Source organism: Sphingomonas plantiphila, from assembly GCF_046000505.1.
GTDB lineage: Bacteria > Pseudomonadota > Alphaproteobacteria > Sphingomonadales > Sphingomonadaceae > Sphingomonas > Sphingomonas plantiphila.
Map to the genome: position 1 here is coordinate 1065146 of NZ_JBELQC010000001.1, position 55322 is coordinate 1120467.

At 67.8% G+C, this 55322-nt stretch carries 55 protein-coding genes (2 of these 55 running past the window's edge); 19 read left to right on the forward strand and 36 right to left on the reverse strand.

Annotation, left to right across the window (positions count from 1 at the left end; translation table 11 throughout):
- Both folP and ABS767_RS05190 read right to left on the reverse strand, forming a co-directional pair.
- Window positions 1-294, reverse strand: partial view of a dihydropteroate synthase gene (gene folP / locus ABS767_RS05185; RefSeq protein WP_408077289.1) — the start only. The gene continues 825 nt to the left of window position 1, outside the view; only the first 294 of its 1119 coding nucleotides appear in the window; the start codon lies at window positions 292-294; its stop codon lies beyond the left edge, outside the window.
- Between the two features lie 40 nt (window positions 295-334).
- Complete coding sequence (locus ABS767_RS05190) at window positions 335-1483, reverse strand: site-specific DNA-methyltransferase (protein WP_408077290.1); 1149 nt, start codon at window positions 1481-1483, stop codon at window positions 335-337.
- A gap of 332 nt (window positions 1484-1815) precedes the next feature.
- Between ABS767_RS05190 and ABS767_RS05195 the strand changes: the two genes are divergently transcribed.
- Window positions 1816-3411 carry an isocitrate lyase gene (locus ABS767_RS05195; protein ID WP_408077291.1) on the forward strand — a complete coding sequence of 532 codons (1596 nt, stop codon included), beginning with the start codon at window positions 1816-1818 and terminating at the stop codon, window positions 3409-3411.
- A gap of 116 nt (window positions 3412-3527) precedes the next feature.
- On the opposite strand, the gene ABS767_RS05200 is transcribed toward ABS767_RS05195, so the two are convergent.
- The 3 genes from ABS767_RS05200 to thiD all read right to left on the reverse strand — a co-directional run bounded on the left by ABS767_RS05200 (window position 3528) and on the right by thiD (window position 5221).
- A complete protein-coding gene (locus ABS767_RS05200) occupies window positions 3528-3752 on the reverse strand; it encodes a DUF3072 domain-containing protein (protein ID WP_408077292.1) in 225 nt (74 codons plus the stop codon).
- A 61-nt stretch (window positions 3753-3813) separates the two neighbouring features.
- Entirely contained in the window at window positions 3814-4437 is a 624-nt protein-coding gene (locus ABS767_RS05205; protein ID WP_408077293.1) for a ribonuclease HII, read from the reverse strand.
- Window positions 4430-5221 (reverse strand): bifunctional hydroxymethylpyrimidine kinase/phosphomethylpyrimidine kinase, encoded by a 792-nt coding sequence (gene thiD / locus ABS767_RS05210; RefSeq protein ID WP_408077294.1) that lies wholly within the window; start codon window positions 5219-5221, stop codon window positions 4430-4432. The genes ABS767_RS05205 and thiD overlap by 8 nt, the downstream gene beginning before the upstream one ends.
- A 449-nt stretch (window positions 5222-5670) precedes the next feature.
- On the opposite strand from thiD, the gene aac(3) reads away from it, so the two are divergent.
- Together aac(3) and ABS767_RS05220 are read left to right on the forward strand one after the other, a co-directional pair.
- Window positions 5671-6492 (forward strand): aminoglycoside 3-N-acetyltransferase, encoded by an 822-nt coding sequence (gene aac(3) / locus ABS767_RS05215; RefSeq protein WP_408077295.1) that lies wholly within the window; start codon window positions 5671-5673, stop codon window positions 6490-6492.
- A complete protein-coding gene (locus tag ABS767_RS05220; protein ID WP_408077296.1) occupies window positions 6489-7256 on the forward strand; it encodes a hypothetical protein in 768 nt (255 codons plus the stop codon). Before aac(3) ends, ABS767_RS05220 begins: the two co-directional genes overlap by 4 nt.
- Before the next feature lie 113 nt (window positions 7257-7369).
- Here ABS767_RS05220 and ABS767_RS05225 read toward each other — a convergent pair whose 3' ends face one another.
- Entirely contained in the window at window positions 7370-7603 is a 234-nt protein-coding gene (locus ABS767_RS05225; protein ID WP_408077297.1) for a DUF1272 domain-containing protein, read from the reverse strand.
- A 144-nt stretch (window positions 7604-7747) separates the two neighbouring features.
- The gene (glmM, locus tag ABS767_RS05230) at window positions 7748-9088 is read right to left on the reverse strand and encodes a phosphoglucosamine mutase (RefSeq protein ID WP_408077298.1); all 1341 of its coding nucleotides are present in this window, start codon (window positions 9086-9088) and stop codon (window positions 7748-7750) included.
- A gap of 71 nt (window positions 9089-9159) precedes the next feature.
- Here glmM and ABS767_RS05235 point away from each other — a divergent pair, with 71 nt between their 5' ends.
- The gene (locus tag ABS767_RS05235; RefSeq protein ID WP_408077299.1) at window positions 9160-10419 is read left to right on the forward strand and encodes a dicarboxylate/amino acid:cation symporter; all 1260 of its coding nucleotides are present in this window, start codon (window positions 9160-9162) and stop codon (window positions 10417-10419) included.
- A 33-nt stretch (window positions 10420-10452) separates the two neighbouring features.
- Here the strand turns inward: ABS767_RS05235 and gorA are convergent, their stop codons facing one another.
- The 6 genes from gorA to pgi form a co-directional block, all read right to left on the reverse strand.
- Complete coding sequence (gorA, locus tag ABS767_RS05240) at window positions 10453-11799, reverse strand: glutathione-disulfide reductase (protein ID WP_408077300.1); 1347 nt, start codon at window positions 11797-11799, stop codon at window positions 10453-10455.
- Between the two features lie 94 nt (window positions 11800-11893).
- Window positions 11894-12826, reverse strand: a complete 933-nt coding sequence (locus tag ABS767_RS05245; protein WP_408077301.1) for an alpha/beta hydrolase-fold protein — start codon at window positions 12824-12826, stop codon at window positions 11894-11896.
- Window positions 12827-12830: 4 nt separating this feature from the next.
- The gene (locus ABS767_RS05250; protein WP_408077302.1) at window positions 12831-14009 is read right to left on the reverse strand and encodes a hypothetical protein; all 1179 of its coding nucleotides are present in this window, start codon (window positions 14007-14009) and stop codon (window positions 12831-12833) included.
- Entirely contained in the window at window positions 14006-14314 is a 309-nt protein-coding gene (locus ABS767_RS05255) for a PadR family transcriptional regulator (RefSeq protein ID WP_408077303.1), read from the reverse strand. The genes ABS767_RS05250 and ABS767_RS05255 overlap by 4 nt, the downstream gene beginning before the upstream one ends.
- Before the next feature lie 232 nt (window positions 14315-14546).
- Window positions 14547-14846 (reverse strand): alkylphosphonate utilization protein, encoded by a 300-nt coding sequence (locus tag ABS767_RS05260; protein ID WP_408077304.1) that lies wholly within the window; start codon window positions 14844-14846, stop codon window positions 14547-14549.
- Window positions 14846-16339, reverse strand: coding sequence for a glucose-6-phosphate isomerase (gene pgi, locus ABS767_RS05265; protein ID WP_408077305.1), 1494 nt, complete (start codon window positions 16337-16339; stop codon window positions 14846-14848). The genes ABS767_RS05260 and pgi overlap by 1 nt, the downstream gene beginning before the upstream one ends.
- A gap of 231 nt (window positions 16340-16570) precedes the next feature.
- Between pgi and lepB the strand changes: the two genes are divergently transcribed.
- The 3 genes from lepB to era all read left to right on the forward strand — a co-directional run bounded on the left by lepB (window position 16571) and on the right by era (window position 19117).
- On the forward strand, window positions 16571-17416 hold the full coding sequence (gene lepB, locus ABS767_RS05270; RefSeq protein WP_408077306.1) for a signal peptidase I: 846 nt from the start codon (window positions 16571-16573) through the stop codon (window positions 17414-17416).
- Window positions 17413-18081 carry a ribonuclease III gene (gene rnc / locus ABS767_RS05275; protein WP_408077307.1) on the forward strand — a complete coding sequence of 223 codons (669 nt, stop codon included), beginning with the start codon at window positions 17413-17415 and terminating at the stop codon, window positions 18079-18081. The genes lepB and rnc overlap by 4 nt, the downstream gene beginning before the upstream one ends.
- A gap of 139 nt (window positions 18082-18220) precedes the next feature.
- Window positions 18221-19117 (forward strand): GTPase Era, encoded by an 897-nt coding sequence (gene era, locus ABS767_RS05280; RefSeq protein ID WP_408078655.1) that lies wholly within the window; start codon window positions 18221-18223, stop codon window positions 19115-19117.
- A gap of 112 nt (window positions 19118-19229) precedes the next feature.
- On the opposite strand, the gene ABS767_RS05285 is transcribed toward era, so the two are convergent.
- Window positions 19230-19928, reverse strand: a complete 699-nt coding sequence (locus ABS767_RS05285) for an NAD-dependent deacylase (RefSeq protein ID WP_408077308.1) — start codon at window positions 19926-19928, stop codon at window positions 19230-19232.
- The gene (locus ABS767_RS05290) at window positions 19921-20928 is read right to left on the reverse strand and encodes a ligase-associated DNA damage response exonuclease (protein ID WP_408077309.1); all 1008 of its coding nucleotides are present in this window, start codon (window positions 20926-20928) and stop codon (window positions 19921-19923) included. Before ABS767_RS05290 ends, ABS767_RS05285 begins: the two co-directional genes overlap by 8 nt.
- A gap of 87 nt (window positions 20929-21015) precedes the next feature.
- On the opposite strand from ABS767_RS05290, the gene ABS767_RS05295 reads away from it, so the two are divergent.
- Genes ABS767_RS05295 through pdeM form a run of 4 tightly spaced genes read left to right on the forward strand, consistent with a single transcriptional unit; the run spans window position 21016 to window position 25339 of the window.
- Window positions 21016-21201 carry a hypothetical protein gene (locus ABS767_RS05295; RefSeq protein WP_408077310.1) on the forward strand — a complete coding sequence of 62 codons (186 nt, stop codon included), beginning with the start codon at window positions 21016-21018 and terminating at the stop codon, window positions 21199-21201.
- Window positions 21202-21222: 21 nt separating this feature from the next.
- Window positions 21223-23637: a ligase-associated DNA damage response DEXH box helicase gene (locus ABS767_RS05300; protein ID WP_408077311.1), complete on the forward strand. Its 2415-nt coding sequence runs from the start codon at window positions 21223-21225 to the stop codon at window positions 23635-23637.
- Window positions 23638-23679: 42 nt separating this feature from the next.
- Window positions 23680-24630: a retropepsin-like aspartic protease gene (locus tag ABS767_RS05305; protein WP_408077312.1), complete on the forward strand. Its 951-nt coding sequence runs from the start codon at window positions 23680-23682 to the stop codon at window positions 24628-24630.
- Between the two features lie 31 nt (window positions 24631-24661).
- Window positions 24662-25339 (forward strand): ligase-associated DNA damage response endonuclease PdeM, encoded by a 678-nt coding sequence (pdeM, locus tag ABS767_RS05310; protein WP_408077313.1) that lies wholly within the window; start codon window positions 24662-24664, stop codon window positions 25337-25339.
- A gap of 9 nt (window positions 25340-25348) precedes the next feature.
- Here pdeM and ABS767_RS05315 read toward each other — a convergent pair whose 3' ends face one another.
- From ABS767_RS05315 to ABS767_RS05340, 6 genes are all read right to left on the reverse strand, one after another.
- Window positions 25349-26059 carry a GIN domain-containing protein gene (locus ABS767_RS05315; protein ID WP_408077314.1) on the reverse strand — a complete coding sequence of 237 codons (711 nt, stop codon included), beginning with the start codon at window positions 26057-26059 and terminating at the stop codon, window positions 25349-25351.
- Between the two features lie 47 nt (window positions 26060-26106).
- Complete coding sequence (locus ABS767_RS05320; RefSeq protein WP_408077315.1) at window positions 26107-26838, reverse strand: head GIN domain-containing protein; 732 nt, start codon at window positions 26836-26838, stop codon at window positions 26107-26109.
- Window positions 26839-26950: 112 nt separating this feature from the next.
- Window positions 26951-27484: a CarD family transcriptional regulator gene (locus ABS767_RS05325; RefSeq protein WP_408077316.1), complete on the reverse strand. Its 534-nt coding sequence runs from the start codon at window positions 27482-27484 to the stop codon at window positions 26951-26953.
- A 341-nt stretch (window positions 27485-27825) separates the two neighbouring features.
- Entirely contained in the window at window positions 27826-28167 is a 342-nt protein-coding gene (gene fdxA, locus ABS767_RS05330) for a ferredoxin FdxA (protein ID WP_408077317.1), read from the reverse strand.
- Between the two features lie 106 nt (window positions 28168-28273).
- On the reverse strand, window positions 28274-28591 hold the full coding sequence (locus ABS767_RS05335) for an RNA-binding S4 domain-containing protein (RefSeq protein ID WP_408077318.1): 318 nt from the start codon (window positions 28589-28591) through the stop codon (window positions 28274-28276).
- Window positions 28584-31085 (reverse strand): helicase-related protein, encoded by a 2502-nt coding sequence (locus ABS767_RS05340; protein WP_408077319.1) that lies wholly within the window; start codon window positions 31083-31085, stop codon window positions 28584-28586. The genes ABS767_RS05335 and ABS767_RS05340 overlap by 8 nt, the downstream gene beginning before the upstream one ends.
- Before the next feature lie 232 nt (window positions 31086-31317).
- Between ABS767_RS05340 and ABS767_RS05345 the strand changes: the two genes are divergently transcribed.
- Window positions 31318-32826 carry a M23 family metallopeptidase gene (locus tag ABS767_RS05345; RefSeq protein ID WP_408077320.1) on the forward strand — a complete coding sequence of 503 codons (1509 nt, stop codon included), beginning with the start codon at window positions 31318-31320 and terminating at the stop codon, window positions 32824-32826.
- 111 nt (window positions 32827-32937) lie between these two features.
- Here the strand turns inward: ABS767_RS05345 and ABS767_RS05350 are convergent, their stop codons facing one another.
- The 6 genes from ABS767_RS05350 to rpoZ form a co-directional block, all read right to left on the reverse strand.
- Window positions 32938-34608, reverse strand: coding sequence for an ATP-binding protein (locus ABS767_RS05350; protein WP_408077321.1), 1671 nt, complete (start codon window positions 34606-34608; stop codon window positions 32938-32940).
- 93 nt (window positions 34609-34701) lie between these two features.
- Entirely contained in the window at window positions 34702-35472 is a 771-nt protein-coding gene (locus ABS767_RS05355; protein WP_408077322.1) for a TIGR02186 family protein, read from the reverse strand.
- Window positions 35469-36383, reverse strand: a complete 915-nt coding sequence (locus ABS767_RS05360; protein WP_408077323.1) for a sulfite exporter TauE/SafE family protein — start codon at window positions 36381-36383, stop codon at window positions 35469-35471. Before ABS767_RS05360 ends, ABS767_RS05355 begins: the two co-directional genes overlap by 4 nt.
- Window positions 36384-36432: 49 nt before the next feature.
- Window positions 36433-37440, reverse strand: coding sequence for a hypothetical protein (locus ABS767_RS05365; RefSeq protein WP_408077324.1), 1008 nt, complete (start codon window positions 37438-37440; stop codon window positions 36433-36435).
- Window positions 37437-38816 carry a glycosyl transferase family protein gene (locus ABS767_RS05370; RefSeq protein WP_408077325.1) on the reverse strand — a complete coding sequence of 460 codons (1380 nt, stop codon included), beginning with the start codon at window positions 38814-38816 and terminating at the stop codon, window positions 37437-37439. The genes ABS767_RS05365 and ABS767_RS05370 overlap by 4 nt, the downstream gene beginning before the upstream one ends.
- A gap of 187 nt (window positions 38817-39003) precedes the next feature.
- Window positions 39004-39348, reverse strand: coding sequence for a DNA-directed RNA polymerase subunit omega (gene rpoZ, locus ABS767_RS05375; RefSeq protein WP_408077326.1), 345 nt, complete (start codon window positions 39346-39348; stop codon window positions 39004-39006).
- Window positions 39349-39479: 131 nt separating this feature from the next.
- Between rpoZ and ABS767_RS05380 the strand changes: the two genes are divergently transcribed.
- Window positions 39480-40703: a phospholipase D-like domain-containing protein gene (locus ABS767_RS05380; RefSeq protein WP_408077327.1), complete on the forward strand. Its 1224-nt coding sequence runs from the start codon at window positions 39480-39482 to the stop codon at window positions 40701-40703.
- Between the two features lie 33 nt (window positions 40704-40736).
- On the opposite strand, the gene ABS767_RS05385 is transcribed toward ABS767_RS05380, so the two are convergent.
- Window positions 40737-41042 carry a hypothetical protein gene (locus ABS767_RS05385; protein WP_408077328.1) on the reverse strand — a complete coding sequence of 102 codons (306 nt, stop codon included), beginning with the start codon at window positions 41040-41042 and terminating at the stop codon, window positions 40737-40739.
- A gap of 128 nt (window positions 41043-41170) precedes the next feature.
- Here ABS767_RS05385 and ABS767_RS05390 point away from each other — a divergent pair, with 128 nt between their 5' ends.
- Entirely contained in the window at window positions 41171-42748 is a 1578-nt protein-coding gene (locus ABS767_RS05390; protein ID WP_408077329.1) for a cisplatin damage response ATP-dependent DNA ligase, read from the forward strand.
- On the opposite strand, the gene ABS767_RS05395 is transcribed toward ABS767_RS05390, so the two are convergent.
- The 3 genes from ABS767_RS05395 to ABS767_RS05405 form a co-directional block, all read right to left on the reverse strand.
- Window positions 42741-44789 carry an NAD(+) synthase gene (locus ABS767_RS05395; RefSeq protein ID WP_408077330.1) on the reverse strand — a complete coding sequence of 683 codons (2049 nt, stop codon included), beginning with the start codon at window positions 44787-44789 and terminating at the stop codon, window positions 42741-42743. The two genes, ABS767_RS05390 and ABS767_RS05395, sit on opposite strands and share 8 nt — an antisense overlap.
- On the reverse strand, window positions 44789-45295 hold the full coding sequence (locus ABS767_RS05400; protein ID WP_408077331.1) for a CinA family protein: 507 nt from the start codon (window positions 45293-45295) through the stop codon (window positions 44789-44791). The genes ABS767_RS05395 and ABS767_RS05400 overlap by 1 nt, the downstream gene beginning before the upstream one ends.
- Before the next feature lie 75 nt (window positions 45296-45370).
- Window positions 45371-46078 carry a murein L,D-transpeptidase catalytic domain family protein gene (locus ABS767_RS05405; protein ID WP_408077332.1) on the reverse strand — a complete coding sequence of 236 codons (708 nt, stop codon included), beginning with the start codon at window positions 46076-46078 and terminating at the stop codon, window positions 45371-45373.
- A gap of 286 nt (window positions 46079-46364) precedes the next feature.
- On the opposite strand from ABS767_RS05405, the gene ABS767_RS05410 reads away from it, so the two are divergent.
- Window positions 46365-47129: a L,D-transpeptidase family protein gene (locus tag ABS767_RS05410; RefSeq protein WP_408077333.1), complete on the forward strand. Its 765-nt coding sequence runs from the start codon at window positions 46365-46367 to the stop codon at window positions 47127-47129.
- A gap of 24 nt (window positions 47130-47153) precedes the next feature.
- Here ABS767_RS05410 and ABS767_RS05415 read toward each other — a convergent pair whose 3' ends face one another.
- The 4 genes from ABS767_RS05415 to crtY are packed head-to-tail and all read right to left on the reverse strand — an operon-like array spanning window position 47154 to window position 51317.
- Window positions 47154-48101, reverse strand: coding sequence for a phytoene/squalene synthase family protein (locus tag ABS767_RS05415; RefSeq protein ID WP_408077334.1), 948 nt, complete (start codon window positions 48099-48101; stop codon window positions 47154-47156).
- Window positions 48098-48679 (reverse strand): LOG family protein, encoded by a 582-nt coding sequence (locus ABS767_RS05420; protein ID WP_408077335.1) that lies wholly within the window; start codon window positions 48677-48679, stop codon window positions 48098-48100. Before ABS767_RS05420 ends, ABS767_RS05415 begins: the two co-directional genes overlap by 4 nt.
- Window positions 48676-50157, reverse strand: a complete 1482-nt coding sequence (locus tag ABS767_RS05425) for a phytoene desaturase (RefSeq protein ID WP_408077336.1) — start codon at window positions 50155-50157, stop codon at window positions 48676-48678. Before ABS767_RS05425 ends, ABS767_RS05420 begins: the two co-directional genes overlap by 4 nt.
- Complete coding sequence (gene crtY, locus ABS767_RS05430) at window positions 50154-51317, reverse strand: lycopene beta-cyclase CrtY (protein ID WP_408077337.1); 1164 nt, start codon at window positions 51315-51317, stop codon at window positions 50154-50156. The genes ABS767_RS05425 and crtY overlap by 4 nt, the downstream gene beginning before the upstream one ends.
- A gap of 107 nt (window positions 51318-51424) precedes the next feature.
- On the opposite strand from crtY, the gene ABS767_RS05435 reads away from it, so the two are divergent.
- Together ABS767_RS05435 and ABS767_RS05440 are read left to right on the forward strand one after the other, a co-directional pair.
- Entirely contained in the window at window positions 51425-52189 is a 765-nt protein-coding gene (locus ABS767_RS05435; RefSeq protein WP_408077338.1) for an SDR family NAD(P)-dependent oxidoreductase, read from the forward strand.
- Window positions 52190-52309: 120 nt separating this feature from the next.
- Window positions 52310-52876, forward strand: coding sequence for an HNH endonuclease (locus tag ABS767_RS05440; RefSeq protein WP_408077339.1), 567 nt, complete (start codon window positions 52310-52312; stop codon window positions 52874-52876).
- 24 nt (window positions 52877-52900) lie between these two features.
- On the opposite strand, the gene ABS767_RS05445 is transcribed toward ABS767_RS05440, so the two are convergent.
- A complete protein-coding gene (locus ABS767_RS05445) occupies window positions 52901-54016 on the reverse strand; it encodes a 2OG-Fe(II) oxygenase (protein ID WP_408077340.1) in 1116 nt (371 codons plus the stop codon).
- 140 nt (window positions 54017-54156) lie between these two features.
- Between ABS767_RS05445 and kdsA the strand changes: the two genes are divergently transcribed.
- On the forward strand, window positions 54157-55026 hold the full coding sequence (gene kdsA / locus ABS767_RS05450) for a 3-deoxy-8-phosphooctulonate synthase (protein WP_408077341.1): 870 nt from the start codon (window positions 54157-54159) through the stop codon (window positions 55024-55026).
- Window positions 55019-55322, forward strand: the 5' end (the start) of a protein-coding gene (locus ABS767_RS05455) for a capsule biosynthesis protein (RefSeq protein WP_408077342.1). It continues 971 nt past the right edge of the window; only the first 304 of its 1275 coding nucleotides appear in the window; the start codon lies at window positions 55019-55021; its stop codon lies beyond the right edge, outside the window. The genes kdsA and ABS767_RS05455 overlap by 8 nt, the downstream gene beginning before the upstream one ends.

Consider the following 55322-nt stretch of genomic DNA (forward strand, 5'->3'; position numbering starts at 1 on the left):
CCGCTCCCCAGCGCGGATCGTCGGGCGGGACGCGGAGATGGCGGCGGCCTGAGCGCGAAGCCGTTCGGCCGGTGCGTCCGGAAGCTGCCCGAGCAGGCCCGGCAGCCGCTCCACCGGCACCAGCAGCTGGGAAACGCGGCGGCCCGCATCGACCGCGATCAGCTCATAGGCGAAGAACCAGCTCAGCCCCCCGGCGAGCCGTGCCACCTGCCCATCATGGCCGATCGGGCTGTCGACCGGCGCCACCGGGCGCAGGTAGAGGCGGGCGGAGGCGGGGAGCGCGGGCAGGTCCATGATGCCGCTCTATCCGGTTCCGCCGCCGCCTGTCAGTCCCTCACGGCTGGGTCGCGAGCAGATAGGTCTGACGCAGGGTGTCGATCGGCTTGAGGCCCTCGGGCGTCTCGTGATGCCAGAAGGTCCAGCCGTTGCAGGACGGCGCGCCCTGCAGCGTTGCGCCGAGCTTGTGGATCGACCCCGCCGCGCCGCACTCGCTGCGCAGATTGCCGTCGACGCCGACCGTCGCACGCCAGCGGCGCTTGGGATCGGTGAGCACGGCGCCGGGGTTGAGATATCCGGTCTCGACCAGCGTGCCGAAGGCGACGCGGGGTGCCTGGCGCGGTGCCTGCATCGTCGTCACGGCGCTTTCGTCGAGCGGCAGCGCCGCGGCGATGCGCTCCTGCGCCGCCTCGACATAGCCGCCCTCACGCTCGATGCCGATCCAGTGACGGCGCAGGCGCTTAGCGACGGCGCCGGTGGTGCCGGTGCCGAAGAATGGATCGAGGACGATGTCGCCCGGCTTGGTGCAGGCGAGCATGACGCGGTAGAGCAGGGCCTCGGGCTTCTGGGTCGGATGCACCTTGGTGCCGTTCTTCTTGAGCCGTTCCTGCCCGCCGCAGATCGGGAATTCCCAATCGCTGCGCATCTGCAGCTCGTCGTTGAGCGTCTTCATGCTGCGATAATTGAAGGTGTATTTCGCCTTCTCGCCCATCGACGCCCAGATCAGCGTCTCGTGCGCGTTGGTGAAGCGCGTGCCCTTGAAGTTGGGCATGGGATTCGCCTTGCGCCAGATGATGTCGTTGAGGATCCAGAAGCCCAGGTCCTGGATCGCTGAGCCGACCTTGAAGATGTTGTGATAGCTGCCGATCACCCAGATCGTGCCGTTGGGCTTGAGCACGCGGCGTGCCTCGGCCAGCCAGGCGCGGGTGAACGCGTCATAGGCCGAAAGCGAATCGAACTTGTCCCAGTCGTCGGTCACCGCGTCGACATGGCTGCCGTCGGGCCGGGCGAGATCGCCGCCGAGCTGCAGGTTGTACGGCGGATCGGCGAAGATCATGTCGACCGATGCGGCGGGCAGTGCGCGCATCGCCTCGATACAATCCTGCTGGATGATCGAATCGAGCGGAAGCACGTCGACCCACTTGCGGGTTCGCACGTCCACCGGCGCTGCCTGCGGCGCCTTAGCGACCTTTTCGATGACCCCCATTAACCACTCCAAACCCCGTTGAACCGGCGAAACGCCACGAAAGCACGGACTCCGTCAAGCGAACATTGGTTAACGAAAAGGCTTTGGATTCCGTTAACTTGGCGGAACATTTCGGCACTTGTCCACATATTGAGTCGCTGACTTATCCACAGGCACTAGGTCTAGCGGTGCCGAAAAAAGCCCATCCAAGCCGTCGGTCGAGTGTCATAAATTTACAATGCTACACGAGGTGGCCCACGCCGGTGCGACCAGACAACCTGCACAAGATCGCATTTCCGACGTAAAATCCTGTCGAGATGAATAGGCACACTCGCAACACAGCGAGGTGACGCATGACTTATACCGATGAAATTGCCCGGGCGGCCCAGCCCATCGACGCGCAGCAAGGCCGCTGGGACGGGATCGACGCGGAATCGGTTGCGCGGATGCGGTTGCAGAACCGCTTCCGCACCGGCCTCGACATCGCCAAGTACACCGCCGGGATCATGCGTCGCGACATGGCAGCCTATGATGCCGATCCGGCCGCCTACACCCAGTCGCTCGGCTGCTGGCACGGGTTCATCGCGCAGCAGAAGATGATTTCGATCAAGAAGCATTTCGGGTCGACCAAGCGGCGCTACCTCTATCTCTCCGGCTGGATGGTCGCGGCGCTGCGCAGCGAGTTCGGCCCGCTGCCCGACCAGTCGATGCATGAAAAGACCAGCGTCCCGGCGCTGATCGCGGAACTCTACACCTTCCTCAAACAGGCCGATGCCCGGGAACTGGGGATGATGTTCCGCGATCTCGATGCGGCGCGGGATGCCGGCAATGCAGTCGAGGCGGCGCGGATCCAGAATGGAATCGACAATTACGAGACGCATGTCGTGCCGATCATCGCCGATATCGATGCGGGCTTCGGCAATGCCGAGGCGACCTATCTGCTCGCCAAGAAGATGATCGAGGCCGGGGCCTGCGCGCTCCAGATCGAGAATCAGGTCAGCGACGAAAAGCAGTGCGGCCATCAGGACGGCAAGGTCACGGTGCCGCACGAGGACTTCCTGGCGAAGGTCCGGGCGTGCCGCTACGCCTTTCTCGAGCTCGGGGTCGATGACGGGATCATCGTCACGCGGACCGATTCGCTGGGCGCGGGGCTGACCAAGCAGATCGCCTATTCCAAGGAGCCGGGCGATCTGGGCGACCAGTATAACGCTTTCCTCGATTGCGAGGAGGTCACCGACCTGTCGGGCGTCAATGGCGATGTCGTCATCAATCGCGGCGGCAAGCTGATGAAGCCCAAGCGGCTGCCGTCGAACCTGTTCCAGTTCCGCGAGGGGACCGGGGCGGATCGCTGCGTGCTCGATTGCATCACCAGCCTGCAGCATGGCGCCGACCTGTTGTGGATCGAGACCGAGAAGCCCCATATCGAGCAGATCGCGTCGATGGTCGACCGGATCCGCGAGGTCGTGCCCAACGCCAAGCTGGTCTACAACAACTCGCCGAGCTTCAACTGGACGCTCAATTTCCGCCAGCAGGTGTTCGATGCCTGGGCCGAGGCGGGCCGGGATGTTTCGGCCTATGACCGGGCCAAGCTGATGAGCGTCGACTATGACGGCACCGAACTCGCCGACGAGGCGGACGAGAAGATCCGCACCTTCCAGAAGGATGCGGCGGCGCGGGCCGGTATCTTCCATCATCTCATTACCCTGCCGACCTATCACACCGCGGCGCTGTCGACCGACAACCTGGCCAAGGAATATTTCGGCGAGGCGGCGATGCTCGGCTACGTCAAGGGCGTGCAGCGGCAGGAAATCCGCCAGGGGATCGCCTGTGTGAAGCACCAGAACATGTCGGGCAGCGACATCGGCGACGATCACAAGGAATATTTCGCCGGTGAAGCCGCGCTGAAGGCCGGCGGGGTCCACAACACGATGAACCAGTTCGCGGCGTGACGTTCGATCCGGCCTGTGCCGGATAGCGGCTACCGCTCAAATCGAACCAGTTTCCTGGGGAGGAAAGGAGGTCCGTCGCGCTGCCCCGGCAGTGTGGCGGACCTTTTCCGTTCGGATCAGTGCCCAAGCTTGGCCTTGAGCGAATCGATCATCTCCGACGCCTCGGCCTTGCTCAGCCCCTGCGCGGGGGGATCGACCTGTGCCTCCTCGCACAGGGTGGTAAGGTAGGATGCCTGCGCGCCGGTCATCGGATCGTCGCCGGAGACCCAGTCCTGCGGGTCCTTTTCGGTATTCGAGCCGGGATGATCCTCAAGCTTGGGATTGGCGATGGTGTCGGTCATGTCTTCATCCTCGATGTTCACTTAATGTTCCAACGCTCTCGAGGGCGGGGCGTTCCCTCGCCTAGCGAACCAGCATGGTGGGCCCGAAATCGAGTTCGGCCTGCGCGACGGGGGCGAAGCTGCGGCGGTGATGGGGGGTGGGGCCGAGGGTGCGCAGCGCTTCCTGATGCACGCGGGCGGCATAGCCCTTGTTGCTCGCCCAGCCATAGCCGGGGTGTAGCGTATCGAGCTCGGCCATGATGCAGTCGCGGCGGTGCTTGGCGACGATCGATGCGGCGGCGATCGAGAGGCACAGCGCGTCGCCGCCAATGACCGCTTCGCTGGCGTGGGGCCAGTCCGGGCAGCGATTGCCGTCGACCAGCACATAGGCCGGCGGCAGATCGAGTGCGGCGACCGCGCGGGTCATCGCCAGCATCGTCGCCCACAGGATGTTGAGCCGATCGATCTCTTCGACGGTGGCGATGCCGATGCCGACACGGGCGCAGGAGAGGATCGCGTCGCACAGCGCGGCGCGCTTGGCGGCGGTCAGCACTTTCGAATCATCGATGCCGTCGGGCAGGCATGCCGGATCGAGGATCACGGCTGCGGCGACCACCGGGCCGGCAAGCGGGCCGCGCCCGGCTTCGTCCACCCCGGCCACCGGGCCGCGTGCGGCATGGCGCGTTTCGAAGGCGAAATCAGGCATCGTCCTCCTCCTCGCCGTCGATCACGTCGAACGGGACCATGCCGAGCGCATGGCCGACCGGGCCATGGCCTTCCCCCAGCCCCGGTGCGTTGAGGATCGCGAGCCGCACGAAGCGCACCGCCTGGATGAAGGCGTCGCCGATCGACAGCCCCGAGCCGAGACCGGTGGCCAGCGCCGCGGCGAAGGTGCAGCCGGTGCCGTGCGTATCGGGCGTGTCGATGCGCTCGGCCTCGATCTCCATCACGAGCCGGTCCTTGGGCGCGTAGAGCTGGTCGACGATCGTCGGACCCTCCTTGTGCCCGCCCTTTTCGGCGAGATGGCCGCCATAGGACAGCACCGCCTGCCGTCCGCCCAGCGCCTCGAGTTCGGGCAGGTTGGGGGTGACGACCGAGGCGAGCGTCATCAGCCGTTCGAAGGCGGCGATCGTCGCGGGATCGGCGAGCACCGATCCGCTGGTGGCGATCATCACCGGATCGAACACGATCGGGCAGTCGAGCGCTTCGAGCCGGTCGGCGACGGCGTTGGCGATATCGGCCGATCCGATCATCCCGATCTTCACCGCGTCGCAGCCGATATCGGAGGTGACGGCGTCGATCTGGGCGAGCACCATATCGACCGGGATCGGATGGATGCCGGTGACGCCCAGCGTATTCTGCGCGGTGATCGCGGTGATCGCGGTGGTCGCGTGGCCGCCGAGCATGGTGACGGTGCGGATATCGGCCTGGATGCCCGCGCCGCCGCCCGAATCGGACCCGGCGATGATGAGGATGCGGGGGATGCTCATGACATCTGTCCGACGAAGCTGACGAAAAAAGGAGTATATCCGGGCGAAGCGACCGCGAGGCGACGGGTTCGGGACGGCGAGGCGACGGGCACGCGACCGCAGCGCGACACCTGCGCGACATCGACGCGACACCCGGGCGACGGTGACGCGACCGGGGCGCGACGCATCGGCGACGCCAACGCGCCAGGGATGCGACACAGACGCGCCGCTACCGCGACGGCGGCGCAGCAGGGCGGGGGGATGCGGGGGGTGGCGACAGCGGTGGCCATGCCCTGCAATGGCACAGGCGGGGGGCTGTAGGAAAGGGCGCGGCGTCACGGTCCAAGGTGTAACGCGCGCGTTCTGCGGGGAGTCTCGGCCGGCGTGCGAGGGGACCGAAGCCGCGTGCGGACAACACGCGCCGTCCGTGCGTTCTTCAGCTTCGCCGCGAAGTGTGGCAGCCAGACGCGATGAACGCCGACCTGCCCGCCTTTCGCACGCGCAGCGCGCTGCGCAGCGACCTGACCCGGATCGGATTGCGGGCGGGCGATGCCGTGATGGTCCACGCGGCGATGCGCAAAGTCGGACCGCTGCTCAACGGACCCGACGCGCTGTCGCATGCGATCCTCGACGTCGTCGGACCCGATGGGACACTGCTCGTCTATGCCAGCTGGGACAGCGTGCATGAGGATTTGCTGGACGCCTCTGGCCGGGTGCTGCCCGAATGGCGGGATCATGTGCCCGGTTTCGACCAGGAGTCCTCGCGCGCGGTGCGGATGAACGGCATCATCGCGGAGTTCGTCCGCACGATGCCGGGTGCGCGCCGCAGCGCAAATCCGGGTGCATCGATCGCGGCGGTGGGCAGGCTGGCCGAATGGATCACGGCCGATCACGGGCTCGACTATGGCTATGGCGAGAATACGCCCCTGTCCAAGCTGGTCGATATCGGTGGACGGGTGCTGATGGTCGGCGCGCCATGGGACACGATGACGCTGATCCATCATGCCGACCACCGTGCGCGGCTTCCCGACAAGCGGGTGCTTCGCTTCGAGGTCCCGTTTGCCGGGGCGGACGGCACGTACTGGCGGTTCATCGAGGAATTCGACACCGCCGACCCGGTGCATGACAGCCTTCCCGAAGACTATATCGAGCAGATCGTCATCGCCTTTGTCGCGGCCGGGGGCGGTCGACAGGGCATGATCGGTCTGGCTCCGAGCTTGCTGGTGGATGCGCCGCCGATGATCGATTTCGCGGTCGACTGGCTCGAACGCCACGGGGACCGGACCGCGTGAGCGCAGCCGGGACGCGCGACGATGGTGCGACCTTGATCGCGGTCGGAGCCGCCGTCGCCATCGCCGCGTCGCTTGCCCATGAGGCGCTGGGGCATGGCGTCGGGTGCCTGGCCGATGGCGGAAGCGTGACGCTGATCACCTTCCTCGTCTTTCGCTGTGCCGGGGCGGGGGTGCTTGCCGATGCGGGCGGCCCGATCGGTGCGTTGTGCGTGGCGGCGGCGTGCCTGATCGCGTTGCGCCGGTTTCGCCCGGCGCCTTCTGCGATCAGCCTGTTCGGCTATGCACTAGGTGTGCAGACGATGCTGTGGGTCTGTGCCCAAATGGTGCGCGAGGGGATCGACGGCAGCGACGATTGGGGGCATGTCGCGGCCGATCTGGGCTGGCCGCCCGCTTGGCACGCGGTGGCGATCGCCGTGGGTGCGATCGGGTACGTCGGGACGATCCGGATTGCGGCGCGGATGGGCGGATCGCTGGCCGGGGGGCGGCCCGCCCGGCTGATCATTCCCTATGCCAGCGCGTGCGGCGTCGCGATCGCGCTGGCGGCATTGTGGCATGGCGATCGCGCCGCGTCGGCACTGGACGCGTTTCTGAGCTTCGGCGTCGCGCCCATCGGCTATCTGCTGGCGATCGGGGTCGTTGCGCGCTCCCCCGCGACGCCGCCGCTCGCACCGCTGGCACGCGATCACCGATGGCTGGGTGCTGTCGTTCTGATCGGCGGGGTCTTCGCGGCAACGATCGCGCAGGGTGTGGGCCGGTTGGCATAGCCTGGCTCGGACGTTGGCTCGAAGCCGCGTGCCGACATCGTCGCCGTGTCCGAGCCGTCGGGGCGAGCGGGAAAGGGCAGAGAGACCGGAAGATTATGCGCGCGCGGATCGGCTCAATTGTCGTTGCCGGTGAACCGTCGCGCGGTGCTGGCCGGGTGCTTGCGGAGTGCATCGCCGACCCGCGCGGGGCGGTCGAGCAGTTCGCCGCCGCAATTGGGGCAGGTCTCGTCGAGATCGTCCGCGCAGTCGGCGCAGAAGGTGCATTCGAACGAGCAGATGAACGCCCCGCCCTGATCGGCGGGGAGGTCCGTGCCGCAGCGTTCGCAGTCGGGGCGCATTTCGAGCATGTCTGTGTCCTTAACAAATCCTCCCCGGAACGGGGAGGTGGCAGCGCGCAGCGCTGACGGAGGGGCCCGAGGCAATGGAGTCCGGTGCCTCGGGCCCCCTCCACCATCCTTCGGATAGTCCCCCTCCCCGTGCCGGGGAGGATTTTAAGCCGCTGCCTTGCGCACGGCCTCGCAGATACGGTCGACCACCGTGGTGACCAGCGCCATGTCCTCGCCCTCCGCCATGACGCGGATCACTGGTTCGGTACCCGACGGGCGGATGACGAGCCGACCGGTGCCTTCGAGCTCGGCTTCCGCGGCGGCGATGACGCCCTGTACTTCGCTGTGTTCGAGCGGCTTGCCGCCCGCGAAACGGACATTCTTGAGCAATTGGGGCAGTGGATCGAAGCGGTGCAGCACCTCGCTCGCCGGAGCGCCCGCGCGGACGATCTCCGCCAGGACTTGCAGCGCGGCGATGAGGCCGTCGCCGGTGGTGGCATAATCGCTGAGGATGATGTGGCCCGATTGCTCGCCGCCGACATTGTAGCCCGAACCGCGCATCTTCTCGAGCACATGGCGGTCGCCGACCTTGGTCCGGACCAGCCCCAGCCCCTGCGCGGCGAGATGGCGTTCGAGGCCCAGGTTCGACATCACCGTCGCGACGAGTCCGCCACCGGCAAGGCGACCCTGCCGCGCCCAGCCCCCGGCGATCGTGGCCATGAGCTGGTCGCCATCGACCACCTCGCCGCGTTCGTCGGCGACGATCAGCCGGTCGGCATCGCCATCGAGCGCGATGCCGATATGCGCGCCCGACGCGACCACCGTCTCGCACAGCGTCAGCGGCGCGGTGGAGCCGACCTGGTCGTTGATGTTCTTGCCATTGGGGGTGACGCCTATCGCGACGACCTCTGCGCCCAGTTCCCACAAGGCCGAGGGTGCGACCTGATAGGCCGCGCCATTGGCGCAATCGACCACGATCTTGAGGCCGTCGAGGCGAAGATCCTCGGGAAAGGTCGACTTGGCGAAGTGGATGTAGCGGCCGCGCGCGTCCTCGATCCGCTTGGCCCGGCCGATCTCGGGCGCGGGGACGAGCGCGACATCGCCGTCGATCAGCGCCTCGATCACGGCCTCGTCGTCGTCGGAGAGCTTGTAGCCGTCCGGACCGAACAGCTTGATGCCGTTATCGGCATAGGGATTGTGGCTGGCGGAGATCATCACGCCGAGGTCGGCGCGCATCGAATGGGTCAGCATCGCGACCCCAGGGGTCGGCATCGGGCCGACCAGGGTCACGTCCATGCCGACGCTGGTGAAGCCGGCGACCAGCGCGTTTTCGAGCATGTAGCCCGACAGGCGGGTGTCCTTGCCGATCACCACGCGGTGCTTGTGATCGCCGCGCAGGAAGTGCGCGCCCGCCGCCATTCCGACCTTCATCGCCATCGCGGCGGTCATCGCACCGGCGTTGGTGCGACCGCGAATCCCGTCCGTGCCGAAATATTTTCTTGCCATATCCGCCCGCTTTGCAAGGTTGTGCCGGTTTCTGGGGGGCGTGATAGCGCCGGTTTTGGTCAAGGGCGAGCATGTCGCAAGCAACCCGTATCTTCGTTTCGCTCGTCCTGGGGCTGGCCATCGGCATCGGTGCCGCCGCATTCGCCCCGGCGGGTGCCCTGGCGGCGGCCGACTGGGTCCAGCCGCTCGGCACGATGTGGCTGCATGCGCTGCAGATGACGATCGTGCCGCTGGTCGTCTCGCTGCTGATCACCGGGATCGCCGCGACGGCGGAGGCGGCGCGGGCGAGCCGGCTGGCGGGGCGCGCGTTCGTCACCTTCATCGTGCTGCTATGGGTCTCCTCGGCGCTCGGCGGGGCGCTCGCGCTGGGGCTGCTCTCGGTCTTTCCGCTGGGTGCGGACCTCGCCAATGCGCTGCGCGAGGCGCTGGGCAGCGCGCCGCCGACGGGCGAGGTGCCGCCCTTCTCGGCCTTCCTCGTCGCGCTGGTGCCGTCCAACCCGCTGGCGTCGGCGGTCAACGACGCGTTCCTGCCGATGATCCTGTTCACCACGGTCTTCGCCTTTGCGGTCACACGGCTGCCGGTCGAGGAGCGCGAGCGGCTGACCGGGTTCTTCCGCGCGCTGGGCAATGCGATGCTGGTGGTGATCAACTGGGTGCTGTGGCTGGGGCCGATCGGCGTCGGCGCGCTGGCCTATGTCGTCGGCGCGCGGGCGGGGACGTCGGCGTTCGGGGCGCTGCTCCATTATGTCGCGATCCTGTGCACTGTCGGCGTGGTGCTGTGGCTGCTCGCGGTGCCGTTCGCCTGGATGTTCGCCAAGGTTTCGCCGGGCCGGTTCGTGCGCGCGATCCTGCCGTCGCAATCGGTGGCGGCATCGACCCAGTCGTCGCTCGCCAGCCTGCCCGCGATGCTGCGCGGGACCGAGGCGCTGGGCGTGCCGGTGGCGCGCGCGGGGGTGGTGCTGCCGCTCGCGGTCGCGCTGTTCCGCTGGACCGGGCCGGCGATGAACTTCGCGGTCGCGATCTATGTCGCGCACTGGTTCGGGATCGAGCTGACGCTGGGGCAGATCGCCGCGGGCTGGGCGGCGGCGGCGATCACGACGATGGGCGCAGTGGGGCTGCCCGGGACGATCAGCTTCGTGTCGTCGATCGCGCCGATCTCGATCGCGATGGGCGTGCCGATCGCGCCGCTGGGGCTGCTGGTCGCGGTCGAGACGATCCCCGACATCTTCCGCACCGTCGGCAATGTCGCGATGGACGTGGGCGCGACGCGGGCGATCGCGGGCGAGGGCGAGGAGGACAGCGAAGCGGACGCGTTGTTGCGGGCCGAGTGAAGCCGTCACCCCAGCTTTCGCCGGGGTGACGGACTATTTCATCAGGACCAGCTCTTCCGCCATGCTCGGGTGCAGCGCGACGGTCTGGTCGAAGGCGTCCTTGGTCAGGCCCGCCTTCACCGCCACCGCCGCCGCCTGGAGGATTTCCGGGGCGTCGGGGCCGATCATGTGAAGGCCGAGGACCTTGCCCGAATTGGGCTCGCAGATCATCTTGTAGAGCGCGCGCTCGTTGCGGTTGGCGAGGACATTCTTCATCGCGCGGAAGTCGGAGGTGTAGACCTTCACCGCGCCGTATTTCTGCTTCGCCTGTCCTTCGGTCATGCCCACCCCGGCGATCGGCGGATGGCTGAACACCGCGGCGGGGATGCAGCCATAGTCGACCTTGGTCGGCTTGCCGCCGAACACGGTGTCGGCGAACGCCTGCCCTTCGCGGATCGCGATCGGAGTGAGCTGGACGCGATTGGTGACGTCGCCGACGGCGTAGATTGAGTCGACCGAGGACTGGTTGTCGTCGCCGACCACGACCGCGCCCTTGGCGTCGAGCTCGACCCCGGCTTCGGCGAGGCCCAGGCCCTCGGTATTGGGGACGCGGCCGGTGGCGAAGAGGACGCAGTCGACCTCCATATCGTCATGCTCGGTCATGCTGACCTTGAGGCTGCCGTCGGCCTGCTTCTCGATCCCGCGAAATTCGGCGTGGAAGCGGAAATCGATGCCCTTGGTCATCGAAATCTGCAGCAGCCGGTCGCGGATCTGCTCGTCATAGCCGCGCAGGATCACGTCCGAGCGGTTGATCAGCGTCACCTTGCTGCCGAATTCGTTGAAGATGCCGGCGAATTCGTTGGCGATGTATCCGGCGCCCGCGATCAGCACGCGCTTGGGCAGATGATCGAGATGGAACACCTCGTTCGAGGTGATGCCATGTTCGTGACCCGGGCAGGACGGCACGTGCGGGCGCGCGCCGACCGCGATCAGGATCTTGCCCGCGCTGATCTTCCGCCCGCTCGCCAGCCTGACCTCGTTGGGGCCGGAGACGGTGGCGCGTTCGTGGACGATGTCGACCCCGTGGCTGTCGAGCGTGTTGGTATAGGCGCTGTTGAGCCGGTCGACCTCGGCGAGGACATTGTCGCGCAGCACTGCCCAGTCGAAGTCGCAATCGGGAACGTTCCAGCCGAAGCGGCGCGCGTCCTTCAGATCCTCGGCGAAATGCGCGCCGTAGACGAGCAGCTTCTTGGGCACGCAGCCGCGGATGACGCAGGTGCCGCCGACGCGATATTCCTCGGCGATCGCGACCTTCGCACCATGCGCGGCGGCGACGCGGGAGGCGCGGACGCCGCCCGAGCCTGCGCCGATGACGAAGAGGTCGTAGTCGTAATCGGGCATTGGGGGCTCCTGCAAATGTGCGCAGGGCGCAGATAGGCGTGCGGGGCGGGAATGCCAACGCAGCGACGGCCTCTGCGGCGGGCGGGGGCCGCGGTCAGGAGGACAGGAACGCGGCGAGCGACCGCGCGTCGATCGCGCAATGCCCGCCGTAAAGCGGGTGCCATTGCGTCGCCACGCCGTGCGCGCGTGCAACGTCCGCGAGCCGCTCCGTGCCCTCGAAATTGCCATAGGCATCGTACAGGCCGTTCGACAGGTAGAGCGCCGGGTAGGTGGAATCCGCGCGCTCGATCAGGCGGAGCGGTGAGACGCGCTGCCATTCCGCGTCGTTCGCCGCATAGGTGCGCGCCATCATCCACACGCCGAAGATGACCTTGGGGTTCGCGCCGGTGCGCGTCATCGCCGCGCGGATCTTCGACAGCGAGTCGAATGGCGAGATAGTGTAGACGCCGGGGCAGAGCGCCGCGACCTTTGCGAACTGTGCGGGGTAAGTCAGGCCAGCGATCAGGACGTTGAGCCCGCCCATCGATTCCCCCATCAGCAGGCGGCGACGCGGACGCCCCACCTTCTCCTCGATCGCGGGCAGGCGGGTCATCAGATCGTCGAGCAGCCCGCTGTCGGCCTTCTGCCCCTTCGGCGTCAGCAGCCATGTCCCGCCGTAGGACAGCGTGACGACCGTCGGCGGCAAGGCGCGGCCGCGCTGCCACTCCGCCTGAATCAGCGCGGTGAGATAGGTGTCGTCGTTCCAGATCCGCTCGTCGAGGTTCCTGCCGTGCAGATGGTAGAGGATATCGCCATTGGTCCCGCGGCGATCGCGATAGATGCAGAAGCGGAGCGCGCCCGAAACCCCGCACTGCTGGTGCGCGGGGCGGAACGACACGCGCTGCGCGCCGCGCGTCCGGGTGACCTCGCCCGATCCATAATAGAGGAGCGCGGCGATGAGCGCGGCGACCAGCCAGCAACGCCGCGGGGGTGCCAGCATCGCGGCGACGGTGCGGCGGAACGTGCTTCCGGGAGCGGGCGACGCCATGGGATCAAGCCAGCCCGACGCGCAGGTGGCGGTCGTGCAACGCCGTATCGCCATCGTCGCGGATACGCGCGTCACCACTGGCCGGGTCGCCCGCCACCCGCGGCAGCGCCAGCAATGCCAGGGCGTAGCCGATGATCGCGCTCCCGCCGTAACCGACCAGCGGCGTTGGATGGTTGCCAAGCGCGGCGGCGAGGATGGCGGCGGCCCAGCTGGCGCCGAACGCGGCGTAGGTCGCGCGGTGCTCAGTGTCGCGATGCCAGCCGGTCAACGCCGGGACCAGCAGCAGCGCCGATCCGATCCACACGGCGAGACCCGCGCCGACATGCACATCGAACGCCGAATAATAGATGCGATCGACATAGGGGACGGCCGGCATCGGATCGGGACGGGCGAGCGTCGCGGCGAGGCCGATCACGCTCGCGGCGAACGCCACCATGCCATGCCGGTCGCGACCGGTCAGGACGAGCGGGAGCAGGCCGAGAACGAGCATCCCGGCCATTGCGCGATCGGGCTGCAGCGCCATCGCGGCGGCGGCGACGACCAGTCCCCTGGTGCTCATCGCGCTACGCGAATGGGCGAACGCGACGATCATCACCGGGAGCAGGATCAGGCTGGGCTGAATGCTGAGCCCAGCGACGCTGACCCAGCGGGAGACGCCGTCGATGTCGGGCCCGAACAGCGCCGTCGCCAGCAGGGCGCCGGCCATCGCGACGATCGCGCCGTCCCACCGGCCTTGCCCCGGCGCTAGGGCGCGACCGAATCCCGCCAGGACCATGAGGCCGAGCGCCAGCGCACCGACGTTCATCCCGAAATAGCGCGTCGGCGCGCCGGCGAGCGCCATATAGACGAGGCCGAGAAGGACCGCGCCGATCGCACATGCGACCCCGAGCGCGCGGGGGCGGTGCATCAGGGTATCGCGGATTGTCACGGTTATCGTTCCTTCGGGACGGGGAGCCCGACTGTCGGCGGACCGGGCGAAGCGCTGGCGCAGGCGAAGTGCGATCGCGCGCGGAACGAGCCCGCACAGGCCGTCGAGCGCGAACAGCAGCGCCTTGCCATCGTCAGGGATGCTGGCCGCCTCGCAACGGATCGCCCATCCCCAGGACTGTAGCGATGGGGGCAGGGTCGCCTGGAGGGCGCGGCAGGCGAGATCGGTGAGGTGGCGCCGGATGGCGGTGCTCATGTCGTGGCCTCTCGTCGTCCTGCGACCGGGGCAGCCTGACCGGGCGGGTTGGCTTGGGCGAGCCGCGCGCCACTGGCGGTCAACCGGTAAACGTGGCGCGGCGGCCGACCGGCTTCGGCGGGCTCTCGCCATTCTGCCTCGAGATAGCCTTGCGACTCCAGGCGGATCAGGAGCGGGTAAAGCGTACCGGATTTGACGCCGGCAAGCCGCGCAAGCTCATAGCCGTGAGACCATCGGGCTCCGGCATCGAGCAGGACGGCGAGGACCGTTCTGGCATGGGGGGAGAGCGCGCGTTTTCGAGACATGAGCATTAAATCTACCTATGTAGATTTAATGTCAATGCTTCGTTTTGCGGGGCGTTGCGCTTGGTCAGGCCGGTTCACCGGCACCTCTTTGGCCGCCGTCTATTCTTCGCAAGGATCACCCCGGACCTGTTCCGGGGTCCACCGTGCCGCGCCTCCTGCGCTCTAGCCTCTTGCTTCACGCCCCGCCTTCCGGTGGACCCCGGCACAAGGCCGGGGTGACGGCAAAAGAGGGTCAGCGCTTGCGGACGAATTCGGCGCGCAGCACCAGGCCCTTGATGCCGTCGAACTTGCAGTCGATTTCCTGTGCGTCGCCGGTCAGGCGGATCGATTTGATGAGGGTACCGCGTTTGAGCGTCTGGCCCGCGCCCTTGACGGTCAGGTCCTTGATCAGCGTGACCTGATCGCCATCGGCGAGCAAATTGCCCACCGAGTCGCGGACCTCCACCACATCTTCAGTCGGAGCGGCGGATAGCTGCGAGGCGGGGACCCATTCGCCGCTGGCCTCGTCATAGATATAGTCTTCGCCGGACATCAGCCGAATGCCCGCCGGATGAGGTCGTCGGTGGAGGGGTCGAAGTCCTGCCCACCGCGCTCGGCCGCCTTGGCCATTTCCTTGCCCAGCTCGACGCCGAACTGGTCGAACGGGTTGATGCCGAGCAGCGCGGCGCTGACGAAGGTGCGGTGTTCGTAAAAGGCGATCAGCGCGCCGAGCGTGCGCGGGTCGAGCTCGTCGAGCAGGATCGTCGCGGACGGGCGGTCGCCGGCATAGGCGCGGGCGGGATCGTCATTCGCGCGACCGGCCATCAGCGCCGCGCCTTGCGCGAAGCAGTTGAGCAAGAGCGCGCGGTGGTGATCCTCGGCCAGCGTGTCGCCGCCCTCGATCACCGCGATGAATTCGAGCGGGACGAGGTGCGTGCCCTGATGCAGCAACTGAAACACCGCGTGCTGCGCATCGGTGCCGACGCCGCCCCAGGTGATCGGCGCGGTCGCGCGGCCGACGGGCTGGCCGTCCGCCGTCACCGACTTGCCGTTCGATTCCATCTCGAGCTGCTGGAGGTACGAGGGGAGCAGGCGCAGGCGCTCGTCATAGGCGAACACGCCGCGCGTCTCGCAGCCGCGATTCTGCGTGTAATAGAGGTCGGCGAAGGCGGCGAGGACGGGGGCGTTGCTGCGCAGATCGGTCAGGCGGAAATGGCGGTCCATTTCGGCGGCGCCGTCGAGCAGTTCCTCGAACGCGTCCCAGCCCAATGCGATCGCGGCGGGGAAGCCGATCGACGACCACAGCGAATAGCGCCCGCCGACCGACTCGGCGAAGGGCAGGACGCGGGTTTCGTCGACGCCCCATTCGATCGCCTTGTCGGGCGCGGCGGTCAGCGCGATCACGCGGCCATAGGGATCCTCGACGCCATGTTCGCGCATCCAGTCGAGCGCGCTTGTGGCGTTCATCAGCGTTTCGGTGGTGGTGAAGGTCTTGGACGCGACCGCGATCAGCGTGGCGTGGGGATCGAAGCCGGCGATCGCCTCCTCCAGCGCGCAGCCGTCGATGTTCGAGACGATCGCGACATCGTAGCGGTCCATCTCGCGCCCGAGCGCGTCGATCAGCAGCTCGGGTCCGAGCGCCGAGCCGCCGATGCCGATGTGCAGGACGTGGCGGATCGGCCCGAGCGCCTCGGCCTCGATCGCGTCGATCAGGCCGCGCATCCGGCCGTGAAATGCTGCGGCGCGCGCGACGCTGTCCTCGGCACCCTCGCCGCGTTCGGCGGTATGCTCGGCGGCGCGCCCCTCGGTCACGTTGACCGGCTCACCCGCGAACAGCGCTTCGCGCTTGGCGGCGAAGTCCGCCGATTTGGCGAGCGCGGCGAAGGCGTCGAGCGCGGCGCCATCGAGATGCGTCTTGGAAAAGTCGAAATGGATGCCCGCGACATCGGCGCTGAGCGCGGCGAGGCGGCCGGGATCGCCCGCGAACAGGTCCTTGAGCGGAGTGCGGGGCAGCGATTCGATCGCGCTCCAGTCGGGGGTCGCCATGTGCCTGTCTCCTGTTGCGTGGCGCGCATGTAGCGTGGCGGGTGGGGGAGTGAAAGCGGGCGGGCTCGTTTTGTGGGCTTCGGCGTCGCCGAAGCGCGGCACCGGCCCACTCCCCCACCCGGCCACCCACTTAGTGTATTCTGATGGGTGGCCGGGTGGGGGAGCGGGCTGGTGCCGCAAACCAAACAAAGGTGCCTTGACGATGCCACACACCCAATTCACAGCGACGCAATGGACGACTCCGCAACGGCGCAGCCCGCCGCCACCGACACGATCAAGCCGCGTTCCGAACTGCGCGATACGCTGAGCTTCCTGTTCAAGCTCGCGATCCTGGTGTTCATCGTGCGCAGCTTCATCTTCGCGCCGTTCAGTATCCCGTCGGGGTCGATGCTGCCGCGCCTGCTGGTCGGGGACTATCTGTTCATCACCAAGTGGAATTACGGCTATTCGAAGCACTCGCTTCCCTGGAGCATGCCGCTGATCCCCGGGCGCATCTTCGCCAAGGACCCGCAGCGCGGCGACGTGGTGGTGTTCAAGGCGCCGCCGACCGACAACCAGGACTGGATCAAGCGCGTGATCGGCCTGCCCGGCGATACGGTGCAGATGCGCGACGGGCAGCTGATCCTCAATGGGCAGGCGATTCCGAAGCAGCGCGTGGCCGATTTCGTGCTGCCGATGACGCCCAATGCCGAGTGCGACGCGCCGACGATCGAGGCAGCGGCCGACGGCACGCCGGTGTGCCGCATCGCGCGGTACCGCGAAACGCTGCCTGGCGGGAAAAGCTATGACGTGCTCGATGCCGGGTTGAGTCAGGGCGACAATACCGCGCTGTTCACCGTGCCCGAGGGCCATGTGTTCCTGATGGGGGACAATCGCGACAATTCCAGCGACAGCCGGTTCGAGCCGGTGCTGGATTCGAAGGGCGTCAATCGCGGCGGCATCCGCTTCGTGCCGATGGAGAATATCCAGGGCAAGGCGGTGGTTAGCTTCTGGTCGACCGATGGCAGCGCGAACTGGGTGCTGCCCTGGACCTGGTTCAGCGCGGCGCGGTTCGACCGCATCGGGGAAGGCTTTTGAGCGAAGACCTGTCCGGCTGGCTGGCCGGGGTGCTGGGCCAGGCGCCGGACGAGCTGGCGGTCTATCGCCGCGCGCTGACGCATGGCAGCCAGGGTGCGGCCAATTACGAGCGGCTCGAGTTTCTGGGCGACCGCGTGCTGGGGCTGACGCTGGCCGAATGGCTATACCAGCGCTTTCCCGACGAGCCCGAGGGGAAATTGTCGCGCCGCTTCAACGCGCTGGTGACCGGGCAGATGTGCGCCGAGGTCGCGCGCGAGATCGGCGCGCCGCGCCACCTGAAGCTGGGCAAGCAAGCGCGCGACGACGGCGCGGCGGACAGCGACAATGTGCTGGGCGACGTGATGGAGGCGCTGATCGGGGCGACCTTCCTCGACCAGGGGTTCGACGCGGCGAAGGCGCTGGTGCGGCGGCTGTGGGACAGTCGGATCGACGCGCAGGCGGCGGCGCCCAAACATCCCAAGTCGGCGCTGCAGGAATGGGCGGCAGCGAACAACCGGCGGACGCCGGATTATGTGCTGCTCGACCGGTCCGGGCCGGGCCACGCCCCGCGTTTTCGCGTGAAGGCGGAGATCGCCAAGCTCGCCGAGGCCGAGGGCGAGGGGTCGAGCAAGCAGGAAGCCGAGACCGCGGCGGCGGCGGCGTTGCTGGCGGTGCTGCAGAAATAGGCGGGCCAAGGGTGGTCATCCCGGACTGGTTCCGGGGTCGGCCGCCTGTGCTATTAGCGTCGACGGAAGGGCCCGCGGATGGGTGGACCCCGGCACGAGGCCGGGGTGACGATGGATTTTGGACGGAGCAGTTTTGGATATCGAAGCACAGAAATGCGGCCTGATCGCCGTGGTCGGTGCGCCCAATGCGGGCAAGTCGACGCTGGTCAACGCGCTGGTCGGCCAGAAGGTGGCGATCGTCAGCCCCAAGGCGCAGACGACGCGCGCGCGGCTGATGGGCATCGCGATCCATGACGATGCGCAGCTGCTGCTGGTCGATACGCCGGGCATCTTCGATCCGGCGCGGCGGCTGGACCGGGCGATGGTCGCCGCGGCGTGGGAAGGATCCGACGGCGCGGACCTGATCGCGCTGGTGGTCGACGGCAAGGGCGGGATCGGGCCCAAGGTGCGCAGCGTCGTCGAAGGGCTGAAGGATCGGCGCGAGCGCAAGATCCTGATCCTCAACAAGGTCGATATCGCCGACAAGCCGCGCCTGCTGGGCCATGCCGCGAGCCTGAACGAACTGGCAGAGTTCGACGATACCTTCTTCGTGTCGGCGACGACCGGCGATGGCGTAGCGGAGCTGAAGGCGGAGCTGGCCAAGCGCATGCCGCAGGGGCCCTGGCATTTCCCCGCCGATCAGGTGTCGGACGCGACCGACCGGATGCTGGCGGCGGAGATCACGCGCGAGCAGCTCTATCACCTGCTCCACGCCGAATTGCCCTATGCGACCGCGATCGAGACCGAGCGCTATACCGAAAAGCCCGACGGGTCGGTCGAGATCTACCAGCAGATCCTGGTCGAGCGGCCGACGCAGCGTGCGATCGTGCTGGGGCAGGGCGGGTCGAAGATCAAGGAGATCGGGTCGCGCGCGCGGGCCGAGCTGATGCAACTGCTGGGCGTCAAGGTGCAGTTGTTCCTTCACGTCAAGGTGCGCCCGGGCTGGGAAGAGGATCGCGACCTGTATCGCGAGATCGGGCTGGACTGGGTGGATTGAGCTGCGTCAGGAGTGGTCGCCCTCACCCTTCCGGCGCTTCGCGCCTCCCTCCCTCTCCCAACGGGAGAGGGAAGGGGCCCGCGAGCGTAGCGAGTGGGAAGGGTGAGGGTGACTAGCTGAGCAACGACTCCACCCAATGCGGCACCAGCGTTCCGGCGGGGCCGAGGCGGCTTTCCGCGAACCAGCCGCTGCCTTCGGAGCGGTCGAGGTTGAGTTCGAGCGTATCCGCGCCGTGATGCCGCGCGGTGCGGACGAAGCCGGCGGCGGGATAGACTGCGCCCGAGGTGCCGATCGAGACGAACAGGTCGGCCTGGGAGAGCGCCGCGTCGATCGTCTCCATGTGATAGGGCATCTCGCCGAAGAACACGATGTCGGGGCGCAGCGCGGGCGCGTCGCACGACGGGCACGGCGTCCCCGGCGGGAGCGGGTCCGCCCATTCGCTCTGGACTCCGCACAACGCGCACAGCGCGGACTTGAGCTCGCCATGCATGTGAAGCAGCCGCTTCGACCCGGCGCGATCGTGCAGGTCGTCGACATTCTGCGTCACCAGCAGCAGTTCGCCTTGCCACTCCGCATCGAGCCGGGCGAGCGCGCGGTGCGCGGCATTGGGTTCGACCTTGGCGAGGTTCGCGCGGCGTTCGTCGTAGAAGCGATGGACCAGTTCGGGGTCGTGCGCGAGCGCCTGTGGCGTGCAGACATCCTCCACGCGATGCCCCTCCCACAGCCCGCCAGGGCCGCGGAAGGTGGCGACGCCGGATTCGGCGGAAATGCCCGCGCCGGTGAGGATGACGATGTTGAGCAATTCAGTCATCCTCGTCCTCATAGCCCGAGAGCTCCAGCGCGCGCGCCTTGATCTGGTGGTTGCGGCACCAGTGGACCAGCGCGTCTTCGCGGCCGTGGGTGACCCACACTTCCTTGGGCGCGATCTCGCGCAGCGTCGTGGTCAGCTCGTCCCAGTCGGCATGATCGGAGAGGATCAGCGGGAGTTCGACGTTGCGTTGCCGCGCGCGCTGGCGGACGGTCATCCAGCCGCTCGCCATCGCGGTGACCGGATCGGGCAGGCGGCGCGACCAGCGGTCGTTGAGCGCGCCGGGCGGGCACAGGATGATGCGGCCCTGAAGCTCCTTTTTCGGCACGCCAGTGGTGGGGCGGAGTTCGCCGAGCGCGACGCCATGCTCGATATAGAGATCGCACAGGCGTTGGAGCGCGCCGTGGATGTAGATCGGATCGTCGAAGCCCATGCCGCGCAGTTCGGCGATCACCCGCTGTGCCTTGCCCAGCGCATAGGCGCCCACGAGGACACAGCGTTCGGGCTCGGCACGGAGCGCGGAGAGCAATTTGTCGATCTCGTCGGTCGTCTCGGGATGGCGGAAGACCGGGAGGCCGAAGGTCGCCTCGGTCACGAAGACGTCGCATTTGACCGGACGAAAGGGGTCGCAGGTCGGGTCGGGGCGGCGCTTGTAATCGCCCGACACGACGATGCGTTCGCCGCGATGGTCGAGCACGATCTGCGCCGAGCCCAGCACATGGCCGGCGGGGACGAAGCCGATTTCGACTTCATTGTCCTTCGGACCCATTCGGACGGTCTCGCCATAGGCGACCGGGCGGGCGGTCTGGGGGCCGTAGCGCGCCTCCATGATCGCCAGCGTTTCCGGGGTCGCCCACACCTCGCCATGCCCGCCGCGCGCATGATCGGCATGGCCGTGCGTGACGAAGGCGCGGGCCTTGGGCTGCGAGGGATCGATCCAGATGTCCGCAGCCGGAACCTCGATGCCTTCGGGATGCGGTGTGATCCAGTCGCCCAATGCCATGGATGCGATATGCGCGAGCAGGGTTCGTGGTTCCAGCCGGATCGAATCGCGACCCGGCTTCGTTGGGGACGGGAAAGGAGGTCTGTCATGGTAGATGTTGGCGGAGGCGTATGGGGGCTGATGGTGATCATCGGCCCCATCATCCTCGGCGCGATCCTGCTTTGGGCGGTGCTGCACAACCGCGTGAGCAGGCGCGAGGAACAGCGGACCGAGGAAGCGACGCGACGGATGTACGACGCGCAGAACGAAGACGACACGCGACGCGAGGGATAGGCTTGCGCTAGGAGGCCGGGCGTGGACGCGCGCGGACTACCCCCGGAACTGAACGACTGGTTCGCCGCGCGCGGCTGGACGCCGCGGCGGCATCAGCTCGACATGCTCGCGGCGGGGCGCGCGGGGAAGCACGCGCTGCTGGTCGCCGCGACCGGAGCGGGGAAGACGCTGGCGGGGTTTCTGCCGACGTTGAGCGAGCTGATCGAAGCCCCGGGCGAGGGGCTGCACACGCTCTATATCTCGCCATTGAAGGCGCTGGCGGTGGACGTGCAGCGCAATCTGCTGACCCCGATCGACGAGATGGGGCTGGATATCCGGGTCGAGACGCGCACCGGGGATACGCCGCACGAGCGCAAGATGCGCCAGCGCGCTCGGCCACCGCAGATCCTGCTGACCACGCCCGAATCGCTCAGCCTGTTGCTGTCCTACGAGGACAGTTTCCTGATGTTCGCCGGACTGAAGACGGTGGTGGTGGACGAGGTCCACGCATTTGCCACCGGCAAGCGCGGCGATCTGTTGGCGCTGGCGCTCTCGCGGCTGCAGACGATCGCACCCGGGCTGCGGCGGGTGGCGCTGTCCGCCACGGTGGCCGATCCGGACGGCTATCGCGCCTGGCTGGCGCCGCATGGCGATATCGACAGCGTCGCGCTGGTCGAGGGCGAGAAGGGCGCCGATCCCGACATCGCGATCCTGCTGCCCGAAGGGCGCGTGCCGTGGTCCGGACATAGCGGCGTCTATGCCATCCCCCAGGTGATGGCGGAGATCGAGACGCACAAGACCACCATCGTCTTCTGCAACACGCGCGGGCTGTGCGAACTGGTGTTCCAGAATCTGTGGAAGGTGAACGACCTGCAGCTTCCGATCGGGGTGCATCACGGCAGCCTGAGCCTGGAAGCGCGGCGCAAGGCCGAACAGGCGATGGCCGATGGCAGGCTGCGCGCGCTGGTCGCGACCGCCAGCCTCGACCTCGGCGTCGACTGGGGTGATGTCGATTGCGTGATCCAGATGGGGGCGCCCAAGGGCAGCTCGCGCCTGTTGCAGCGGATCGGACGTGCCAATCACCGGCTGGACGAGCCGAGCGAGGCGGTGCTCGTGCCCGGCAATCGCTTCGAATATCTCGAGGCGCGCGCCGCGCTCGATGCGGTCGAGGCGGGCGAGCTGGACGTCGATACGTTCCGCCCCGGCGCGCTCGACGTTTTGGCGCAGCATGTCATGGGCGTCGCCTGCGCCGCGCCGTTCGACGCCGACGCATTGCTGCGCGAGGTGCAGGGAGCGCTGCCCTATTCGGCGCTGGATGCCGAGACGTTCGACCGGGTGCTCAACTTCATCGCCGATGGCGGCTATTCCTTGCGCGCGTACGACAAGTTCAAGCGGCTGACGCGCACGCCGGATGGCCTGTGGCGGGTGACCAAGCCGGGTTTCGTCGCGCAGCACCGGCTGAACGCCGGAATCATCGTCGAGGCGCCGATGCTCGACGTTCGCTTCAAGAACGGACGGCGACTGGGCAAGGTCGAGGAGCATTTCGGAAGCCAGCTTTCGCCCGGCGACAGCTTCTTCTTCGCCGGAATGGCGCTCGAGGTCGAGCGCGTCGAGCTGACCGATGTCGTCGTGCGGGCGACCGCCAAGCCGGCGCGGATCATCTCCTATACCGGGCTGCGGCTGTCGATCACCTCGACGCTGGCGGATCGGGTGCGCCGGTTCCTCGCCGATCCCGGCGAATGGGCGCGCTTTCCCGACGACGTCCGCGAGTGGCTGGAGGTGCAGCAGCGCCGCTCGCGCCTGCCCGAGCCGGGCCAGCTGCTGGTCGAGACCTTTCCGCACGAGGGGCGGCACCATCTGATCGTGTACAGCTTCGAGGGGTGGAATGCGCACCAGTCGCTCGGCATGCTGGTGACGCGGCGGATGGAGGCGCTGGGGCTCAAGCCGATCGGGTTCGTCGCCAATGATTATGCGCTGGCGGTGTACGGGCTGGAGAAGATCATCGATCCGGCGGCGTTGTTCTCGCCCGATATCCTGGAGCATGAATTCGTCGACTGGGTGCAGGGATCGGCGCTGCTCAAGCGTGCGTTTCGCGAAGTGGCGATCATCGGCGGGCTGGTCGAACGGCAGCAGCCGGGCAAGAAGAAGACCGGTCGCCAGGTCACCTTCTCCACCGACCTGATCTATGACGTGCTGCGCAAGTATGAGCCCGACCATTTGCTGCTCAAGGCAGCATGGGCCGATGCGCGTGCGCGGATGACCGATGTCGGGCGGCTCGCGCACCTGCTCGATACGGCGGCGGAGCAGATGGTGCATGTCGATCTCGACCGGGTGAGCCCGATGGCGGTGCCCGTGCTGATCATGATCGGGCGCGAGACCGTGGCGCAGGGGGCGGCGGAGGACGCGATGCTGATCGAAGCCGAAGTGCTGGCCGAGGCGGCGATGCGCGTCGATTGAGTCGATTGCCGCGCGCCGGGATCGGGCGTATCCTGCGCGGCCATGCGGTACGCTCTGCTCCTGCCGCCTCTGATCGCGCTGTGCGCCGCTCCCGCCGTGCCACAGGATGCCGCGCCGGACGCCGCCGGGGAAAGCGGCATGGTTGAGATCGATACCCTGGCCGATCGCATGACCGTTCCGGTGTCGATCGACGGCCACCCCTCCCAGCCCTTCGTCATCGATACCGGGGCCGAACGCTCGGTCGTCTCGCGACAGCTGGCGGGCAGGCTGCGACTGGCCCCGGGGCCCCGCATCCGGCTGACGACGATGACCGGGAGCGCCGACGTGCCGACCGCGATCGTATCGTCGCTGGTCGTCGGGCCGGTGCAGGACCGTCAGGCGTTCAATGCCCCTGCACTGGAAGCGCTGCACCTTGGCGCGCAGGGGCTGCTCGGCGTCGCGCAGCTGCGCAACCATATGGTGTCGATCGACTTCGACCGGAACGAGATGACGCTGCGTCCCTCGCGCCGCGGCGGCCCGTCGCGGCGGTTCGGCACCAGCGCCGAGGAGATCGTGATCGTCGCGCGGCGCAGCGCCTATGGCCAGCTGATCCTGACCGAAGCCGAGTTCGAGGGTAGACGCGTTACGGTAGTCGTGGATACCGGGTCGCAAATCAGCCTGGGCAATCTGGCGCTGCAGCGGAAATTGCGGCGGATTCCCCTGAAGGGGCCGATTACGCTGACCAGCGTCACCGGCGATCAGCTGCGCGTCAATTATCATGTCGCCGATCGTGTGCGGCTGGGCGGCATCGCGCTGCGCGGGCTGCCGGTCGCATTCGCCGACGTACCGCCCTTCGAGAAGTTCGGGCTGGTCGACGAGCCGGCGATCATGCTGGGGATGGACGCACTGCGCGTGTTCCGGCGGGTCGAGATCGATTTTCCGGCGCGGCGCATCCGCTTCCTGCTGCCCAAGGGGCTCCACCGCGAGATGGATCCGATCATGCCGGGCAGTTGACGGCGCGGCGCGGGGCGGCGATAGCGACTGAATGGTTCCCTTTTCGTTCGGCGGTCATGAGCTGTGCGCGCTGCCCCAGGCGGCGCTGTACTGGCCGGCGCGGCGCGCGCTGATCGTCGCCGACCTGCATTTCGAAAAGGCGAGCTGGTTCGCGCGCGGCGGGCAGATGCTGCCCCCCTATGACAGCCTGGCGACGCTCGACGCACTGGAAGCGCTCGTCGCCGGCACGCAGGCGCGGGAATTGTGGTGCCTGGGCGACAGCTTTCACGATTCGGAAGGGTGTGGGCGGCTGCCAGAGGCGGCGCGGACGCGGCTGCGTGCGCTGACCGATGCGCTCGACTGGGTGTGGGTGACCGGCAACCATGATGCGGCGCTGGCCGAACAGGCGGCGATCGACCATTGCGGCGGGCGCGTCGTGATCGAGGCCGAGGTCGACGGGCTGGTGTTGCGGCACGAGGCCGAGCCGGGCGAAATGCGGCCCGAACTGTCGGGGCATTTCCACCCCAAGCTGCGCATCCGGGCGCGCGGGCGACAGGTCGCGCGGCGATGCTTCGTCGCAAGTGGGACGAAGCTGATCCTGCCGGCGTTCGGCGCGCTGACCGGCGGGCTGGACGTGGGGCATCCTGAGATCATCCGCGCGGTGGGGCGCGGCGCGCAGGCGCTGGTAGCGCTGGACGACCGGTTGCTGCGCTTTCCGATCGCCGCCTGACGCGGCCGGTCAGCGGCGGCGCTCGGTCTTTCCCGCGCACTGTGCCGGTCCCGGTCCGGCGAGGCGGCAGGCGGCGTTGCCGAGCACCCGCACCGCCCCGGTGCCGAGCGTTGAGACCGCCGCGGTGTAGCGTGCGGTGAACCGGCTATCCCCGGCGCTTTGCGAATTGACGGTCAGGTCGTTCACGCTGAGCCCGACCGCGTCGATCGACCCCGCGCCATGGGTGTTGAAGCGCGCGGTGCGGGCGAGACCGCCATTCAGCGCGATCGCGCCGGTACCCGTGAGCGTGACCGCGAGCTGGTCCGCGTCGAGCGTGCCGATGGTGAGCGTCCCGGCACCGTTGACGCCGAGATCGACGCGCTGTCCGCGCAACCGATCGACCTCTACCCGGCCCCCGCCGTTGATCGTCACGGCGCGCAGGTCGCGCGCGCTGACCAGGATCGTCGCGGGGCCGTCCGAGGCGTTCCATCCCTCGAAGCCGGCATCGCGCGCGCCGATCACGAGCTGTCCGCCGATATTGCGGATGCCGATCTGCTGCGCGGCGCGGCGGTCCGCCGCGATCACTGCGCCGGGCGGTCCGCCGCTGGTCACCTTCACCACGAATGGACCGTCGACGCGCATCCTTTCGAATGCGGTGATCATGACCGTGCGCCGTTCGGTCGCGGGCGACTGCGCGGCGACCGTGGCGAGGGCGAGAAGCGGGAGCAGGAACAGGCGCATCCGGGGGAGGATCGCACCGATCCTCCACCCTGTGCAAGCGGATTGGGTCAGCTGCAGCGCGCTTCGCCCGATCCCATCGACGAGACCGAGCATTTGGCGCCGCCGGTCAGTTCGACATCGCCCGACCCGACCAGCGAGATATCGGCATTGCCGCTCACCTGTGCGCGGACATTGCCCGATCCGGCGATCGAGATGTCGGCGCCGTTCGCTTTGAGGCCCGCGGCCTTCACGTCGCCCGACCCGGCGATCGATACGTCGAGCGAGCTTGCCGTGCCGCCGGTGACGATGATGTCGCCCGATCCCGCGATCGACAGGTTCGCCTTGCCGCCCGCCAGGCTGGTGAGCGTCAGGTTGCCAGATCCGGCGACCGACCCCGAAAAGTCGCCGCGTGCCTGGTCGATCGTCATGTCGCCCGACCCGGCGATGTCGGCATCGGCAAGCGCGGGCAGCGTGACGATGATCCGCGCGCCCCTGTCCCCGCCCCAGTTCCAGTCGCCATCCTTGCGGCCGACGCGCAGCGTGTCGCCATCCTTGCGGATTTCGAGCCGGTCGAGCAGCTTGCTGTCGCCCTCTGCGGTGACCGAGAAGGCGCCGGTGCGGATTTCGACATTGTCGGAGCCGCGCAGCGACACGCCGGTGAAGTCGGCGACCTGATAGCTGCGCGTGTCACCCTGTCCGCTCGGCTTGACGACGTCGCCGGTCATTCCGTTGGCGAAGTTGCACGCCGCAAGGGGAAGCGCGAGCGCGGCGGCGAGGAGGGCGAAACAGGGGCGGTTCATCTTCTGTCTCCGTTGTGTGTTGCCAGAATAATACACGCACGCTGTCGGACGCGCAAATAAAAAGGGCGGCCCGCTGGACCGCCCCTTTTTTACCTGGATGCAGCACGCCGCTTCAGGCGGTCGCCTTGTCCTTGTTGTAGATCGCGGCCGAGGCGCGCAGGATCTCGAGCAGTTTCTCGAGCGCGGCCTTCTCGTCGATCTGTTCCATCGCGGCGAGCTCGCGGGCGAGGCGCGACGCGGCGGCTTCGAAGATCTGGCGCTCCGAATAGCTCTGCTCGGGCTGATCGTCGGCGCGGAACAGGTCGCGGACCACTTCGGCGATCGACACGAGGTCGCCCGAATTGATCTTCGCTTCATATTCCTGCGCCCGGCGCGACCACATGGTACGCTTGACCTTGGGCTTGCCCTTGAGCGTGTCGAGCGCTTCCTTGAGCGTCTTGTCGCTGGACAGCTTGCGCATGCCCACGCTTTCCGCCTTGTTGGTCGGGACGCGCAGGGTCATTTTCTCTTTTTCGAAGCGGAGCACATACAGCTCGAGCTGCATGCCCGCGATTTCCTGTTTCTGGAGTTCGATCACACGGCCTACGCCGTGCTTGGGGTAAACGACATAATCGCCGACATCGAAGGACAGCGCCTTGGCAGCCATAGATGGGAAGCCTTTCTCATGAACTCGCGCCCCTAAGGGATTGCGCCACAGGCCCGGTGCGGTTACCGGGGCGGGGACGCCGGTTCGGGGCAAATCAACAACGGTCTCCAGTACCGAAACGCGATTCCTCGCGTCCGGCTCCCCGTTTAACACAGATGCAATAAAATTACCACTGTGGAATCCGTGAGGATTACGCGGTGCGGGTGTGCGCCAGTCCTGTGTCGAGCGTGGCTGTGCGCGGCGCCGGCATCCGGCCACGCAACGGCAGCATGATATGGCTGTCCGGGCGGGGGAGCGGGCCGGCGGACTGAGCGACCGTCAGGTCGCTCGATGCTGGCAGATCAGTCGCCCTTGCCGGGTTCCGGCGAGAAATACTTCTCGAACTTGCCCTCTTCGCCCTTGTGCGCGTCCGCGTCCTCGGGGGTCTGGCCGGCATTGCGCGTGACGTTGGGCCATTGCGCCGAGAAATTGTTGTTTAGTTCGAGCCACTGTTCGAGACCGCTCTCGGTGTCGGGCAGGATCGCCTCGGCCGGGCATTCGGGCTCGCACACGCCGCAGTCGATGCACTCGCTGGGGTTGATGACGAGCATGTTCTCGCCCTCATAGAAGCAGTCGACCGGGCAGACCTCGACGCAATCCATGTATTTGCAGCGGATGCAGGCGTCGGTGACGACATAGGTCATGGCAGATAGGGCCCCTAAAACGCCCGGTCGGGCGGTGACAATCGGCCCTTTTGCTATGCCCGCGTGCCGGGCGCGTCAATCAAGAGACGCTTTCTGCGATACGTTCTCAAATTTCCTCCGCCGCTCCTGCGCGCGTCGTGCCGGCGAGCAGTTCCTGATAGAGCGTCGCCGCCTCGCTGGCCGGGCCACGGCGCAGCGGCAGTGCCTCGACGCGCAGCACGCGCACCTTCCCGCGCAAGGGAAAGGCGATCACCGATCCCACGCGCACCTGGACCGAGGACCGCTCGATCCGCCGCCCGTCGAGCCGCATCAGGCCGGTTTCGGCCAGCTCCTGCGCCGCGCCGCGCGTCTTAACCAGCCGTGCGAACCACAGGAAGCGATCGAGCCGGATCGCGTCGCCGGCCTTGCGTGCGGGGTCACTCATCGGCCATCTCGGCGAGCCGCGCGAAGGCGTGACCCATCGGCGTGTCGCGCGGCGGCGGCTTGGGCCGGGCGAGCGGAGTCAGCCCTTTCCACACCCAGCGCTGGCGTTCGCCCTTCGGCGTCCGGACCGACTGAAAGCCGATCTGGGCCATCAGCCGCGCGAGCGTGTCGGGCGTGAGCCCCATCGACGTGGCGAGCGCGGGATCGGGCGCGAAGGGAGCCCGCCCGCCCTTGTCCTTTTTGGGGCGCGCGTCGTGCGCCGCGCGCGCGATCCGCTCGACCAGATCGATCCGCACCGCCTGTTGCCCGAGCGGACGAAAGCCATGGTCGAGCGCCGCCCCGGGGGCGTTGCGCGGCAATACTGTCGCCCCCTCGGCGGGCGCGCCCTCCAGCGCCAGCAGCAGGCGGCGCGCTGTTGCGGCGCGCGGCTTGAGCAGGGCGGGGAGGAACAGGTCGAGCGTGCCGATCGTGACCCCGGCCTTGCGCAGCCGCTTGCGGTCCTGCGGGTCGAGCGCCTCGACCAGCGCCCCGGCGGCGCGGCGCGGCATCATCCCGCCTGCTTCGACCAGCAACCCGGCAAGGGCACGGGTGCGGCTGCCCGCACTTTCGTCGCGGCTGAGCGCGTCGAGTGCGGCAAGATCGGGCAGGTCGCCCGCAATCCGCGCGCCGAACCAATCCGTCAGCCGCGCCTGGACCGCGTTGCGCGCGCGCGGATCGAGCACGTCGAGCGCACGGTCGACGCGGATACCGGGGCGCAGCGGATTGGCGCCCGGCTCAATCCGGGCGACGCAAACGCCGCGCCAGTGGATCGCGCCGGCAACCAGCGTCAGCGCATCGTCGGGCGCGTCGATCAGCTCGCTGCCACGGCGCCGCAATTCGCCCGCCAATCCCTTTTCCGCGGCGGCGAGCAGCATCCGCTTGTCGGCGGCGCGGGCGTCGGGCGCGACGGCGAAGTGAAAGCCGGAAAGGTGGCCCAGCACATGATCCTCGACCGTCACCTCGCCTTCCGGTCCCACGACCACCGGCAGGTTGGAGGCATCGGCGCCGATCTGACGCAACAGCACGGTGGTGCGCTTGTCGACGAAGCGCTGGGTAAGGCTGGCGTGCAACGCGTCGGACAGCTTTTCCTCGAGCGCGCGTGTGCGGTCGGCCCAGTGCGCCGGATCGTCGAGCCAGTCGGCACGGTGGGCGATATAGGCCCAGCTGCGTGCCGCCGCGATCCGGCCGGCGATGCTCTCGACATCGCCGTCGACCCGGTCGAGCCGCGCGATCTCGTCGGCGAACCACTGGTGCGGGATATGCCCGCGGTCCTCGCTCAGATGACGGAAGACGCGCGCGACGAAGCGGGCGTGCGGATCGACGCCGAGCTTGCGGAAATCGGGCAGGCCGCATGCCGCCCAGAGCCGCGCGACCGCGCGCGGCGAGCGGACGCGGGCGCGGACCCAATCCTCGCCTGCGAGCCGCTTGAGCACCATCAGGTCGGTCGCCTCGGGCGCGGCGCGCAGCACCGGCAGATCGGGCTTGCGTTCGAGGCTGGCGACCAGCGCGTCGATGCTGGTGAGGTCGGGCTCGCCTTCGCGCCAGTAGAGATGTTCAAGCGGGGGCACGCGGTGCCCCTCGATCGCCGCGATCTCTTCCGGCGTGAAGGCGCCCGGGCCTTCCTCGACCAGCGCGCCGAAGGTGCCGTCGCGCTGGTGCCGCCCGGCGCGACCGGCGATCTGGGCCATCTCAGCCACCGTCAGCCGCCGGCTGCGGCGTCCGTCGAACTTGTTGAGGCTGGCGAAGGCGACGTGATGCACGTCGAGATTGAGGCCCATGCCGATCGCGTCGGTGGCGACGAGATAGTCGACTTCGCCCGCCTGGAACATCGCGACCTGGGCGTTGCGGGTGCGCGGACTAAGCGCCCCCATCACCACCGCCGCACCGCCGCGCAACCGCCGCAGCGCCTCGGCCACGGCATAGACCTCCTCCGCGCTGAACGCGACGATGGCGGAGCGCTTGGGCAGGCGTGAGAGCTTCTTCGCGCCGGCATAGGACAGGGTGGAAAAGCGCGGGCGGGTGACGATCTCCGCATCGGGCACCAGCTTGCGCAGTACCGGGCGCAAGGAATCCGATCCCAGGATCATCGTTTCGTCACGACCGCGCGCGCGCAGGATGCGGTCGGTGAAGACATGGCCGCGCTCCGGATCGGCGCCCAGCTGCCCCTCGTCGAGTGCGACGAACGAGACATCGCGATCCAGCGGCATGCTCTCCGCCGTGCACAGAAACCAGCGCGCACCGGGCGGGACGATGCGTTCCTCCCCGGTGACCAATGCGACTTCCTTCGGCCCCTTCAGCGCGAGCATCCGATCATAGACCTCGCGCGCCAGCAGCCGCAGCGGGAAGCCGATGATGCCGCTCGAATGCGCGGCCATCCGCTCGATCGCGAGATGCGTCTTGCCGGTGTTGGTCGGGCCGAGCACTGCCGTGACCCGGCTGGAGGAAGCGTGACTCATTACCGGACCAAGATCGCGCCGACCCGGCCAACGCGCAAGCACCGCGGGCCTGGTTCCACGCGCTTTTTGGTTAATCCACGACCTGTCGGTTCACCGGCACGACTCGCCGCAGGAATCCGGGACCAAGACCCTGCTTAATTTGACTTTAGCATATAGTATCCACAACCCTGATGGCCGATGCCGGGGGACGGCTTTCGTTCTGATGATTTTTTGGGGGCAGCGCGCCTTGTTCTTGCGCAGCGAATCCGGGTTCGAGCAGGCTGGTGGGACGACGTCGCTTTCGTTCGGCCACCCTGTCGTGACTCCGCGCCTGACCCTTACCGAGCGGCTCCGTGAGAAATATCCCGATTTCGAACTGATTCCGGATCTGGGATCGCGCATCGGCAGCCGCGAATGGTTTCGTGGCGCCGCGACCTGCGCCGGGCTGTGCGCGGGCGTCGCGCTGCTTTCGCCGGGGTTCGAACGGCCGATCTATGGCAGCATCCCGACGGCCAAGGCGGCCGGTGCCGATCTGATGCGCGCGCAGGCGATCGCGCCGCTGGATAAGGGCGCCGCCACCGGCGCGCGGCTGGGCGCGACGCGGCTCGTCGCCAATCTCACCGACACGCCCGAGCGGCCGATCATCCAGCACAGCGTGACGCTGGGCTCGGGCGGCGCGCTGCAGGCGGTGCTGGCACGCACGGGCGTGGGCAAGGGCGAGGCTGCACGAGCGGCGGATCTGATCGCAGGCGCGATGGCGCTGGGCGATCTCAAATCGGGGACGCAGCTCGACGTCACACTGGGTCGACGGGTCGACAAGGCGCAGCCGCGCCCGCTCGAAAAGCTGGCGTTCCGCGCGCGGTTCGACCTTAGCCTCGAGCTGATCCGCACCCCGACCGGCCTGGCGCTCAACGAAATTCCCATCGCGGTCGATCATACCCCGCTGCGCATTCGCGGTCGGGTGGGCGGAAGCCTGTATCGCTCGGCACGTGCCGCCGGCGTACCGGCGCGCGCGGTGGAGGCCTATATCCGCTCGATCGCGACGCGGACTTCGGTCGGGCGGATCGGTTCCGATGCCGAATTCGACATCATCGTCGAACAGGCGCGCGCAGCGACCGGCGAAGTGCAAATGGGCAATCTCCTCTATGCCGGTCTTGCCGGCGGTGGATCGGGCAAGCTGCAGCTCGTCCGCTGGGAAGAGGACGGCAAGGTGTCGTGGTACGACGGCAGCGGCAAGGGCGAGCGCAAGGGCCAGATGGCGATGCCCGCCTCCGGCCGGATCAGTTCGGGCTTCGGCCTGCGCCGCCACCCGGTGCTGCGCTTCACCCGGATGCACAAGGGGCTCGACATCGCCGCCGGCTATGGCGCGCCGATCCGCGCGGCGAACGACGGGACGATTGCCTTTGCCGGACGCAATGGCGGCTATGGCAACTTCGTCCGCATCAACCATAGCGGCGGCATGGGTACCGGCTATGGCCATATGAGCCGCATCGCGGTGCGATCGGGCCAGCGTGTGAGCCGCGGGCAGGTGATCGGTTATGTCGGCTCGACCGGTATCTCGACCGGCCCGCACCTGCACTACGAGCTGTATCGCAACGGCGTTGCGATCAACCCGCGCTCGGTCTCCTTCTCCGTCGTCCAGCAACTGGATGGCAACGACCTGCGCGCGTTCAAGTCGAAGCTGGCGAGGCTGATGGCGGTGCCGGTCGGCGGAACGCGCAAGGCCTCCGCCGAAGACGACGCGGACAGCGCCGCGGATTGAGCGCCGCTGTCGGCGACGGTTATCCCGATTTCCGGTTTTATCGATCGCGGGATGCGCAGTACCGGCGCAGGCCGTGCGACGACCTAGTACCGGACCCTGCTCGTGCGGCGTTTAGCGGCCCTGTGCGCGCCAGCGACGGATCGTGCGCTCGAGAATCTGGTCCTCGCCGCCGACCTGGCGCCATAGCTGGGAGAAGAGCGGGTCCCCGGAGGCGGGGCGCTTGACCTCGTCCAGCGCGTCGAAGGCGACGCGGACCGGGGTGGCGACGCCCTCGCCGACCATGATGCACTCGCGGTTTCGCAGCGCGGGGATCGCATCGAGGAAGCCGCGCGCGCCCTCCGGCATCGCCGCGCGCACGAACGCCTGGTCGCGATCGTTGTTGAGGCGCATCGAGATGATGGTGCCGCACTGCGACAGCACGCCTTCGGCAAGATCCGACGGCCGCTGCGTGATCAGTCCCAGCGACACGCCGTACTTACGGCCTTCCTTGGCGATGCGGCTGAGGATCCGGCCGACCGACGAGCCATCGGCATTGCGTTCGTTGGGCACGTAGCGGTGTGCTTCTTCGCAGACGAGCAGGATCGGGCGGGGCGATTCGCCGCGCGACCAGATTGCATAGTCGAACACCATGCGGCTGAGCACCGCGACGACCACGCTGGTGATCTCGCTCGGCACGCCGGACACGTCGATGATCGAGATCGGCTTGCCGTCGCCGGGCAGGCGGAAGATGCGGCTGATGAAGTTCGCCATCGTGTCCGACACCAGCATGCCGGAGAACATGAAGGCGTAGCGCGGATCGGCCTTGATTTCCTCGATCTTGCCCTTGAGCCGCAGATAGGGGGCGGCATCGGTCGCCTTGTCCATCTTGCCCATCTCGAGCTGGATGATCTGCGTCAGGTCCGACAGAAGATAGGGGATCGGCGCGTCGACGGTGAGCTTGCCGAATTCGGCGGCAAGCCGGTTCTTCTGCTTCGCCATCAGGATGCAGCGCGCGAGGATGTCGGCATCGACCTGGCGGTCCGACCCGTCGGAGGTGACGAACACCTCGCAATGCTCCTCGAAGTTCATCAGCCAATAGGGCATGGCGAGGTTAGAGACGTCGTACAGCGCGCCGTTGGTCTTGAACGCGGCCGAATATTCGCCGTGCGGATCGATCATCACGACATGCCCCTGCGGCGCGAGGTCGCAGATGCGGTGCAGGATCAGCGCGGCGGCGGTCGACTTGCCGGTACCGGTCGATCCGAGCAGGGCGAAATGCTTGCCGAGCATCGCATCGACATAGAGCGCGGCGCGGATGTCCTTGGTCGGATAGACGTTGCCGACCTGGATATGGGCGCGATCGTCGGCGGCGTAGATCTGCTTGAGATCGGCGGTCGACACCGGGAAGACCGGCGTGCCGGGAACCGGGTAGCGCGTGACGCCGCGCCGGAAGCTGTAGAGCTTGCCGGTCAGCTTCTCTTCGTCGCCCTCACCCAGAAAGTCGATCTGCGCGACAACATAGCCGCTGCGGTCGTCGAGCCGCAAGGCCCGCACATTGGCGATCAGCCAGCTGTTCCCGACGCGCAGCTTGACCTGGCTGCCGACCGTGCCGGCGCCCGCAATCGCCGGGTCGGCACTGGTGGCAAGCGAATCGATCGCAGCGCGGTCCAGCACGACCTCGCTCGCCGCGCCGCCGATCGCCGACACGCTGCCGATGCCCTGAATCGGCGCGGAAACGGGGGCGGTCGCTTCGGACGCCGGACGAATGCGATCGAAACGGTGGCCGCCCATGTCTTCGGTCATACAGTGCCGCTGCTCCCTGCGAAACGCGTCGGTTATGCAGGCCAGCGGTAAAGAAGTGGTTCGCGAAGCGGTGAGGATCGTGGGCGCAAGGCGCTAGAAGCGCCGCCAGATCGCCCCGGCGGCCCAGCCGAAGCCGATCGAGAGCAGCACTGCCGCAATGCCGTAGAGCACCGAGTGGCGCTCGGCGGCGCGGGCGATCCAGCGTTCGAACCCCGACTTGCGGATGTCGATCTCACGCACCGCCGCGGCGAGGACCCGGCCGTCACGGATAAGGAAGGTTTCGGCGGTGAATCGCCCGACGGGCACGCGCGCAGGGATTTCCACCCGGCCGCGATAGAGGACATTCTCGCTGATCTCGACCGCGCCCGGCGCCTCGTAATAGAGGCCGGCGCGACGCTTGAGATCGACCAGCCCGGCGTCGAAGCGCGACTGCACCGCAGGCGCGTCGCCCGAGGCGGGGGAGAGCTGAAGACTGTCGAGGCCGAGCTCGTAGATCGCCCGCGTGCGCGCGTCGACGATGTCGCCGATCGGCCGCGACGAGGCGATCGCGTAGAAGGACGGGGCGGAGCGGTACCGGGTGCGGTCGGCATTGACCCAGATGCCCGCGACGCGCTGCTTCTCGCGCACCACGACCGACTCGGTCGGTCCCTTGACCACCACGACGATGTCGATCGGATGATCGCCGCGTGCCGGGGCGCGTGCGCCCGGCTGGACGATCGCGCCGAACAGCAGCAACTCCGCGCCGGTGAACGAGTAGATGATCTCGATCTCGCGCTGCGACACGTCGGGCACGAGGGTGGGCTTGGCCTGGCCGAGCAGGAGCGGCGCGGCGAGAAGCAGGGCGAGGGGCGCCAGCGCCCTCATCCCAGTTCAACCGAATAGATTTCATCCGGGCGCCAGGCGAGGCCGACCAGCATCTGGAGTGCAACCAGCAGCACCATCACCGCGAGGACGAGCCGCAGATATTCCGGCCGTGCACGCGCGGCGAAGCGCGCGCCCACTTGCGCCCCCACCACCGATCCCAGCAGCAGCAGCACCGCGAGCACGATATCGACGGCCTTGGTCGTCAGCGAATGGACCATGGTTGCCGATGCGCTGACGAACAGGATCTGGAACAGCGAGGTGCCGACCACCACCTGCGCCGGCATGCCGAGGAGGTAAAGCATCGCGGGAATGAGGATGAACCCGCCGCCGACGCCGAGTAGCATCGTCAGGATGCCGGTGGCGAAGCCCAGCAACAGTGGCGCCAGCGGCGAAATGTAGAGGCCCGAGCGGTAGAAGCGCCAGCGCAGCGGGAGCGCGGCGACCATGGGATGGTGCCGCCGCCGACGCGCGCGCGACGACGCGCCGTCGCGGGACGCGCGGATCGATCGCAAGGATTCGGACAGCATCAGCCAGCCGATCGATCCCAGCATGACGACGTAGAGGACGGCGATCACCGTATCGATCTGGCCGCTCGCCTGGAGCAATCGGAACAGGATCGCGCCCGCCCCCGAACCCAGCACGCCGCCTGCGATCAGCACCAGCCCCATATGCATGTCGACGCCGTTGCGGCGTAGATGCGCGAACACCCCCGACACGCTCGCCCCGGTCACCTGGCTGGCGGCGGACGCGGCGGCAACCGTCGGTGGGATGCCATAGACGATCAGCAGCGGCGTGGTCAGAAACCCGCCGCCCACGCCGAACATCCCCGACAACAGCCCGACCCCGAGGCCGAGCAGCACGATCACGAGCGCATTGACCGAAAGATTGGCGATGGGAAGGTAGAGATCCATGGGCGATCCCTGCCTAGCGCTTCGACGGGGCGCTAGGAAGGCGGAGCGGTCAGAAATCCGCCCCGATCGAAAGCGCCGGTCCCGACCCCGGCCGCGCGTCCCCGGCGACCCGCTCGCGCCAGTCGACCGCGACCCGCACGGTCGGTCCGCCGAGCGGCAGCGTCGCGACCGCGGTCGGCCCGATATCGAGCCGCGCGGCATCGCGTTGCGCCGCGCCCCATGTGCCCGCCCCGAGTGCGACCCGCGCGGTGCCGGACGACGCGATCTCGCGCGTGATCCGCGCCGCGCCGTCCGCGAACGGTTCGATCCGATCACGCGCGACCGCCCCCGCCTGGCCATAGGCCTCGAGCTCGAAGGCGAAGGGCAGGTCCACCCGGTCGACCCCGGCGACGATCCCCAGCGCCGAACCCGATGCCCCGCCATCGAGCGCGATGCGATGTTCGGCGAGGAAGCGGAGCGGCGCGCGAAACGGACGCCATTCGACGCCGAGCGCGACCTCGCGGCCAGTGCCCGACAGCGGGCCGCTGGCCCGGGCGTAGACCGCGACCCGTTGCGCGCGGTCGAGCGTATAGGCCACCCGCACCCCCGCCTGGTCGCCGCCCAGCATCGTGCCGCCGGCGGTGCCGCCACCGCGGGTGACGAACCAGGCGCTTGCGCTCCACCGATCGGGACGCGCGGCGTCGGGAAGTGTGGCGCGTCGTACCGGACCGGTGCGGGGGAGCACGCCGGGCGGGGGATCGATCGCCTGTTCGGCGCCGAACGACACGAGACCGAGCATCGCGAAGCTGCGCGAAGGGTTGGGGACGAGGATCGCGACGGGTTTGGCGGATGGGGGACTCCACAGCGGTGCGACTTCGCGGCCGGCCGGACCCGCGGTGCGAACCGGGTGCGCAGGACGGGGTGTGACGCTGGCGGCCCGGGCGGGGCGTAGCGGAAAGGCGGCCTCGATCGCCTGGGGCAGGCTAGCCCCCTCGGGCCAGAGCAGCACGACGCGCATCCCGGCCCATGCCGCGGCGACCGTCGCGACGAAGCGCAGCGGGCGCCCGCGCCCGGTCATGGTGCGGAATGCTCGGCGGGATCGGGGAAGTGATGCGCGGTCTTCTCCCACCGGGGCGCCCTCCCGTGCAGCGTAGGCCAGTAGAGCGCGATCGCGCGCCGCGCTGCGAGCAGGGCCACCCAGTTGGCGACGAGCAGCCGGGGGACCGACAGTATCGCCTGAACCGGTCCATAGGCGGCGCCGGTAAAGGCTGCGCGCAGCGTTACGCGCCAACCCAGCAGCACCGCGTTCGCGATGAGGAGCGGTCCGGTGAAATCGCCGGGGGACGGCATCGGCGTTCCGCCCGCCAGATGGACGGCCAGCGCGACGCCCCAGGCGATCAGCGCGACATAGGCGATGGCGAGCACCGGGATCGCCAGCGTCGCGCGCCGGTCGCGCATCCGCATCCAATGCTCGCCCAGCGACCCGCCGCGCTGCCACCCGACGCGATCCCATCCGGCGAGCGCGATGCCGGTCATCCAGCGCGCCTTTTGCCGTACTGCCGCGCCGACCTGCGCCGGAAAATAGGCGCGCACCGCGATCAGCGCGCCTTGCGCGTCGCGCATCCGGACGAACGCGGTGCGGCCGCCCAGCGCGGTGACGGTGAGGCCCAGCTCATAGTCCTCGGTCAGGCTCCCTTCGTCGAAGGGGTGGCCGTTGCGCGCGTCGGCGATTCGTTTGATCATGTCGTGTCGAATCGCACAGCCCACTCCGGCAAAGGGCAGCGCTGCGCCGAGCGCGGCGCGGACTACCAGCGACTTGCCATGCGCTTCGGCGAACTCGTCGAGATAATGGCCCGCCACCAGCGGCGACCGCCGATCGGGGAGCGGCAGGACGGGCAACTGGACCGCCTCATGGTCGGGCAGCCAGGCGGCGAAGACGCGCAGCTCCTGCGGATCGACCAGATCCTCGGCATCGTGCAGCAATATGGCGGCGAAGGGTTCGCCCGCAGCCTCGTCGCGCAGCAACGCGCGCCACAGCGCGTTGAGGCAATCGGCCTTGGTCGTGGGCCCCGGCGCGGGCGTGATGACGAGGCGCACGCGCGGATCGCACGCGGCAACCTCGGCAATCGCCGCGATTGTTGCGGGATCATTGGGATAAGAGCCGACATAGAGGCGGTAATCGGGATAATCGTAGCGCCCGAGCGCCGCCCGCAGCATTGCGCCGATCACCGCCGACTCATCCCAGGCGGCGACGAACACCGCGATCGGCACCGGCGCAACGTCGAGCAAGCGGACGCGATCTCCCCGCACGCGTGCCCGCACCCATGCCGTGCCATAGGCGATATCGACCAGCAGGTCGTCGATACCGCCGATCAGGAATCCGATCGCGGCGAACAGCATCGTTTCGCGCGCAATCCCGTCGATGGCGATGACGATCCCGTCGCTCAGGCCCAAGCGAATCCCCCCGATTCGGACGAAGAAGTCTCCGCTTCGGAGTTATTGGGATCAAGGGGTTATTGGGTCGGTGAGGCCGTTTCGGAGCAATCGGCCTGCACATCCGCAGCGTGCAACCGGCTGTAACGCAAAAGGCCGCCGTCCCATCGGGACAGCGGCCTCTTAAACCGATCGTGGAGGTACGGGGTCAGCCGTCGTAGTCGGCGCCCAGATTCTGATTGCGAGGTGGCGCGGCGGCGGTGAGGCGCAGCGCCTCGGCCGATGCCGACAGGCTGCCGACCTCATCGGGTGCTTCCTCGTCGTCGATCTGCACGCGTTGCAGGCTGCCGACCAGCGATTCCTCGAGATGGGTCGGACGCACCGTCTCCTCGGCGATCTCGCGCAGCGCGACGACCGGGTTCTTGTCGCGGTCGCGATCGATGGTCAGTTCTGCACCACCAGAGATCTGGCGTGCGCGCTGGGCGGCCAGCAGCACGAGATCGAAACGGTTGGATACCTTGTCGACGCAATCCTCGACAGTGACGCGCGCCATGAAACGCTTCCTTCGGGCAGAGATACGGGAAAGAGGGCCAGTTAGAGGGTGGGGGCCGCAGAGTCAAGGAAATCGCCGTCGCGACGGCGAGGGACTGGCGTGCGCGGCGTGCTTGGTGCAAGTCGCCAGCGATGGAGCAGGACACCGATCCGACGCCGACGATTCCGCCCGGCCTGCCGGCCCAGCCGCTGCCCCAGCCGGTGTTCGAGATCGCCGGAAGCCGCCTGCAGCTGCTCGACACCGGCCCGCGGCGGCTCGACGCGCTGATGCGGCTGATCGCGGACGCGCGCGTGTCGTTGCGGCTGCTCTACTATATCTACACCGACGATAGCGTGGGCGAGCGGGTGCGCGATGCGCTGATCGATGCGGCGCGGCGCGGGGTGGAGGTTACGCTGATCGTCGACGGGCTGGGCAGCGATCCCGTCTATGACCGCGATTTCTTCGCGCCGCTGCGGGAAGCTGGCGGACGCACCTGCTTTTTCGTTCCCCGCTTCGGGCGGCGCTACCTGTTGCGCAACCACCAGAAGATCGCGCTTGCCGATGCCGAGGCGGAGCAGGACGCGCGGATCATCATCGGCGGGTTCAACATTCAGGATGATTATTTCGGATCGCCCGGCAGCGATGGCTGGCGCGACCTGGGACTGCTGGTCGAAGGACCGGCGGCCGCACGGCTGCGGGGCTATTTCGACGCCTTGTGGCGCTGGACGCGGCGGCCGCGTGCGCCGCTGCGCGTGCTGCGCAAGGCGCTGTCGGACTGGAGCGAGACTGACGGGCAGTTGCGCTGGCTGCTCGGCGGGCCCACGCGGCGGCTGTCGCCCTGGGCACGAGCGGTTCGGCGCGATCTCAAGGGCGCGCGGACGATCGACATTCTCGCGGCCTATTTCTTTCCCAGCCCGGCGATGCTGCTGCGTCTGGGCCGCGCGGCGCGACGGGGCGGACGGGTTCGGGTGGTCGTGCCGTCGATCACGGACAATTATCTGACGCTGCACGCGGCGCGCTTCACTTATCGCGGATTGTTGCGACGCGGGGTGCGGGTGTTCGAATATCTGCCCACGAAGCTGCATACCAAATTGTTCGTCATCGACGACAAGGTGCAGATCGGGTCGGCGAATTTCGACATGCGCAGCCTGTTCCTCAACCTGGAGGTGATGCTGCGGATCGACGATGCGGAGTTTGCGCGTCATGTCCGCGCCTATGTCGATGCGGAAGTGAGCCGATCGCTGGAAGTGACGCGCGAGCTGCACCGCCAGCGCACCGGTCTATGGACGCGGATCGTTCAGGCGGCGACCTATTTCGTCGTCGGCGTGATCGACTATCGGGTGACCCGATCGCTCAATATCACGACGAAGGACTGACCCCGGACGCACCTGCGCCCGGGGCCCGTCGCCTTACTTGACCGCAGCAAGGTCCTTTTCGGTCTTGGCGAGCACTTCGGGCGTCAGCTTGTCGGCGGCATAGGCCTTGAGCTGGTTGAGGCTCATGCCCTTGAACATGTCGTAGCTCTCGTGCGTCGACAGGCCGGGCAGGTTCGCTTCGAGCGCAGCCTTGGCCTTTTCGTCGGCGACGATGTCCTGGATCGGCGTGTCGAGGTTGAACTTCGCGGCGGTCACGGCAGGCGCGGCGACATCCTGCGCGAACGAAACGGGGGCGAGCGGCAGGGTCGACAGCGCGACGGCAAGCAACAGGGTCTTCATCGAATACATCCTCCCACGGAGCGCGCGAATCGCGTCCGGCCGATCCGGCGGGTTGACGCTAGCGTGAAGTCGCGGTCGGAGCGAGAGGGATTGGCGGAACCGTCGGGCTTGCGCCATGTTGAGCGCCCATGCGCGCCTTTGCCGACCTTCTCGACCGGCTGATCTACACACGGTCGCGCAATGCCAAGTTGCGGCTGATCGGCGCGTGGCTGCGCGAGACCCCCGATCCCGATCGTGGCTGGGGACTGGCGGCGCTGACCGGCACGCTCGACCTGCCCGCGGTGAAGCCGGCGACGATCCGGGCATTGGTGGGCGAGCGGGTCGACCCGGTGCTGTTCCAGCTGAGCCGCGATTTCGTGGGCGATACCGCCGAGACGGTCGCGCTGATCTGGCCCGAGCCCCTCACGCCGCCGCCCGAGGCGGAGCCGCTTACGCTGGGCGCGGTGGTCGACCGGCTCGCCAGCCTGTCGCGATCGGATGCGCCCGCCGCGCTCGGCGCGATGCTCGACCGGCTGGCGGCGGACGAGCGCTACGCGCTGCTCAAGCTCGCCACCGGCGGCCTGCGCGTCGGCGTGTCGGCGCGGCTCGCCAAGACCGCATTCGCCGAGGCGTTCGGGGTCGATGTCGATGCGGTGGAGGAAGTGTGGCACGGCCTGACCCCGCCCTATGCGCCGCTGTTCGACTGGGGCGAGGGGCGCGGGCCGCAGCCCACCACGCTGGACGTGCCGGTGTTCCGCCCGTTCATGCTCGCGCATCCGCTGGAGGAGACGCAGGTCGATCTCACGGACTATGCGGCCGAGTGGAAATGGGACGGCATCCGCGTCCAGATCGTCCATGTCGCGGGCGAAACGCGGCTGTTCAGCCGCGCCGGGGACGACATCACCGGCAGCTTTCCCGATGTCGCCTCGGCCTTTGCGACACCGGGCGTGCTCGACGGCGAATTGCTGGTGCGCGGCGACGCGCAGGGGGGCGAGGCGGGGAGCTTCAATGCGCTGCAGCAGCGGCTGGGCCGGAAGGTCGTGTCGGCAAAGACGCTCGCCGAATTTCCGGCATTCGTGCGGCTCTACGACCTGTTGTTCGACGGGACGGAGGATCTGCGCGAATTGCCCTGGCATGCGCGTCGCGCGCGGCTGGAAGCCTTTGCCGCGCGGCTCGACGCCGAACGGTTCGACGTTTCCGCGCTGATCGACGCCAAGGATTTCGCCGCACTGGAGGAATTGCGCGCGGGTGCGCGCGATGCCGCGATCGAGGGGGTGATGCTCAAGCGGCGCGACTCCCCCTATGTTGCTGGGCGCCGCGTCGGGCTGTGGTACAAATGGAAGCGCGACCCGCTCAATGCCGATTGCGTGCTGATGTACGCCCAGCGCGGCAGCGGGAAGCGATCGTCTTTTTATTCCGATTACACGTTCGGCGCGTGGACCGAATCCGGCGAGCTGCTCCCGGTGGGCAAGGCCTATTTTGGCTTCACCGACGAAGAGCTTAAATGGCTCGATCGCTTCGTGCGCAACCATACCACCGCGCGGTTCGGCCCGGTGCGCGAGGTGGAGAAGACGCTGGTGCTGGAGGTCGCGTTCGATTCGATCCATGCGTCGAAGCGGCATAAATCGGGACTGGCGATGCGGTTTCCGCGGATCTCGCGAATCCGCACCGACAAGCCCGCGAACGAGGCCGATACGATCGCCGGGCTGGAGCGGCTGGTCACCTAGGGACGTTCGCCTCGAGCTCGTCGAGCCACGGCGTCGCCACCCCGTCCGACGGCGCGCGCCAGTCACCGCGCGGAGACAGCGCGCCGCCCGCGGACACTTTGGGCCCGTTGGGGATCGCGCTGCGCTTGAACTGGCTCTGCGCGAAGAAGCGGATCAGGAATCTCTCCAGCCAGTGGCGGATCGTGGGAAGATCATAGGCGACGCGTTGATGCGGCGGCACGCCCAGCGGCCAGTCGCCCGCGTCCGCATCCTTCCACGCATGCCAGGCGAGAAACGCGATCTTCGATGGCGCGAGCCCGTGACGCACGACATAGTGCACGAAGAAATCGTTGAGCGCGTATGGCCCGATCTTCGCCTCCGTACTCTGCATCGCGCCCGTGGCGTCGGCGGGAACAAGCTCGGGTGAAATTTCCTGCGCCAGGATCGCGTCGAGCACCGCATCGGTGTCCGCGTCGAACTGGTTGGTCGCGATGCACCAGCGGATCAGGAACTGGATCAGCGTCTTGGGCACGCCGGCGTTCACCGCATAATGCGACATCTGGTCGCCGACGCCATAGGTGCACCAGCCAAGCGCGAGTTCGCTGAGGTCCCCGGTGCCGACCACGAATCCGCCGCGCTGGTTGGCGAGGCGGAAGAGATAGTCGGTGCGCAGCCCCGCCTGCACATTCTCGAACGTCACGTCATAGACCGGTTCGCCGTCGGCATAGGGGTGACCCATGTCGGTCAGCATCTGCCGCGCGGCGGGGCGGATATCGAGTTCCTCCGCCGTGATGCCGAGCGCCTTCATCAGCGCCCAGGCATTGCCCTTGCTGCCTTCGCCGGTAGCGAAGCCGGGCATGGTGAAGCCGAGAATGTCGCTGCGCGGGCGGCCGAGCCGGTCCATCACCTTCGCCGCGACGATCAGCGCATGGGTGGAGTCGAGCCCACCCGAGACGCCGATGACCAGCTTGGACCCGCCGGTCGACACCATCCGCTTGCGCAGCCCCTCGACCTGGATGTTGAAGGCTTCGTAGCAGTCCTCGTCCAGCTTCTCGGCCGTGTCGGGGACGAAGGGGAAGCGGCGGATCGCGCGGTGCAGGCCGATGTCGTCGAAGCCCGGCGCATGCTCGAACGCGATGCGGCGAAAACGCTGTTCGGGATGGCCGGCGGCGGCGGCATTGTCGTTGAACGTGCCGAAGCGCATCCGCTCCTGCCGCAGCCGCGCGACGTCGATGTCGGCCGTGATCAGCTCGTCCTCCAGGTCGAACCGCCCCGACGCCGCGAGCAATTCGCCAAGCTCGTAGATCAGGCTCTGCCCGTCCCAGGCAAGGTCGGTGGTGCTTTCGCCCGGCCCGGAGGCGGAGAAAACATAGGCCGACGCGGTGCGGCTCGACTGCGCCGCGCACAGCATCGCCCGCTCGCGCGCCTTGCCGATGACAATGTTGCTGGCGGAGAGGTTGCACAGGATCGTCGCCCCGGCGAGCGCGCCGAAGGTGGAGGGCGGGAGCGGCCCCCAGAAGTCCTCGCAAATCTCGGCATGGAACACGAAATCGGGCAGGTCGCTGGCAGCGAAGATCAGGTCGGTGCCGAATGGCGCGGTTTGGCCGGCAATGTCGATCGTCCCGGACAGGCCGATGCCCGATGCGAACCAGCGCTTCTCATAATATTCGCGGTAATTGGGGAAATAGCTTTTGGGCACGACGCCCAGCACGCGGCCCCGCGCGATCACCACCGCGCAATTATACAGCCGTCCGCTGCGCTCCAGCGCCGCCCCAACGAGCAGCACGGGCTTGAGCTTCGCGCTCGCCGCGATCAGTTCGGCCAGGCCCTGTTGCGTCGCACGCAGCACCGCGTCCTGAAGATGGAGATCGTCGATCGCATAGCCGGTGATGCCGAGTTCGGGAAACAGCAGCAGGTCCGCGCCCGCCGCGTCACCCTGCTTCGCCAGCGCGATGTGCGAAGCCGTGTTGGCGGCGATGTCGCCCGCGCTTGCGCTGGGGGTGCAGGCGCCGACGCGCACCATCCCGTGCGCGTGGATCGAATGGAACCGCTGCTTCGCCACTAGCCAATTGCCTCGCCGATCATCTCCAACGCCACGCGCATACAGGCAATCCGGGTCGCTCCGCGACCAATATCGCCAAAATGTTCTTCGCGGTGCGCGGTCGGGCGATGTCGGCGCGCGCAGGCGAAATGGACCAGGCCCGGTTCGTCATCCGCCCCGCCCGGTCCGGCAAAGCCGGTGATCGCCAGCGCGATATCGGCGTGGCTCGCGCCGAGCGCGCCGTCGGCCATCGCCACCGCCACGTCGCGGCTCACCGCGCCGCAGCGCTCGACCGTGTCGCGCGCGACGTGAAGCAGTTCACATTTGGCGTCCTTCGAATAGACGATGAAGCCGCGTTCGAACGTCGAACTGACCCCTTCGACGTCGGTCAGTAGGGACGCGAGCATGCCGCCGGTGCAGCTTTCGGCGGTGGCAAGGCTGAGCTTCGCGGCGCAGGCGGCCTCCAGCACCGTGCGGGCGGCGCGATCGACATCGTCGGGCAGCGCCGGTTCGAGCGTTTCGGTCATGCGAATCAATCCGACAGGGTTAGCCTCGCCCGGTGAACGCCGGTCGAGCGCTTCCGCTCCCTGTCGCGCGGTGCGTTACGCCTTGGCGGCGTAGATCATGCGGCCTTCGCCGAGCATCGCGAACAACGTGTCGAGATCGCGTTCGCCCACTGCGAAGCATCCCTGGCTGCGGCCAAGCTTGCCGTGCTTGGCGATCATGTCGGGGTTCGAATACCAGGCGCCGTGCACGACGATCGCGCGGTCGAGCGCGTTGCAGTTGGTGGGATCGAGCCCGATCAGCCGCTGGGACAGCTGGTGCTTGCCGACATAATAGTTGGCGGCGAGGAACGCGCCCTCGCACGTCGCTTCCGAATTCACCTCGTTCGAGAAGCGCTGGAGCATGCCGGTATGATCCGGGTCCGATCCGATGCCGTGCGAGACGAGCATCGAGCGCGTGGCGCCGCCCTGGAGATCGACGAAGTGGAAGCGCAGCCGCGACGAGGGCAGCGAGAAATCGGCGATCGCGATCCGATCCTGCTGGCGGATGCGATCGGAATGCCGCTGGAGCGCCGCGACCGCACGCTCGAACAATTCCGGGCGAATGTTGCGCGGCGCGCTCGCGACCGTGCGCGGTGCGGCGGGCACCGGCGTCGCGACGGGCGGCGCCTCGGGTGCTGGCGCGGGGAGGGCGGCCGTGGTGACAGTGCGCGAGGCGCAGCCATAGAGCAGACCCGTGCCCGCGATCACGCCAGCGTTCTTAAGGAATGCGCGGCGCGACGCCGCGGCTTCGATCATCTGTTTCATGCGTCCTCTGTGCCCCCACAAACTCCGCTTCCGAACCTGTACTATAGCAAAGGCCGGCACCGATTCGTCCTAACGGAGTGCAAGGTTCCCTTCGATTCGGCGCAGACTCCGCGCGGCTTGTCGCCAGCCGCCGCGCCTCGGCATGCCATTGCGGCGGCGATCGGTACGCAATCGTCCGCCGCGATTTTCGCTTTGCGGCGCGAAAACCACGTGGCAACACCTTGCCACGACCCGCGTTAACCATACATGCCGGCATGGTCGCCGGTGTGGCAGTGGAGGGCAATAGATGGGGTCTGCGACCATGCGGGCAATCGTGACGGCGGCTATCACAACCGCGCTCTGCTGGTCCGCTCCGGCCGCGGCGCAGCAGGTGTCGGCGACCGGTGCCGAGGAAATCCTGCTCCGTAACGGTCAATGGACCTGGCTCGAGGATGCCGCCTATCAGCGCGCGGGCGGGGCGTCGGGCGTGACGATCCTTGTCAGCCTTCCGGGCCAGGTCGCTTATGTCTATCGCGACGGCATCCTGATCGCGGCTTCGACGGTGTCGACCGGCAAGAAGGGCAAGGGCACCCCGGCGGGCGAGTTCACCATTCTGCAAAAGCGCGTCCATCACCGCTCGAACCTCTACAGCAATGCGCCGATGCCGTTCATGCAGCGGCTGACCTGGGACGGTATCGCGCTGCACGCGGGGAGCCTGCCGGGCTATCCGGCGTCGCATGGCTGCATCCGCTTCCCGCGCGAGTTCGCCAAGCGGCTTTACGAGATCACCGAACTGGGTACTGCGGTATCGGTGGTCGGCTATGAGATCGAGGATCCGCGCGTTCGGCGCGGGGTCCCGCGCCTCGTTCCCGAGCAGGTGGCGAAGCGGCCTGATGCCCCGTTCCTGCGTGCCGACTTCGCCGCGTTCCGCACCGGTGCGTTCGACGTCGTCACGGCGAGCAACGACGTCATCATCCCGGCGATCGCCACCCAGTCGGTCTCGCCCGAAGGCGTGGTCTTCGCGCCGATGGAGGCGGTGGTGCAGAAGGTACCCAAGCGGCGGCGGCGCTAGCTCGCCCGACCGGGCGGTGAGGTTTCAGCGCGGGCGCGTCCATAGCGTTGTGGGGCGCGGGGCGGGCTTGTAGAGCTGGCGCCGGATCGACGCCTGCCCCAGCGCGCGCGCGATCCAGCCGATCTTCTGCGCCGTGCTCGTGCTCGCGCGGTGGTCCCAGGCGTGATCGCCGCGCGCCATCACCTCGCGCGCGATGCCGCCATAGATGCCCGCCGCCGCCAGCACGGCCCAGGCCGAGCGGAATCCCAGCGCGGGGGTGCCGAGGCGCGCGCTCTCCTCATGCGCCTGCGCAAATTCGCCGAGCCAGCGCGCCATCACGGTGAGGCGGGAGCGGAACGGCGGCTTCATGTGCTGGCCCGGCGGGATGTCCATCTCGACCAGCCAGTCGATCGGCAGGTAACAGCGGCCGATGCGGTCGTCCGCCTCGATATCGCGCGCGATATTGGCGAGCTGGAAGGCGAGGCCGAGGTCGCAGGCGCGGTCGAGCGTCGCCTGATCGTCGGGTTCGACGCCCATCACCACCGCCATCATGCAGCCGACCGCGCCGGCGACATGATAGCAATATTGCATCAGGTCGTTCTCGGAGCGCGGGAACCAGCCCTTTGCGTCGAGCGCAAACCCCGCGATCAGGTCATGCGCGAAGCGATGCGGCATCCGCGTTTCCTCGACCACGATGCGCAGCGCGTCGAACGGCATCTCGCCGGTCCACTCGCCTGCGAGCGCGCGGTCGGTGAGCGTGCGGATGCGCGCCAGCGCCGCCGCCGGGTCGGCCACCACGCTTGCGTCATGGCCCAGTTCCTGCCCGTCGGCGATATCGTCGCAGGCGCGGCACCAGGCGTAGAGCAGCCAGGCGCGCTCGCGCGTGACGGGATCGAACAATTTGCTGGCCGCAGCAAAGCTCTTCGAACCCCTGGCGATGCTGTCGCGCGCCGCGGCCACGACGGCATCGCGGCTGGGCGCCGGGAGCGTCACAGGTCGCGACTGCCGATCTGGCCGATCGTCGTGGCCGGCACATGCGCCGCCATCTTGTCAAGCAGACCGTCGAGCCGGTCGTCGATGATCAGGATCGACCGGTGTTGCGGGCGCAGGAAACCGACCTCGCCCATCTTGCCGACGAATTCGATCAGCCCGTCATAATAGCCTGCGACGTTGAGCAGTCCGACCGGCTTGGCGTGGTAGCCGATCTGCGCCCAGCTCATCGCCTCCCACAATTCGTCCATCGTGCCGGTGCCGCCGGGGAGGGTGATGAAGCCGTCGGACAGGTCGGTAAACGCCTGTTTGCGCTCGTGCATCGTGCGCACAACGTGCAGCTCGGTACAGCCGCGGTGCGCCACCTCGGCATCGACCAGCGCCTGCGGGATCACCCCGATCACCTCGCCGCCCGCGTCCAGCGCGCTGTCGGCGATCGCACCCATCAACCCCAGCCGCCCGCCGCCATAGACGACGCCGATGCCGCGTTCGGCGAGCGTCCGGCCGACGAAGCGCGCGTTTTCGATATAGACCGGGTCCGCCGGGGTGGCGGATCCGCAATAGATGGCGAGGCGCTTCACGGGTTGGTCTGCTCCAGCATCAGCGCGGCGGTGGCCTTGGCGCTGCCAACCACGCCGGGAATGCCGGCGCCGGGATGCGTGCCGGCGCCGACAAAGTACATATTCTCGATCGAATCGTCGCGATTATGCGCGCGGAAATAGGCGCTCTGCGTCAGGATCGGCTCCAGGCTGAACGCGCTGCCCAGATGCGCGGCGAGATCGTGCTGGAAATCGGTCGGGGCATAGCTGAACTTGGTGACGATGCGATCGTGGATGTCGGGGATCAGGCGGCGGCCGACCTCGTCGAGGATGCGCTTTTCCAGAATCGGGCGCACCTCGTCCCAGTCGACCGGCGACTTGCCCATGTGCGGTACCGGGGCGAGCGCGTAGAAGGTCGAATGCCCCTCCGGCGCCATCGACGGGTCGGTAACGGTCGGGTGGTGCAGGTAGAGCGAGAAATCCTCGCTCAGCACGCCATGGTCGTAGATGTCGGCGAGCAGCCCCTTATAGCGCGGGCCGAACAGGATCATGTGGTGCGGGATGCCGGGCCAGGTGCCCTTGATGCCGAAATGCACGACGAACAGCGACGGCGAGAAGCGCTTGCGCTCCAGCTTTGCCGCCGTCCGCTGCGCGCTGCGCGATCCCTTGAGCAGGTCGCGATAGCTGTGGACGATATCGGCGTTGCTCGCGACCGCATCGACTTCGAACCGCGCACCAGATTTGGTGCGCACCGCCGTGGCGCGCTCGCCCAGCGTCTCGATCTCTTCGACCGCGTCGCCCAGCACCAGCTTGCCCCCCAGCCGCTCGAAGTGGCGCACCAGGCCGGCGACCAGCCGATTGGTGCCGCCCATCGCGAACCACACGCCGCCGTCGCGCTCGAGCTTGTGGATCAGCGCATAGATGGCGCTGGTCGTCATCGGGTTGCCGCCGACCAGCAGCGTGTGGAACGACAGCGCCTCGCGCAGCTTCTCGTTCTTCACGAAGGTCGAGACCATCGAATAGACGCTGCGCCACGCCTGATATTTCATCAGCGCGGGGGCCGCCTTCACCATCGACCCGAAGTCGAGGAACGCGACATGGCCGAGCTTCTCATAGCCCTCGCGGTACACGCCGGCGGAATAGTCGAGGAAGCGGCGATAGCCAGCGATGTCGGCGGGATCGAGCTTGGCGATCTCGGCCGTCAGGATGCTGTCGTCGTTGGTGTAGTCGAAATTCGTCCCGTCCGGCCAGTTAAGCCGGTAAAAGGGCGAGACGGGGACCAGCGTGACGTCGTCCGCCATGCGGTGGCCCGAGAGCGACCATAGCTCCTCAAGCGCCTCGGGCGCGGTGATGACGGTGGGGCCGGCGTCGAAGACGAAGCCGTCCTTTTCCCAGTAATAGCCGCGCCCGCCGGGCTTGTCGCGCGCCTCGATCACGACCGTCTCGACGCCCGCCGATTGCAGACGGATGGCCAGCGCCAGACCGCCGAACCCCGCGCCGATTACCGCTGCCCGTTTCATCGCGTTGTTCCCCTGATCGCGCCCAAGGCGCGCTTGATCGGCACCGGCGGCTTGCCGGCGAGCACCCGTGCCCGGTCGAACAGGCTGGATTGACCGGCATAGAAGCGGGCGATCAATCCCGCGTCCAGCCGGTAAAAGCGTTCGAGAATGCGATAGCGCTCGCCCGGCTCGGCGGCGCGGAACAGCATCGCCGAGAGCATGCGGTAATAGCTGCGCTGGCGCCACGTCTTGCGCGCATGGCCGTGGGTGAGCGCATGCAGCGCCGTGCCGGACAGGTCGCGGCTGTTGCCGATCAGCGCGGCAAGGCGGACCGCATCGGGCAGCGAATAGCCGGTGAGCGGATGGAACAGGCCGGCGCGCACTCCGCCCTTGGCGACGCGATTGCCGCCCGATTTCCAATATTCCTCGAAATCCCCGCCCATCGCGACCGGAAGCGATCCCGCTTCCTCGCGCGTCACGCCCTCGACCGCGATGCCGCGCGCCTGCGCCCAGGCGTCGATCCGCTTGGCTGCCGCCGCCGCGTCGATTTCGGGCGTGTCGCTATAATAGGTGTCCTCAAGGAACAGCCGCGTCGCTGCGAACGGCAGCGCATACATGAAGCGATAGCCGTCGATCTGTGCGACGGTCGCGTCCATCACCACCGGGCGCTTGAGCGCATGGGGTTCGCTCAGCGCCAGTTCGCGCCCGAAGAATTTCTGCCAGCCAAGGTCGAGCTTGGACAGGTCGCCGGGACCGCGGCAATCGATCACGCCACCCGCCTCGACCCGGTCGCCATCGGCCAGCACGACCGCGCGCGCGCTGGCACCCAATACCTTGCGCCGGGTCATCACCGCGCTTTCGGGCATGGCTGCGCGGACGACCTGATCGAAGCGTTCGGATTCGATCGAATAATAGGGCGCCTTCAGCGTGCGCGCGTGCGCCGGGAAATGCACGTCGTAGCTGGTCCAGCCATAGGAGATCAGCGGTGCGACCAGCCAGCGATCGGCGGGCGCCACGTCCGTCGCGAAGAACGACCAGAGGTGGTTCCCGCCGATTGACCCCGACCCTTCGATCAGGCGGATGTCGAGCGTAGGATGTTTGCGGCGCAGCGCGAGCGCGATCAGGCCGCCGGCGAGACCGCCTCCGACAATGGCGACGTCGCAATGGATGATCGCTGGCATCGCCGCCGCCTAGCGGATCGCCGGGACCGGTGGAAGCCCCGCTCATGGCGGTCACGAACCTTTCCGCCGCAGCGATGCGTTCGGCCCCACGTAACGGAGGACAGGCGATGCGAACGGCAATCGTGACGGGCGGTGCGCAGGGGATCGGGCGCGGGGTGGTCGAGCGGCTGCTCGGCGAAGGCTGGGGCGTGATGGCGATCGATCGGGACGCCGTCGCGCTGCGCGAGCTGGCGCAGGCGCATGCGCCGCGTCCGCTGCTGACCCATGTGACCGATGTCGGGGACGAGGATGCGGTCAGGCAGGCGTTCGCGGCCTTTGCATCGTGGTGCAAGGAGATCGGCGCCGACGGACTCGACCTGCTGGTCAGCAATGCCGGGATCGCCGATCCGGTGAGCGGCCCGATCGAGAAGCTGAGCCTGTCCGACTGGCGCAAATGGCAGGACAGCCACCTGACCGGCGCATTCCTGATGACGCGCGGCGCGGTGCCGCTGCTCCGTCCGCGCCGGGGGTCGATCATCCTGATGGCCTCGACCCGCGCCTTCCAGTCCGAACCCGAGTGCGAAGCCTATGCCGCCGCCAAGGGCGGGCTGGTCGCGCTGACCCATGCGCTGGCGGTGAGCCTTGGGCCCGATATCCGCGCCAACGCGATCTGCCCCGGCTGGATCGAAACCGCGCAATGGCAAAAATCCTCGCAGCGCGCGGAACCCGAGCATCGCGAGATCGACCGTGCCCAGCACCCCGCGGGGCGCATCGGCACGCCGGACGACATTGCCGATGCGGTGCTGTTCCTTGCCGACCATGCCGGGTTCGTCACCGGGCAGGCGCTGGTCGTCGATGGCGGGATGAGCCGCAGGATGATCTATGCCGATTAGTCACAGAAACCCGCAAAGCGGCCCTTGACCGCGAGTCGGGCGTCATGCTGTCATAGTGATGTCACGGCTGGCGGCGAATGAACCGGGGTCGCGACCGACGAGCGGCAAGAGAGGGGGACCATGTACCATCCCGATCTGATCCGACATCCGGAAGGATGCCCGGCGCTCGTGCTCAATGCCGATTATACGCCGCTCTCTTACTATCCCTTGAGCGTGTGGCCGTGGCAGACCGCGATCAAGGCGGTGTTCCTCGACCGCGTCGACATCGTCAGCCATTACGAGCGCGAGGTGCGCAGCCCGACCGCGCGCATCAAGCTGCCCAGCGTCATCGCGCTCAAGCAATATGTGAAGCCGTCGCAATTCCCGGCCTTCACCCGCTTCAACCTGTTCCTGCGCGACAAGTTCGAATGCCAATATTGCGGGAGCCATCGCGACCTGACTTTCGACCATGTCATCCCGCGCGCGCAGGGCGGGCGCACCACCTGGGAGAATGTCGCCACCGCCTGTGCGCCGTGCAACCTGAAGAAAGGCGGCCGGACGCCGAAACAGGCGGCGATGCCGCTGTTCATGCCGCCGATCCGCCCGACCAGCTGGCAATTGCAGGAACATGGCCGGCGCTTTCCGCCCAATTATCTCCACGATACCTGGCGCGACTGGCTCTATTGGGATGTCGAGCTGGAGGCATAGCGCCTCCGCCCTAGCTACGCTTCGTCAGGCGCGATAGGCGCCGACTCCCTCGCCAAGATGGACGTTGTTCGCCTCGCGCTCGCGCGCCGCCTGGTCGTCGTACAGGAAGGGAAGAAAGGCGTAGCGGCGCCCGCTGGTCACGGGACGGACGGCGTGAAGCAGCGAGCAGGAGAAGACGGCGGCCGCCCCGGGTGGCATGCGGAACCCGCGCGGGCCATATTCGGGGAACCACAATTCGCCGCCCTCGAATTCGGCGTTGAGGTTGACCGATACGGCGAAGCGACGATGCGCAGTGCCGCGCGTTGTATTGTCGCGATGCGGCTGGAAATGTCCGCGCTCGTCCGCGCCGTAGCAGGCGACGAGGTAGCGTTCCATCCGCGTCACCCGAAACTGATGCACGCGCGCGATTTCCGGCACGACACGCCGCCGGATGCGCGCTTGGAGCGCGTCGATCATCGTCCGGTCGGTGATGTCGTGGTCGCGCCGCCGCTTGTGCGCGGGATCGTTGATCAGCACCGTCTTCCCGTCGACCTCGCGCATGAAGCCGGAGGGCGCGCCGCCACTGGCGTCGTAGCGGGCGATCAGTTCGGCGCAGAGCCCGGGTTCGAACACGTTCGGCAGCACGATGATCGGCGCCTGCAGCTCGAATCCGGCGAAGCGTTCGGGCGGCGGAAGCGTGTCGAGATAGGCGATCAGTGCGGCGATATCGCTCCGGTCGGGTGCAAAGGGAAGGACGCGCAGGACGCGCAGCGTGGGGTCGAGCACCACCCAGATGCGCCGGATTTCGACCCCGGCGTCGCCTGGGTCATCATGCTCGATCGCGCCAAAGAGCCGCGCCACCACGCGGTCGAAGTCCCAGAACAGGCGATAGCCGGGAATTCTCTCGTCGAGCCGTGCCGATGCTTCGTCCGCCGGATCGTTGCTGACCGCGAAGAACGCGGCATGCCGGTCGTCGAACAGGTCGCTGCGCGCGCGTACCGCGGCGATTGCCTGCTGTGCGTGATCGTCCCCGGCCGATCCCAGAAAGGCCAGGACAAGGTAGCGCCCCGCCGCGGTGTCAAACGAATAGGCCGGGTTGCCGCCGGAACGCTGGCGAAATCGCGGCGCAGGATCGCCGGGCGTGAGCAGTATATGGGCCATCGCGACGATCCTGTACCAAATGACGGGATTGCGAAACCACAAGTCGCGCGTCGCAGATTCGACCAGCCGGGAAATTGTTGGTTGCGAATGGCTTGCGGCATGTTCAGAAGCTGTTGTCTGTAGTTGCGCGGGGGGCTGGGTTGCGCATCGGTCGTTTCACCGTCGAGCCGGACGGACCGCTGTTCGTGGTCGCGGGGCCGTGCGTGATCGAGGGCATCGACCACGCGCTGGGCGTGGCATCGGAACTGGCCCGGATCGCCGATCGCCTGAACCTGCCGCTCGTCTTCAAGAGCAGCTTCGACAAGGCGAATCGCACGTCGGGCGACAGCCCGCGCGGCCCGGGCATGGACGACGGGCTGGCTATCCTCGCGCGCGTCAAAGCGGAGACCGACTTGCCCGTGCTGACCGATGTCCATGAGACGATCCAGGTGCAGGCGGTGGCAGAGGTCGTCGACATCCTCCAGATTCCGGCCTTCCTCTCCCGCCAGACCGACCTGCTCCAGAAAGCGGCAGCGACCGGGCGCATCGTCAATATCAAGAAGGGCCAGTTCATGGCCGCTGACGACATGCTCCACGCCGCCGCAAAGGCCGGGAGTGTGCTGCCGGCCGGCCGCGAGCTGCGCGACCAGGTGATCCTGACCGAACGCGGATCGACGTTCGGCTATCACGATCTGGTGGTCGATATGCGCAGCCTGGGGAAGATGCGGGCAAGCGGCATGCCCACGCTGTTCGATGCATCGCATTCGGTGCAGAGTCCGGGCGGCGCGAACGGGCGTTCGGGGGGCGCGCGCGAGTGGATACCGTTGCTGTCGCGCGCGGCGGCGGCAGCGGGGATTTCGGGGCTGTTCGTGGAAACCCACCCGGACCCCGATCGCGCCTGGTCCGACAGCGCGACCGTGTGGCCGCTGGACCGGCTGGAGCCGTTGCTGGCTGATGTCGTCCGGATCCACGATCTGGTGCGTGAGGGCAGGATGACGCGCACAGACGGGCGGCCGCATTGCGATGGCTAGCGCGGCGCTCGACCGGGCGGACGACAGCGCCCCCGTTCCGGTCGCCGGGTCGCACACCGGCGCGGTTTCGGTGCACGCCAAACGGCATTTCCTGTTTCTGCAGGGGTTGCCCGGTCCGTTCTTCCGCCGGCTGGGGGCGGCGCTCCGCGCACGCGGCGCGCGGGTCTCGCGCGTCAACTTCAACGGTGGCGACGTGGTCGATTGGTTCGGTCAAGGGGCGCGCAGTTATCGCGGGTCGCTGGCGCAATGGCCGGAGTGGCTCGACCGGTTCGTCGCAAGCCATGGCGTCACCGACA

What these genes read in the sequence shown, in the direction of transcription:
- ABS767_RS05190 (WP_408077290.1), bottom strand. Translation starts at nt 1,483, where the DNA reads ATGGGGGTCATCGAAAAGGTCGCTAAGGCGCCGCAGGCAGCGCCGGTG.
- ABS767_RS05195 (WP_408077291.1), top strand. Translation starts at nt 1,816, where the DNA reads ATGACTTATACCGATGAAATTGCCCGGGCGGCCCAGCCCATCGACGCG.
- ABS767_RS05200 (WP_408077292.1), bottom strand. Translation starts at nt 3,752, where the DNA reads ATGACCGACACCATCGCCAATCCCAAGCTTGAGGATCATCCCGGCTCG.
- ABS767_RS05205 (WP_408077293.1), bottom strand. Translation starts at nt 4,437, where the DNA reads ATGCCTGATTTCGCCTTCGAAACGCGCCATGCCGCACGCGGCCCGGTG.
- thiD (WP_408077294.1), bottom strand. Translation starts at nt 5,221, where the DNA reads ATGAGCATCCCCCGCATCCTCATCATCGCCGGGTCCGATTCGGGCGGC.
- ABS767_RS05225 (WP_408077297.1), bottom strand. Translation starts at nt 7,603, where the DNA reads ATGCTCGAAATGCGCCCCGACTGCGAACGCTGCGGCACGGACCTCCCC.
- glmM (WP_408077298.1), bottom strand. Translation starts at nt 9,088, where the DNA reads ATGGCAAGAAAATATTTCGGCACGGACGGGATTCGCGGTCGCACCAAC.
- ABS767_RS05235 (WP_408077299.1), top strand. Translation starts at nt 9,160, where the DNA reads ATGTCGCAAGCAACCCGTATCTTCGTTTCGCTCGTCCTGGGGCTGGCC.
- gorA (WP_408077300.1), bottom strand. Translation starts at nt 11,799, where the DNA reads ATGCCCGATTACGACTACGACCTCTTCGTCATCGGCGCAGGCTCGGGC.
- ABS767_RS05245 (WP_408077301.1), bottom strand. Translation starts at nt 12,826, where the DNA reads ATGGCGTCGCCCGCTCCCGGAAGCACGTTCCGCCGCACCGTCGCCGCG.
- ABS767_RS05250 (WP_408077302.1), bottom strand. Translation starts at nt 14,009, where the DNA reads ATGAGCACCGCCATCCGGCGCCACCTCACCGATCTCGCCTGCCGCGCC.
- ABS767_RS05255 (WP_408077303.1), bottom strand. Translation starts at nt 14,314, where the DNA reads ATGTCTCGAAAACGCGCGCTCTCCCCCCATGCCAGAACGGTCCTCGCC.
- ABS767_RS05260 (WP_408077304.1), bottom strand. Translation starts at nt 14,846, where the DNA reads ATGTCCGGCGAAGACTATATCTATGACGAGGCCAGCGGCGAATGGGTC.
- pgi (WP_408077305.1), bottom strand. Translation starts at nt 16,339, where the DNA reads ATGGCGACCCCCGACTGGAGCGCGATCGAATCGCTGCCCCGCACTCCG.
- lepB (WP_408077306.1), top strand. Translation starts at nt 16,571, where the DNA reads ATGGACGACTCCGCAACGGCGCAGCCCGCCGCCACCGACACGATCAAG.
- ABS767_RS05285 (WP_408077308.1), bottom strand. Translation starts at nt 19,928, where the DNA reads ATGACTGAATTGCTCAACATCGTCATCCTCACCGGCGCGGGCATTTCC.
- ABS767_RS05290 (WP_408077309.1), bottom strand. Translation starts at nt 20,928, where the DNA reads ATGGCATTGGGCGACTGGATCACACCGCATCCCGAAGGCATCGAGGTT.
- ABS767_RS05295 (WP_408077310.1), top strand. Translation starts at nt 21,016, where the DNA reads ATGGTAGATGTTGGCGGAGGCGTATGGGGGCTGATGGTGATCATCGGC.
- ABS767_RS05305 (WP_408077312.1), top strand. Translation starts at nt 23,680, where the DNA reads ATGCGGTACGCTCTGCTCCTGCCGCCTCTGATCGCGCTGTGCGCCGCT.
- pdeM (WP_408077313.1), top strand. Translation starts at nt 24,662, where the DNA reads ATGGTTCCCTTTTCGTTCGGCGGTCATGAGCTGTGCGCGCTGCCCCAG.
- ABS767_RS05315 (WP_408077314.1), bottom strand. Translation starts at nt 26,059, where the DNA reads ATGCGCCTGTTCCTGCTCCCGCTTCTCGCCCTCGCCACGGTCGCCGCG.
- ABS767_RS05320 (WP_408077315.1), bottom strand. Translation starts at nt 26,838, where the DNA reads ATGAACCGCCCCTGTTTCGCCCTCCTCGCCGCCGCGCTCGCGCTTCCC.
- ABS767_RS05325 (WP_408077316.1), bottom strand. Translation starts at nt 27,484, where the DNA reads ATGGCTGCCAAGGCGCTGTCCTTCGATGTCGGCGATTATGTCGTTTAC.
- fdxA (WP_408077317.1), bottom strand. Translation starts at nt 28,167, where the DNA reads ATGACCTATGTCGTCACCGACGCCTGCATCCGCTGCAAATACATGGAT.
- ABS767_RS05335 (WP_408077318.1), bottom strand. Translation starts at nt 28,591, where the DNA reads ATGAGTGACCCCGCACGCAAGGCCGGCGACGCGATCCGGCTCGATCGC.
- ABS767_RS05340 (WP_408077319.1), bottom strand. Translation starts at nt 31,085, where the DNA reads ATGAGTCACGCTTCCTCCAGCCGGGTCACGGCAGTGCTCGGCCCGACC.
- ABS767_RS05350 (WP_408077321.1), bottom strand. Translation starts at nt 34,608, where the DNA reads ATGACCGAAGACATGGGCGGCCACCGTTTCGATCGCATTCGTCCGGCG.
- ABS767_RS05355 (WP_408077322.1), bottom strand. Translation starts at nt 35,472, where the DNA reads ATGAGGGCGCTGGCGCCCCTCGCCCTGCTTCTCGCCGCGCCGCTCCTG.
- ABS767_RS05360 (WP_408077323.1), bottom strand. Translation starts at nt 36,383, where the DNA reads ATGGATCTCTACCTTCCCATCGCCAATCTTTCGGTCAATGCGCTCGTG.
- ABS767_RS05365 (WP_408077324.1), bottom strand. Translation starts at nt 37,440, where the DNA reads ATGACCGGGCGCGGGCGCCCGCTGCGCTTCGTCGCGACGGTCGCCGCG.
- rpoZ (WP_408077326.1), bottom strand. Translation starts at nt 39,348, where the DNA reads ATGGCGCGCGTCACTGTCGAGGATTGCGTCGACAAGGTATCCAACCGT.
- ABS767_RS05380 (WP_408077327.1), top strand. Translation starts at nt 39,480, where the DNA reads ATGGAGCAGGACACCGATCCGACGCCGACGATTCCGCCCGGCCTGCCG.
- ABS767_RS05385 (WP_408077328.1), bottom strand. Translation starts at nt 41,042, where the DNA reads ATGAAGACCCTGTTGCTTGCCGTCGCGCTGTCGACCCTGCCGCTCGCC.
- ABS767_RS05390 (WP_408077329.1), top strand. Translation starts at nt 41,171, where the DNA reads ATGCGCGCCTTTGCCGACCTTCTCGACCGGCTGATCTACACACGGTCG.
- ABS767_RS05400 (WP_408077331.1), bottom strand. Translation starts at nt 45,295, where the DNA reads ATGACCGAAACGCTCGAACCGGCGCTGCCCGACGATGTCGATCGCGCC.
- ABS767_RS05405 (WP_408077332.1), bottom strand. Translation starts at nt 46,078, where the DNA reads ATGAAACAGATGATCGAAGCCGCGGCGTCGCGCCGCGCATTCCTTAAG.
- ABS767_RS05410 (WP_408077333.1), top strand. Translation starts at nt 46,365, where the DNA reads ATGGGGTCTGCGACCATGCGGGCAATCGTGACGGCGGCTATCACAACC.
- ABS767_RS05425 (WP_408077336.1), bottom strand. Translation starts at nt 50,157, where the DNA reads ATGAAACGGGCAGCGGTAATCGGCGCGGGGTTCGGCGGTCTGGCGCTG.
- crtY (WP_408077337.1), bottom strand. Translation starts at nt 51,317, where the DNA reads ATGCCAGCGATCATCCATTGCGACGTCGCCATTGTCGGAGGCGGTCTC.
- ABS767_RS05435 (WP_408077338.1), top strand. Translation starts at nt 51,425, where the DNA reads ATGCGAACGGCAATCGTGACGGGCGGTGCGCAGGGGATCGGGCGCGGG.
- ABS767_RS05440 (WP_408077339.1), top strand. Translation starts at nt 52,310, where the DNA reads ATGTACCATCCCGATCTGATCCGACATCCGGAAGGATGCCCGGCGCTC.
- ABS767_RS05445 (WP_408077340.1), bottom strand. Translation starts at nt 54,016, where the DNA reads ATGGCCCATATACTGCTCACGCCCGGCGATCCTGCGCCGCGATTTCGC.